The organism is Laceyella sediminis, assembly GCF_003003125.1.
Classification (GTDB): domain Bacteria; phylum Bacillota; class Bacilli; order Thermoactinomycetales; family Thermoactinomycetaceae; genus Laceyella; species Laceyella tengchongensis.
Map to the genome: position 1 here is coordinate 115,343 of NZ_PVTZ01000008.1, position 57,671 is coordinate 173,013.

Genomic DNA, 57,671 nt, shown 5'->3' on the forward strand with positions numbered 1-57,671 from the left:
TCACCGTACCAAAAAAGTTATCTTCTATCTCTTCTTCCACGTGAAACTGCATCGATTCATAAAAGGATCGTCCACCACCATTCTCCTTTTCTACCCAGGCAATCAACCGACAAAGGGGAAATACATCGTTGATCAATTGATTCAAAAGACGTTTACCTATCCCTTTACCTTGAAATGCTGGCAGAAGATAAATCCGAGTTAATTCATACTCAGCATATCCTCTCTCTACTAATTCCCCATAACCAACGATGCAGTCTTCATCAGCAACTACATAAAACAGGCGACGAAGCTTGTTACTGTCTGTTCTCAGCAAGTCTCTCAGCCTATCTAATGAGTACGCTTGCGATAAAAATGCGAGAATCGCTTTCTCTGGATAGATTTCTTTATAAGTATGAAGCCATGTGACTTGAGCTACCCTCTGTACCTCCAACAAATCAGCATCCGCAATCGGACGTATATTCACAAACCTATCCCCATTTCTATACCATATCTAAAATTAAACCAGCAGTTATCGCTTATCTAAAAAACTAGCTTCCCGAATTCCAAACTTCAGTAAACTGAAATCCAACCAATCCTTTGGACTCAACCGCTTCTTTAAACTCATCAGATACAAAGACCATCAATCCAATTCGATCATCTAACCAAATACGAAAAACGTGTTCATTCTTAACTTTTTCTGGAATAAACGCATACCTTTCAAATCCTACCTTCAACCCCGTACTCAATTGTCTGATAACTGCATGGTGATAATCGATCGCATCAATGGCATTCATAACATGTATAGCAAAATACTCTTTCTTTGGATGAATCAGCGGCAACCCCTCTACTTTATCCTTTAAAAACTTTTGTAACTCATTAAAAGCTCGGTCACTAAAAACAAGGGTACCTGAATGACCCCAAAATATTGGACAATCACTCGGTTCCCCATCTTCTAATGTAAATACGTTCACATCTTCCCAGACATCGGCTAATGGAGTAAGGGAATTAACTCTTTCCTTAAAGTATTTTTCATAAGCTTGATCAAAATTTACTAGCTGTAATGATTCAAAACACTCATCCAAAGAGGCTTTTAACTCCCATATTTTCATGCTCACCCCTCCATTAGGATGCAATCACTTCTACATAAATTTAAACTCAGCATTTACTTCGTAGCGGTATCAAGCAAAACATCAGTAAATTGCCGTTAACAAAAAGCCCATCTAAAAAGACGGGCGATTTATGCCAACTATCTCATTTAAGATGGAATCGTCATTGGCTTTCATCCTTTGCAAATGCCAATACCTCAGTAGCATCAAACCCAATCCAAAAAAATGGTGTACACTTAGACAAGTTCACACTAGGAATGAAGGTCTTCTTCTTAAACATTCCTAGGGTTGATGTTTCGATTTCTTTCATCTCAAAAAAACGGTTTGTAAACGGTGCCCATCCCACAAACTGATTATTACTCCTTAATTCATACGCCCAAGTGAACGCTTCCTTCACAAATGTATTATTCACGTCAATCAAATAATATTTGTTATGCCTACTCTTAATCGTTTTATACGAAATGTTCTCCTCTAAAAACTGATCTTGAAGCTCAATAAAAGAAATCAGGTTTTGCTGTTTTTCTTGCTTTTCTCCCTCAAAATATATACTTAACGCATATTTGACTGGTTCCTTCAGGGAAAAAGGTAAATCCAATTGCTCTAACTCTACTTTCTCCATATGGATCATAGCCATGCTCCTACATTGTGAGATGGTTTTTACAATGAAAAGACCATCTCTACTCTTACTATTTACTTCCATTTAATTTTTGATCACGAAGAACATATGACATAATGATGATTATTGCTGAAACCCAATAACGGCGTATTCCATTTGTCCCATGCAAATTCATATTCCACATAGTTAATTGATAACGCAGCCGCATAAGTAGGAGCCGATCCAGCCGTTTTATTCATATTCCACATAGTTAAGTGATAACGTGAAGAAGCCAGGAAATTCGATTTCGACAAAGGAATTCATATTCCACATTGTTAAGTGATAACGCACACGCAAAAGCAATTGAGCTGCACGTGATCGAGATTCATATTCCACATAGTTAAGTGATAACGGCATGATCCCCCTTTTCTTCGCTTCTTCTATCGTCATTCATATTCCACATAGTTAAGTGATAACTTCGTCGTTGTCCGGGCACACCGTTAAACGTTTTAAATTCATATTCCACATAGTTAAGTGATAACTCAAGGTCAACACGTCGATCCCCACGGGGCGAAAGAATTCATATTCCACATAGTTAAGTGATAACGCTGTTATGTCAAGACTGTCACAACCGTGAGCATCAATTCATATTCCACATAGTTAAGTGATAACACCGTGGAGTCAATGTTGCCGTATGCAGAAAACATCATTCATATTCCACATAGTTAAGTGATAACGGACGGTGCCAATCCCCGATAAATATATGGTCGCTCAAATTCATATTCCACATAGTTAAGTGATAACTCTTTGTCACTGTGGTCGTATCTGCTCCGCTTGTAAATATTCATATTCCACATAGTTAAGTGATAACGGTTTTCACCGCGACGCACACCGAACGCCTTGAGTAATTCATATTCCACATAGTTAAGTGATAACCCTATACATACATAAACAAAAAGCCCAATAATCACAAAGCTTTGAGCGATTTTATAAAACTCTCTATTTACTATTTTTGCAGTATACCTTTAGTATTAATCTACCTTTTGAATAGATACTGGTGCTCAAGCTAGACTTTTTAAGGCCTTTTGCTTCTGTTCAAAAAAAGAACTTTACTGCGATAAATTTATCCACATAGTTAGTTAACTATTCATTAGTCTTGTTTCAAATAAAGATTTCATAATCCACATAGTTAATTGATAACCTATAAGATCACACAAGTAAAAACCAGTCATTTCAAGGCTTTTAACAAATTGAATAAGGCTTCAAAATTCCTCAATTGCAACCTTCAATATTAATCTGCTTTCCGAGCATATGTTTGAGTTTGAGTAAGATATCTCGAAACCTTTACTACATTTTATTATAAAAAACCTTACTGCACCATTATAAGAACATGGTTTCAAAGGATTTTTCCTGTCCATATACCGTTTTCTGAATCTGTTTCGGATTTTTTACTTGATATACATACAGTGAATCTACTTGGTCATTTACTACTCCCCTAATCTCTGCCAGACACTTCTTTAATTTACCTTCTGTAATTTCACCTTCAAACACGGAGTTTTGAGTCCAAACCAGATATTTTTTCAATATCTTGTGTACCTTAGCAACACGCTTATCTTCAATGTCATAAGTGATAATGACAAACAAGCTTACCACCACGCTTTCAGAGGCTTATATTCCTCATCGCCTATAAAATGCTTTATGAGTTTATAACCTTCATGTCGAATAAAAGATTTATACGATACATTCCGATTCAATTTCCTATGCTTAACAGTGGTCTTCATCTTTTTATCGTACTCAGATAAAAACAACTTCCGCCCATCCTCATTCAAAAAACATACACCTTCCACTTGATCAAAATGCGTATCTTTTAACATGCGATTATTGATCAAATAAAAAATCAATTGATCTATGATTAGTGGCTTAAATATCTCTGCCACGTCCAAGCACAAGGAATATCGCTTTCTGGTTGGTTGGTGTAAAAAACTAATCGTAGGATTTATTGTTGTTTTATACAGTTCTCTCAATACATCTGTATAAAGCAACCCATTACCAAAAGAAATCAATGCATTCATCGGATCAGTAGGGGGACGTTTTTCTCTTTTTTCAAATCGAAAAAAGGGGTTCTTGCATAAGTCATTAAATGCCGAATAATAGATTTTGCGAATTCTCCCCTCGATTCCCATCAATTCAGTAATCTGATGAACCCGAGCCAACATCCTCTTTTCTTCTAGGATTTTTTGTATCGCCAATGCGGTGTTTTCTTTTTTTCTTCTCAAATTACGCAAAATGTGATGAACTGCCCCATCTATAAATCTCCTAGCCAAATATATCCTTTTGTCATCGTCAAGATAATGCGCAGCCTGCTGGACATCGACATATCCAGAAACCTGTTTATTCCTAGGCACATAACTTCCTGAATAATAACCGTAATAATTATACATGTGAACAAAAATATCATGTTGACTCATTAAGTTGAAGAAGCTTGAATTAAAGTCCACTTCCGCGAAAATGTGGATATCATTGATTTGCTCAATGGGTAAGGTTTTTTTCTTCTCTTCATAATCAATAAACACTATTGTATTGTCCTGTCTTTTGAAGCGCCCACTGTTTATCACATAAAAGGATCTCATTCGTCCAACTCTCCTACAAAACAAAAGTGGTAATATGCACATTTAGTACAGTAAGGGTATTTCTCAAGTTTAGGTGGAGATGGGTTCGAAAGAATACGTTGAATATCCTCAAGGCACAAAATGACCTCTTTTTCTATCTCTGGCGTTAACTCCACTTCTTCCACTCTGCGCTCTTTCACATAGTGAAGTTTTCCTTTCCGAATAATCCCCCTTTTTTTCAAATAAAACAAATAGTATAACAGTTGCATACGATCTGCTCGATTCATTTTCCGACTTGACTTCACTTCTCCGACATATTGACTATCTATTAAATCTAATTGAATCAAATCATCCAGCTTAAACTCTTTTCTCTTATATTGATAACTTTCGTCATGCAGCACTTTCCCTTGCAATACGCGATCGTATGTGTGTTCCATGGTAATCTGCTTAGAAAACAGCCATAACTTCCTCTTGCAGATATAGTAATAATTGACTTTCGTTCCTTGCACCTTCAATGAATCAAAATCCAATGAACCTCACCTCACAAAAAGGGATCATATTCATCATAGACAACCCCTTTTCCAGTCACCCTTGATGAATCAAAGTCATATTGGCAATCGTACATGTACAAATGCCTGATATTTGACGGAAGAGGAGATACCTTATTTTTAGCTAGATACCTAGGAATACTGATCACTTGTTGCTCAATTTCAAAATAAATTTGTCTCTTTTCTACTTTATATTTTTTCAAGCGATCCCAGTCTTTTTGTTTTCGAGCTTGATATTCTAACCTTTTTAATTCATCATATTTTTCAAATTGGGGCCACAACTCATCACACTTTTGCCTTGGAATCACCTGAACACGGTCAACCTCACGCATTATTTGATGTGCTTCATTTCTCCCAATTTCATTGGCAGGAGGGTGCTCCAATATTTTCAGAGCTTTTTCGAATTCTCTATAGTAAGCAGTCTGTTGCAATCTCTCAGTTTTGTACATTTCTGCGACTAGATTCACTTTCTCTTCTTCTGAAAGAAATTGCCCATGATACGGTAGAAGGAATTCTTTGCTTAACTGAAACAGTTCAGGGTGATATACTGCATTTGCTCCAATACCTGATACGTTCTGCGTATATACATATACATTTGCCTCCAAACCCGAATAGGAACGACTACGATAACATCTCCCCATACGTTGAAACAAACTGTCTAGCACAGAAAGTTCCGTATAAAGAACATCAAAATCAACGTCAATCGATGCCTCTACTACTTGAGTGGTGATCCATATCCCTGACTCCTGATTCCTCATACAATCATTGGGTGCAAAAGTAAGGATTTTTTTCTCTAAAGCAGCACGATCTCCTAATGTAAACTGGGAATGGAGTAGATGAGAAGATACACCCTGATCCTTCAAAGCTTCATACATCTTGATACTTTGTTTGACTGTATTGCAGATAACGAGCACTTTCTTTCGCTTTCCTTTATCCACAATGTCCTCTACTGCATCCAATAGGCTGTTTTCTTCCACACTGATTCGATGCCGAATTAAGTCATTTGTAAATGTTTCATAAAGGTAATCCCCTCCAAGCGAAAGTCCCATTTCATTCATTTTTTCTAAGAAAAATGTAGGCATAGTTGCCGTCATGATCAAAAATTTGCCACCCAGTTGATGAATCCGTTGAATTCCTTTTAATAGCACAGCCGCAATTCTTGGGGAGTAAGCCTGAATTTCATCAATAACAAGTTTGGAATAAGATAAAGTGGCTAACCATTTTTCATGACCTTTAAAGTAGAATGGAAATGTTAGTATTTGATCGATCGTCGAAAACGTTAATTTACGGGATAATAGACGACTTTGTTGATAAGATTGCTCTAGGTCGTGAAGTGACTGTTCATTCTCTTCGCTGTCTTCCTGATTTTTGAATAAAAAATCCAATGCATTTGAATGAAGAAGCCCTGCAATAGGTCGTTGATTTGCATCCACGTATGCTATCTTTTTAACATCCTTGGTTCGCTCATACAAGGCATTTAAACTTACACGGAGGGGCAAGGTGAAAAAACCTTTCCCTTTCCCAAGCCATAACAGCGCAGCTTCCGTTTTCCCCATCCCCGTTTGCCCAATCAGAACCAAATTTCGATCCTGATTTTCTTGTGTGAAAACCTGTAAAGGACGTAAACCTTCTTTTTCCTTTAAATAACTATTCACATATTCACTAACATCATAAGAAGAATGAAGTTCAATAGGTTCATGAGCGCTTGCCGCATGATCCAACCGTAAAAGTAATCCTTTTATTAACACATAATCTAGATAATTTGCATCTCGATAATCAATCTGTTTGTTTACTTTTGCTAATTGCAGTGTACTTAATCGTTCAGGTAAGGGCATATCAAGGCAGGATTGAATATCCTTCATATTTGGATGTAAATCCTGATTAATCACCTCCAGAATAGCATCCTTTAGTTGCCGAATATCTTTATTCCGTTCATGATGATAAGCAATTGCTTGAAGTAAAACCCGCTCCTCTTCTACAGACAAGCCAACTTCTTTGCGCAATTTTTTTATAGGTACAAACAAGGGCGACAAAAAGTTATGGGGGATATCATGATCCACTGAACAGGGTAGCAAAGAAAGACCTAGCTGCTTTCTGATCATATTTTGAAACCGTGAATATACTTTACCAGCATCATGATATTGGACAGCAATTTTCAACAAAAGCCACTGCCGGTCTGTTAACAGATCAGGATACTTTTCCCGTAACACATCATAGTTAGTCAATAGGGCTTGTGTATGTTCCATAATCGTTTCCACTGGTTGTGACTTCGCATACATGTCAATCCCCTGCCTTTAAAAACACCCCATTACAATGGGGTGTGAAAATAAACAACATTCCCTTCTTCATCACGCCAATATTGCTCTTCTTCCAAATGATCTCCTTCTGTTAAATAGAGAACAGGTACTTTCTCCCACACACGCATCCCATTTATCACTTGGTATTTGGAATTCAAGTTATAGCGAATTCCACTAGTGTCCTCATTTTGCAAATAATATACAGGCACATAGATATCATGCAACAAGGTGTGGTGTTGATCTGCATCCTCTCGCTCTATACCAACCCATTTGACTTCATCTAATCGTACAAGATCTTCTTTTCGTCCTAAGCTTAGAAACTCTTGATTTTGCTTAAACTGGCCATCAATCTGATCTAATAAACCCTCATCAGCATGGATATGAAGAAGCAAATGAACGCCATAAAGCAAATGAATATTCAGTGGAGATTTGCCTAATTCTTTTCCTTTGTAAAGGTAACTACTGCGATAATCTATGCATTTATCCTCATATGTTCCTTGAATACTCACTTTCATCTCGTGATAGGCATCTGCTTTTAGTAATCGATGAAGCATCCCGATAACTGTCGAGTAGGGTGGGAGAGGATAGGTTTCTCCCACCTTATACGCAAACGGTTTAGTGTAACTTGCCGTCTCTTGATATAACTTAATTTGTAGTGCCTTCATATTCATCCACCAGATAATAAGATTTGACTTTATCAATTAAATAGTCAAACATTCCTTGAACGGAATGCACTTGTTTAGATGGTAGCATGCCAGAAAGATCCTCTTCGTTGTTAAAAACACCTGAAGCCATGCCGATATGGGTATGATGCTTGATTTCATGAACGAAAAACTTCTTCTCTAAGCCGTCTTGAAGGAGAGATGTGTCTAACTCAAAGCCAGTATGTTCAGGACGAAGCTGAATGCGCCCTAAGAAAAACGGGTTACAAACAGCATATATGCCACCGATAATAAACAACGGAGACAGATTTTCCTGGCGACCACGAATACGACGATTTAATAAATTCAAAATAGTTAACAGATGAGTGACTCGCTTGCTTTTTTCATCTGGTGATAGAGAGACTGGCCCATCTTCTCCGATCTTCGACAAATCAATAGTCACGGTATAGGTATACAGACTATGGTGTTGTTCGATGTTCGCTAAGTTATTGCTTTCGCCAATTCGTTGCGCCATGCCCATGTTATTTAAAAAGTCCATATCGCTTTTATATGGCTCTAACGAAATGGCTGGTGTAACCCGAACCACGGCTTCCCTGGTGAGAGCACTTTTCCCCTTCACAGTCTTCATATACCCAAAAAGATCCATCTCTTCCGAATCTTCAATTGTCGCGTCTTTTTTAAATTGAATAGTTCCTTCATCATTGCTTACCGTCTGCAAGTTCCAGTTGAACAATTCATGGCCTAAGCGAACAATGTCATAACGCAAACTTTGACGGGAAGCAAACGTGTACATTTGACCATTTCCTCGGCTAAACTTTTTAAGCTCTGAAATGTTTCCCATTCCTTCTCCATAGTTCAATGAATTGGCTTGAAAGATCATAGTTAATGTCAAACCCTTATTCATTTGCTTTTTCCTCCTCTAATTTTTCTCTTGAATCCGATTTCGCTTGCAAGCCGGAAAGGAAAGAATAACCCACTTCTACGAAGTCCAAGTCTTTTTGATGCAATACATTTAAAAAAAGCGTGGGAATCTCGCGTCTTGAGGACATATACATGCGCATTAATATATCCATAAATAGTTGCCGGTTTCCGGCTTTACACGCATTCAGCAAACGATAAGAGATACCTTGTAGTTGATTCTCCTTGCTTTCATCCCGAAAACGCTTTGCAACATTCATCCCTTCCATATATAGAAATTTTAGTTTCTTGTCTGGCAAGGTTCCTTCACTCCTTAAATGACAATGTAGTCGTCTTCTAGACAAAAGAGCTTCTAAACAATCTTTGGCTGGTTTCTCCTGCTGTATCTGATTACGTAGGTGATTGGCGATCAGATGAATGGGATCTTTTCGCTTTAATATTTCATCAATGAAAAGATATTTAAAACCCTTGTCCTTTATCTTTCTAATCTCCAGTGCCTCATCTTTAAAAAAGCGTGCCAGCTTTTTGGGAACATGAAAATAATGCAACTTGCTATTTTTCCCCTCATTGGATAACTCGACAAAGAATATATTTTGTAAAGAGAAAGTAGCAACTTCCTGTGTTGATAAGAGTAAGTCATAGACCAGTTCTGAATATGGGTTGTCTGAATCCCTTTTATATTCAAATTGAGCATTTGCATGTTCCAAGTTCTGAATAGAGTCATCCAAATTCACAAAGGCATAAGTAGATACATACTCCTGATCAGTTAGCCTACTATTACTAATCTTTTTTTGGTAATAGGTAAATGCGATGCTTGAGCAAAACAGCAATAAACGAGTCATATAGGAAATCAGTGGAGTTCCTTTAGAGTCCCAGCTAATATTCTCGTTTTTCAGACTTAATCCCAATGGAGAAAACATCATCTCTTCAAAGCGAATGGACCCCATCCATTCAGATTGCACAGAGCAAGGGATCACTCTTCCAATACTTTGAACCTGAAAAATAGCTACTTTTGTCAAGTCTTTCTGTATCTTGGATAGCGATTTGTCTTTCTTTTTTTCTTTTAACTGAGAAAGCAATTGAACACTTGGCACTAGTTGCAACCAGTCTAGAAATTGACACTCTTCAATGACTGGTTGAACATAATCAGCATGGAATTTTTGAATAAAGTCTTGCTTTGTCCCTTTGAAACTTGGATTTAAAAAGCTCGGTTGACCGAAGAGTCCCCCCAACACTGATCGTATATAGTTAATCGTCAAGAAGTCATGCACATCCGGATGGGATAAGATGTCTAGGTATTGACTCACATACAGGCTCAGCTGACCATGATCAGGTTCTTTCTTTAGTTTCTTGATACCATCTAACAATTGATCCACATGCTCAAGTATCCCCTCAGCAAATGGTGCTTTTTTCAGTTTCCCTTTTGTTAACTTGATCGTATGTGAAATTCGTTCTACATTAGAGGAGAAATAAGTAGAGTTACGGGCATATTCAAGGTGTTTTTCGAGACGAATCCGGTCTTGCTCACGTTTGCTATATTTTTGAATTAGTACCTCAAAAAAATGAGGGGCAAATGTTTCAAATAAAGATGGGTCCAATTTTATAGAATGACGGCCAACCTGATATTGGGAAGGTTCTGCATAATGATCTAATACTTTTTTAAATCCAAGAATGCCCGCATTGACAAACCACTCATCCAAATAAATATGTTTCATCGGTCAATCACCTCTAGCATGCCCCAACCCGAACTCCGGCGAAAACCAACCCCTAATTGATACAAATCTCTTAAATCTTCAGGATGCCCCTCTAAGAGAAAAGTTCCTTTATACCCTTCTATCAGTAGGTAAGGCTTTTGTGTTTGCTCTTGAAACTTTGTGATCGGTTCTTTAATAATGTTTTTTTTCATCTCAATCGGCACAAAGCGAAGGGAAGATTGCAATCCAACTCCACGATAATTCGTCAAGGTGAGATCAGATATGTAAAGGAATTCATTCGCATATGACTGATCGTAGGGAGAGAGAGCTTGTCCATTTTTATCTTTTATATATATGGGGGACATGGTTTTGCATAGCAAATAGGTACGGGTCACATCCGGTTCTTTCAGCATGTACACACTCTGCTTCGTAAGGCAGAACTGGCGATATTCAAACCGATTGAGTTTCAGTAGTCCGTTGTAAAAATAAATCATCCATTCTTGATCAGGTGAACTAATAAATAAATCAACCTGGCCGTTCACCTTAAATTGATCTTCAATTAGCTCGTAATCCTTAAGTCGGACTGAAAAGGTGAAGTTCTTAGTTCGCTTGTTCGCCTTGTCTTGGTAAAAATAAAGTTGCTTGAAATAATTTTCGTTGGATGTTTCCAAACTTTTTTTAATCAAACTTACAAACATCGTTCGATAAGAACGGGGAAGTTCCTCGCAAGTAAATGAACATTTTATTCTCATAATTACCTCCTCTCTGAACAATTTATATATTAACTTATTTTATCTTGCATAACAACTTTGCAGTGAACCTCTTTTAACGGGATATTCATCAATACCTTGATATGACTAGACTTTTTTTGCATTTTCATCTGCTGATTTTTCTAACTTGAGGTTTACTGCATTTTCGGTGGGTCATTAGTTTATATTTAAGCTACTTTCGTGTCCAACACAAAAACAGCGGTGAAACACCACCGCTGTAAGTTTTCGATTTAATAATTGCAAACTGACAATGTCTATGATAACCCCATTGATTTTCTCTTTTGTATACTCATCAAACACGCATAATAAGCAGGATTTTATTTTTGTTAAAATATTCAGAACAAAAGGCGGCTGACACGGCGATGGAAGTGCTTACGGAGAGAGTTTCTTCTTAAACATTTTGAATACAGAACCAAGTGCTGCTTGCGAAACGGGTCGATGTGATCACTATTCACAACCCACATAGTTAATTATTAACGGACTCCGCTATCCCTCCCTCGCTCCTTCGTCGCGTATTCACAACCCACATAGTTAATTATTAACGGTACGGAAGTCTAACAAGAAGGGATGGGTTTCTAATTCATATTCCACATAGTTAATTGATAACTAATGCAGCCGCCTTTGTCGCAGAGTATTTTTGCATATTCATATTCCACATAGTTAATTGATAACGAGACACCATGACTTCTTCATGGAAGCATGGCGGAATTCATATTCCACATAGTTAATTGATAACGCTTTTACCTTCCCCAATAGCTTGTACCTCCCTTTATAATTCATATTCCACATAGTTAATTGATAACTCAGTTCTAAAGTTTCCCAATCACATTCCATTGCGATTCATATTCCACATAGTTAATTGATAACGCATGGTGTTTTTCAAGTCATTATGCTAGAGCGTATCTATTCATATTCCACATAGTTAATTGATAACATGCCGCCGGCTTCGATTTTCTTCGGTTCTCCATATATTCATATTCCACATAGTTAATTGATAACGAACAACGTTTCCATTGGTTCCAACTGTCCAACCAGATTCATATTCCACATAGTTAATTGATAACTATTGGTCTTTTCATCTTTCTTCCATTTCCATTGTATTCATATTCCACATAGTTAATTGATAACGGTGTCCACATCTCGTTCGTCCATGTTTAGCACCTTAATTCATATTCCACATAGTTAATTGATAACGACAGGCGATCTCCCACAAAGCCAGCAGGCGGCTAAATTCATATTCCACATAGTTAATTGATAACTGGTATGGTGATGAAGCCCAGAAGTTCAAATTAAAATTCATATTCCACATAGTTAATTGATAACATATCGGCGAGGTACTTGCCCTTGAGGGCTTCATTTATTCATATTCCACATAGTTAATTGATAACTTCAGCATGGATACAAGTTGAAAACACGCTTCTTTGAATTCATATTCCACATAGTTAATTGATAACTGGTAAGGTCGGTCACATCCTTCTGATGGAAGACAATTCATATTCCACATAGTTAATTGATAACTTTTTACTTGACGCAGCGGCTCGTCAAACCGCTTGGATATTCATATTCCACATAGTTAATTGATAACAATACCGCTTATCGCCAAAAATAACCCATTCATCCATTCATATTCCACATAGTTAATTGATAACAATACCGCTTATCGCCAAAAATAACCCATTCATCCATTCATATTCCACATAGTTAATTGATAACTCCCAGACCGCACCGACTTTTCCCCGTCTGTTTTGCATTCATATTCCACATAGTTAATTGATAACCCATTGCTCGCACGTGGGCATTTATGAGTGAAGCGAATTCATATTCCACATAGTTAATTGATAACACGACCTACACCACAAATGGTCTCGCTTTTACGACGATTCATATTCTACATAGTTAATTGATAACACCCATCGACCATGCCGGGCACAGAAGCGGGTTGGCATTCATATTCCACATAGTTAATTGATAACCCCCGGACTGGGAACGATCAAAGACTACAACGAATATTCATATTCCACATAGTTAATTGATAACCGGTACAGTGGCCGCCGCCAAAATGCTGTATGACTTTATTCATATTCCACATAGTTAATTGATAACATAACATGCAAATAACAAAAAATAGCCACCCAAACAAATTCATATTCCACATAGTTAATTGATAACCCTATAAAGTCACATAAGAAAAACCTAGTTATTTCAAGGCTTTCAACAAATTGAATAAGGCTTCAAAACCCCTCCAATTGCATTAAACTTTCAGTATTAATTTGCTTCCCGAGTATATGATAGTGTTCGAGTAAGGTGTTTCAAGGACTTTACTACATTTTATTATAAAAAACCTTACTGCATTTGCCAAACAAAACTAAAGTAAAGGGATCATATTTGCCTGAAGGACATTTCTGCACGACTCCCTTACCGTGATATTTAATGGCAAGATAAACTCGTCTCATAAATCCTCCTGTACTTTTTTACTTATCAGCGAACCTTGCAACTGGTCGGTAAACAACTGATAATAGACGAACTGTTTTTGCATCAATTCTTCATGTGTTCCCATTTCAGCAATGGTTTTACCTTTGATTACGATGGTACGGTCAGCATTAAGAAGATTGTAAACCAATGCGCGATGTCGGTTTTGTCCTTGAAGATATGGTCCAACTCTGTTTCTAATTGTGATTCTATTATTAAAGCTATTTCCAATAATACTTTCTCCTCTTGAATGTATGCCCTATTTGTGGAAGGGGGTTTTTCTCCCCCTGCCCCCACCCATTTCCCTCTCTATATATCCAACTAATTATGAGAACCATATCAATGAAGGTAAGAAACATATTTTTATGCAATTCTCTCCCCGTCACTCCCAAAACTTCCGATCAAGCGCCCGGTAACGGATCGCCTCGGCGATGTGGGCATCGCTGATCTGCTCCGCTCCGTCGAGGTCAGCGATGGTGCGCGCCACTTTCAAAATGCGATCGTGGGCACGGGTGCTTAAGCCCAGGGTGTCGAAGGCTTGCTTCATCAATTGGCGTGATTCTTTGTCTAAGATGCAGTATTCGCGGATGTCTGCCGTGCTCATGGTGCTGTTGGTACTATGTTCTTTCCCTTGGAAACGGTGGGCTTGTCGCTCGCGAGCGCGGAGCGCGGTTAACCCGGTCGCGGATGGCAGTCGAGGATTCCCCTGTTTCTGCGCCGCTCAATGTCTTGAAATCCACTTTGGGGACTTCGATGTGAATGTCAATACGGTTCAGCAACGGGCCGGAGATTTTAGAGCGGTAGCGGCTCACTTGATGTGGAGTACATGTACAGGAGCGGTCTTCTTCGTACCCGAAGTAACCGCACGGGCAAGGGTTCGTGCTCGCTACCAGCATCAGTTCGGCGAGGAACGTCAGGACAGCACGGGCCCGGTCAAAGGTAACTTCGCGGTCTTCCAAGGGTTGGCGAAGCACTTCCAGCACGGTTTTAGAGAACTCTGGCAGTTCATCGAGGAACAGCACACCGCGATGAGCCAAACTCACTTCACTTAGTATTATGAAACGACACAAAAATCTTAGAACTGGGAAGATCTCCATTTTGATGAATGGAACCAACTCTTGTGGTTATTTGGTTTCCATCTCTGCTCTGATTTCCGCTTCACGGTCAGATTTTTTTCCTTTTCCATCGAAAGATAGAATGAATTTAGCCAAGAGTGCACCCATCATGCAGCCAATTAAATTCAAAATTAAATCGTCAATGTCGATAATGTTAGCAGATGAATTTAACACCAGATTGATGATGAGTTGAATAGGTTCAATTGATAGCGTCACAATCAAAGAAATGAGAAACGTTTTTTTGAAGGTAAGTTTTCGAAAGGAAAGTGCGATCAAGAACAGTATCGGAACAGTAATCAGGATATTACCGAATATCTGAACTTTGTTCCCTGTCATTATGTACTCTGTGATCGTTTTAAACGGTATATAGTTACCGTGAAAGGGGCTAACATCCCCATCGACCGTACGACTCAATTTAAAAAACACAGGGGCAACTGTGATAATATAAAACGCATCCATCATCACAATCAGAAAAAACTGTGCAATTTTTTTTACGTTAGGCTTGCGTAGTATGAAATAAAATACTGACGCAACAGTGGCAATCGTACATGCAAGAAGGATGATGGGAGCAAAAAATGTTGGACTCAACAGTAACATTTTGATTCTCCTTATCCGGTTTCAGTCAGTTTAACCGACCTTGTTTCAGTTTAACTAACCTTATTTTTTTGTCCAGATAAGTGTAATCGATCCAGGTGGACAAGGACATCATGATGTGTACGGCGGAAAGAAACACTCGATTTGTTCCCATTGTTCGTCTGACACTTCGTAACAATACTGACTCGTGTGCGTAATCTCCTCTTGATGTGTACTTCTTAAGAAAATACCATTATTTAGAGTTTTCACACACACCCTAATAATGCTAAAAATAACTCTAGTAGCATTTAATCAGATTAAGGAAGGCATGACTTATAATGAAGTTGTTTATATACTGGGCGTAAAAGACACACTTCAAAGAGAAGCACTACATGGAGGTTTTAAAACGCCGAAACTGGGAGTTTGTCAACCGGCGAGCTGTAAATGCAAATGGCATTTTTCATGAACTCCTTTTCTCTTATTTGGTGGAGTTAGGGGAATATAGAGATTTAGGGATTGAGCCGAGAGGGATCCAGCTGACCATCCCTCTCCCTTCAAAAGATTATAATTGGACAGAGCTTGCGGCACTAGCAAAACAAAGGTACAGTGGAAGTTCTACACCTGTTCCCTCCAATCCGTCGCAATCATTCCCACAAACACCACAAACAGAAACAAAGTCCGAGCCCGAAGCGCCTGCAAATCTTCATAGTGATTATGAGTATTAAAAAAAGGAGACGCTGCATGTGCGACCCCTTTTTTATTTTCTTCACAGCTAGTAATGCAGGAAATTTACATAATGGAGAGAAAATAAAAAGACCGGGAAACAACCCGGTCATAGCTTTTCAATCTTCTTCCAAATAAACTTTTTCCCCTTTTTGTGCCGAGCACTTGGGGCAAATCGGGGATCTTTCTTCAGTTCGATAATGATCCCCACACTCTGGGCATGTGTAATCTTTCGCAGGCATTAATCATCACTCCTTAGGAGGCATTGTAATGGGTGGCTATTCGGCATTTTTGCAAGGATACAAACCATCTTTTCTTGCGTCGCACATGTACGAGAAAAATGAAATCGTTAAGTTGCATGCAATGGGATATCCAAACGTCTTCATTGACCATGAATACGGTGGCTCTACCATCTTCTTTGCATCTAGTCAATTGAAAAATAGTTATATTGCCGAAATGAATGGTGTGGAAATGAATTCGAGAGAGGAAATATTAATCATTGGGAAGTATTTAGGATATCCGCCTATTGCTAGTGAATTTTTTGCAGATGTACGCTACAAGGAAGAATTAGAGGCTAAACGCGCATTTTTTAATTACTATGGAATCAATTTTGTAGGCAATGTAGAAGATTCAGAGGAAATTGCAGATTGGCTTTGGTCAAATGTGCCAGCTCCACTGGCTCCTGTTGAGGTTAATTATAAGAAGGAACTTAAACAGATTCATCCTGTACATATGGTAGTAGCCAGATAAATTCATACTACGAAGATCCCGGCGCAGTGGTGCGCCTTTTTTCTTTTACATCAGTGGTCAGGTGGCTCTGGCATTTCAATTACCCCCCCCAATGTTTTGTGTAGATAGCAACTGAAAAGCATGCGTTGCAACTACAATTTAAGTATATATACTTTTCTTGATATTCATCCAAATATAATTATGTTTATTATCGCTTTAATCAACTTTGTATCGCAGATATTTACCGATCAACACATGTTTATATGCAATATACACATCATTTTTTATCCAATATCAATATAAAAGAGAATTCGGCAATTATCCGAATCCCCTTTTATTTAGAAATTATTTAATCTTCAATCGGCGGATCATTTCGTGTTGTGATGGTAAACGATGTCTTTTGGATCTTAAAAGAAGGTTATTTTAACACGAATAAAAAGCTAATATATCTACCTTTTGAAGAAACACGCCAACGCCTATCTAATATCGGCATCCAACCAGATGTTCCTCCATGGATCATCAAGGATGACATAGAAACTCAGTGAAAGGAGGTGAAAGATATGGTGAAACGATTCCAAGGGGAGCCACCCCAAGCGTAATATCCTTATGTTATAAAATCAATCAGGCATGTGACACAACTGCTAATTAGACCAGGTTCGATCAACCACACCAAAACTGAGCAACTCCAATACAACCAACGCCCTGTCCGTTGCTTCGCGCTTCGGGTGGGGCGTTTTAACTAAATAAGTCACAAAAATAATGTTTATTTAGAATTATAGATCAAGCGTGTTAGGAGGGGAATCTATGGACAATTACAATTGGAAAAAAATATTCTATTGGGCTGCTTTTGTGGTCTTTGGTATCTTATCAAAAGGTACTGTGCTGATCCTTGGTTCATTTTGTATCCTTGCTTATGCCACATACCTCTATTTTGTAAAGAAACAAAAAAAACAAAATTGGTTCATTTTAAGTGGTAGTGCGTTTATCGTCGGGTTGATTCTACTAATTCAGTGGGCATCTTCACTACCTCCTGTTGAGCATACACAATCAACAACTAAGCCTGCATCAAAGCCTCAAGTGTCCTTTACCTTCGAGACAACCTCAATCACCACAAAAGAGAATGAGGTAATTATTAAAGGTAGCGTTGAACCAAAGGATGCAACAGTAAAAATTAAAGACGGTAGCAAAGTAACTGAACTAAAAATGATTAAAGCTGGCCAATTTGAATACAAAGCAGACACATCCTATCCTTTGACTTATCGCTTTGAATTTGTCGGGTCAAAAAAAGGTTTCGAAGATGCTAAAGAAACTGTATTAGTTGAAAGACAAAAGACAGCAGCTGAACTCAAAAAAGAAGAAGATGACTTCAAAAACTCATGTAAAACTGTGAAATATGGAGAAATAGAAAAAAGTCCAGACAAATATGTTGGTCAAAAGGTGAAGTTCAAAGGAAAAATCCTTGAAATCCAAGAAGTATCAGGCGTGGGTATCATGCGGATCGCAGTCACTTATATGGGGTATGATATATGGAACTTTAATGATGCAGTATGGGTTAACTACACAGGGACAACAGATGCAGTGAAAGATGATATAGTCACGGTTTATGGAACAATGTTACTTCCAAAAAGCTACACATCCCAAGCCGGTTGGGAAATTACGATTCCTCAGATGGATGCTAAATACATAGAAAAAAAGTAAATAAAAACTTTGTCTTAACCCCAGCAAAACGCTGGGGTTTTCTATTTATATCACGCAAGAAAACATCTATTCTTTTTGCCAGGGGTCCTTACGGCTACCGTTACAACATCAGCAATCTTGCTTTCATATACAGTCACAACAAATGCGCCGTTAACGTTGACACGGTACATGGGCGACCGTAAGTGGGCTTCCTTCTTCTAAAGATATGTGAGTCCTACAATAAAAAAAGTAAGGATAAAACACCTGTTCTATTAGTATTTCAGGAGTCAGACCGCCGCTATTTGTGGAAGGGGGTATGTTCTCCTCTTGCACCCGCCCCCCATTTCCCTCTCTACATACCCAACTAATTATGAGAACTGTATCATAATAAAGGTAAAAACATATCTTAATCCAATTCTCTCCCTGTCACTCCCAAATCTTCCGATCCAGCGCCCGGTAACGGATCGCCTCGGCGATGTGGGCAGCGCTGATCTGCTCCGCTCCGTCGAGGTCAGCGATGGTGCGCGCCACTTTCAAAATGCGATCGTGGGCACGGGCACTTAAGCCCAGGGTGTCGAAGGCTTGCTTCATCAATTGGCGTGATTCTTTGTCCAAGACGCAGTGTTCGCGGATGTCGGCCGTGCTCATGGTGCTGTTAGTGCTGTGTTCTTTCCCTTGGAAACGGCGGGCTTGTCGCTCGCGAGCACGGTTGACCCGGTCGCGGATGGCAGTCGAGGATTCCCCTGTTTCTGCGCCGCTCAATGTCTTGAAATCCACTTTGGGAACTTCGATGTGGATGTCAATGCGGTCCAGCAACGGGCCGGAGATTTTAGAACGGTAGCGGCTCACTTGATGCGGAGTACATGTACAGGAGCGGTCTTCTTCGTACCCGAAGTAACCGCACGGGCAAGGGTTCATGCTCGCTACCAGCATCAGCTCAGCAGGAAATGTCAGGACAGCACGGGCCCGGCCAAGGGTAACTTCGCGGTCTTCCAAGGGCTGGCGAAGCACTTCCAGCACGGTTTTAGAGAGCTCTGGCAATTCATCGAGGAACAACACGCCGCGATGAGCCAAACTCACTTCCCCCGGCTTTGGCACGGTTCCCCCACCCACCAAGCCGGCAGTGGAGATGGTGTGATGAGGTGAACGAAAAGGGCGTTCGGTGATCAGGTGGCCCCGCTCTTTGATTAATCCTGCAATGCTGCAGATCTTGGTCACTTCTAACGACTCTTGCAAACTCATCTTGGGCAGAATGGTGGGAATCCTTCTGGCCAACATCGTTTTAGCTGACCTGAGGAAAGTTGGCGCATTTTATTCAACTGGTTCACCTGTACATCATCTAACCATGATAACCACCTGTAGAATTACAGGTGGTTTTTCTTTTATCTAGATACATCATTGATTGATTTCTTACGACAATGAACAACCTCTGCCAGTACTTCGAAAACAACAAACAAATGAAACAATGACAGAGGGAAAATAGTGATTCAATACCTCATAGGTAGCTCATAAACTGTTCCTTTCAATACAACTACGGATGAATCATCCCAGGGTTTCAATACCTCATAGGTAATTCATAAACCCCTATAGATTCACAAAAATGACTTCTATCACAACTAAATATACCATACACCTTACCTAATATAGATAAATAATTTCAAAATAAAATGAGAACCGTCGTCGATCCCCAGTGTTTTTTGCACTATTATAGATCGACGACAGCGCAAAGAATGGCCTGACCTACCAACGCTGATAAATAAATCTCTGTATCAGACATTCACAAACCCCTTTGCATTACTGATGTAGCAGTTAATCAATAATATTTTCTATTCCAATTCGGCAGAAAAAGACTGTTGACCTTCTTCTGTCAACAACCTTAGCTGACCTGAGGAAAGTAGTGGCATTTTTTATTGACTGAAAACAACCAAGCTAAAGAAATGCGGCTCAACAAACACACCAAATTATCAATCAAATTGAACCACTTGTGCAACAGCTTGAAGCGAGGAACCTCAATATAAAAGATTTTTAACTATAAAAACGTCCGCGATCATATGCCGACGTTTAATTTTTACACTAACCCTACTCTCTCGATATATGCTTCGGGGCTGTTCATATTAGTCGGATTATTGTATATTTTATTAAAGAACAAAGAAAAGGAGAAGTTAGCTTTGGGCGATTGGACAAAAATCGAATTTATTGGAGAAGACTTTAGCTATCAACGAATACCCGTCCTAAAACTTAATAACTGCCGTTTTATTCAGTGCAACTTCAAAAATGCTTTATTACAAGAAGTTAACACCCATCATTGTCTATTTGATCAGTGCGATTTCAAAAACGCAACCATGAACAGTTCAACCCATAAAGGGTCCGCATTTCTTAACTGTCGTTTTGAAAACGCTAATCTATTCGTTTCCATATTTGAGGATTGCAAAATGACCGGGTCATCATTTGGTGAAGCGGATCTTTCCGGTGTTTCCATTAAAGGTGGAGATTGGTCCTATACCTTTTTACGAAACCATCATTTAAAACGATGTGACCTATCCGGTGTACTCTTTAAGGAATCGGACTTATATAATTGTAACTTTGAAAAGTCTAATTTAAGAAATGCAGATTTATCTTATGCAAACGTGTCTGGAGTTTCTTTTAGTGGAGCTGACTTGAGAGGTGCCATCTTAGATGGAATTGATTTAAAAAGTTTAAACTTAAAAGGAACACGAATTGACATTGCACAGGCAATTCAATTAGCTCATTCGTTTGGTGCAAAAGTTGAATAAAAAATAAATGCTTGGACTTATCCAAGCAATTTTCCAAAACTATATATTTAATCGATCTACCAAGAATGCCAGTTCTTCTATTTTCCTAGTTGCCAAGACATCTGTAAGCGATGATGTATCACGATTTGAAATAGCATTTTCTAATTCATCTCTTTTTTGGTTTATGTGCCATTGGTTTAAATCCTCGTAAATACGCTCAACATCCTTGTTTATAAAGTGCCACCCTCTTTGAAACAGGCCATATGTTAAAATACCCTTTTCTTCAAGTTGCCTTTCCATAGGTGTTGATGGTACTACTTTCACAAATGAATTAACCAGCAATTGCGGAACTCTCCATCTACCAATCCTTATAAGCTGTTCGACTTCAAAACGAAGTTGTTCCACCGTTAAAAATGGTTGCCACAAAATGTAACTCAAAAGAATGGTAATTCCAAGCCGATCTGCTTCGTCTAAAATAGTCAGTAGATGCCGGTAGTTTACCTTTTTGTGATAAACATTACTTAGTGTTTTCTGATGTAATGACTCCAATCCCACAGTTATATTGGTCAATCCCGTTTCTGACATTCTTCGGAGGGCCGCTGGAGTTAGACATTCGGCTCGAGTGTTGATACTGTAGTTAATCGGCACCCCTAACCCCTTAATCCCTTTACAAAACTCTTCGATCCGTTCCTCAGCAATGCGTCTATTTCCAAGAAAATCATTATCTGAGAATGTAATGACCCTATCCCCAAACAGATTTAACCCAAACTCAATATCACGAATAACCGCAGACATTGATCTTGGCTTCCATCTAACTCCTTGGCCATTGTTATATGCACAAAAAGAGCATTTTGAATTACAACTTCTACTTGAAAGCAACGAAAGACGATCTTCCGGTTCAAATTCTATGGACATGTCCAAACCAGTAATTCCGGGATGATCATCATTGAACAGGGAATGCTGAACAATTAATTCACCAATTTTTCTTCCCTGGTCCATTCCATTGGGAATCCACCTAATTCCATCCGCATCACAAATTCCTGCTGCTTCTGGAGAGTATTCAATAATCTCTGAAGCAAAAGATGTAGCCATATAGCCGGTAAGCCAGATAGTAGATACTTTTCTTCCCTGTCTCAATTCACTGCATGTATCCACTATTCTTTTTAGCCTTTTCCCGTAGACCAGCGTATTATTGCAGACAATAACAACCCCATCAACATTTAAAGCTGCTGCTTCGTTAAGTGCCAGAATCGTGTCAGATCCCTTCCAATTACAATCTCGTACAATGACATCTAAACCTTTAGACGCCAAAAAGCTACATAAATAAGACGTATGGGCATTGAATTTAACTGTTCTGGGTGTAAATCGCCCTAGTCTTGGTGTGATCACCATTACCTTCATGAATTTATCTCCTCAATTGGTTTATTGAAATGGGAAACCGGATTGGCCGGAGATAAATGACAGGGATCTTGGGCAGTAGTATGGGCAATCACAGAACATCTGCTTTTACACTCCACCCGCCAATTACACGAACCGCAACTCGCTCCAGTCTGATCGGGCAAGTGACGCATTCTCTTTAACACCGACGAATGATACCAGATGTCAGGGAATCGTTGTTCCAACACATTCCCCGCATATAAACTTGGAATAGATATTCCCATAATACAAGGCAAAACGTTTCCACGTTCATCTACATTGGCTCCCACAACACCCGCAGTACAGATAGAACTATCCTTTTGAGTAATATCATTGCAGTTGCTTCCATAATTGATGCGAATATGAGGATACTGATCTTGGAGAACTTGATACCTGTCAATCAAATAGTATTTCTGGTCAAAGGATAGTTGGTATTGATGGAATACCCCATATCCCCTACCCGTAGGAAAGATATTGACAAACTTCACTTCACAGCAACCCAGCTCGGAAGCCAGCCTTACGATCTGGTCAACCTCATGAAAGTTTTTATTGTGAATGGTTACCTCAAGCGAAACATCCATTCTTGATCGTAATTGACGAATTCCCTTGACAGTTTTAACAAATGCACCCGACTTCCCCCTGAAAGCATCATGGGTTTCAGGTGATGCACCATCCAAAGAAACTTGGATTTTATCTATTCCTAGCTCTTCAACAAGTCGATCTGGTGTATCTTCTTTAATCAACGTACCATTTGTTGTAGTGCGGATCACCATATCTTTTTTTCGCGCATAGGCAGACAATTTCCAAAAGCGTTCATCAATAAACACTTCGCCACCAGTGATGAACATTTCAAAAACGTTCAATTCAGCAAAATCATCGATCAATCGATACCAATCATCCTCAGACAAATGACTTGGTACTCCTTGCGGACTTGCGAAACAATAGCAATGTTCACATTTCAAATTGCAAATCGTCCATGGTTGAATATGCATCCAGACAGGAGATGAGAAAGGTTTTTCCATAGCTATCCTTTCTTGCTCTTCGCACAACTGTCTCCAATCACCAGCCGAAAACGGAATACCATCGCCTTTCTTTTCCTTTAAAACGAAATTATCACTCAGGTTTTGGACAATTTCTTCGACCCGGGACGGTAAACAGCTAAGTTCCGAAGCAATAACTTTTGCCACCTGCTTTTTATCTCGCGGTACTTCAAATGACTTTACAATCAAGGTTTCTAAATGATTGAGCCTGGCAACACTTTGGCTTTTTCTAAAGTAAATAAAGCTTCCAAATGGTTCTTCACGAAGCCTTACCAAATCTTTTTTTTGTAAAACCATTGACACCACCCTCCTCATCAATCAAGTATGGAGCGGCGGGCCTATCAAAGACCCGCCATTGCATTGCATCTAAGCCATTTCGTCTTCATCCAAATCATATGCTCCCTTAGCATCAGGAGCAGTTCCTGTGTACGTTCCATCGACTTGTGTCAAAGACACGGCGGTTGCACCTTTATAAAGACGAAAGGTATCTTCGGAAACCTGATTTTGCAAAACGGCTTTCAACATATCCATCACCCTTTTCAAGTTTTTTCATCCCATGACAAAATCGACAACATCAATAACTAGTAATTTTGATAATCACCCCCCTTACGAGATCAAGATGGGCCACCAAAATAACCTGAATTTCCGATCAAAACTTCGGACTAGGCGGTTCGTAATCAGTCCATTCCTTGAACATATACATGCCTCCTTTTAAATCAATTTGGTGCGAAAACAACTACTAATCACTCGTTTGTTTCAACTTCGTTCCTACTTTGCGAACCGGAATATTGAACCAATGTAGCCAATTTAAAATAGTTGGATGTGTTGTACCTAACTTTTTCGTAATTTGAGTAGTGGACAATAATTCCACCCAATACAAATGATAGAGAACATGGGCCATTTTTTTGTCCAATCATTTTTACTTGCCAATAAACACTTTCTCTTTTTAGCATTATTTCTTGAGATCTGATAATGCTCTATATTTACTTGGATGGTGTTTGTAGAACAGCGAAAATGTTTAGTTAGGTCTTGCATCCTGTAACCTTCTTGTAATTTCTGTCTTAGTTCATTTTCAGGGAGCAGTCTCATTGATAAACACCTGGCAACGACTGTTTACGGAATGTTTCGATAAAATTTAGGTGAACTTTCTCCACAACTGTTGAAACTTGCGACAGGCTAAAATACTGAATGCGATTGGCTTTAAAGAATTCCCCGTAGATTTCCGATGTGGCATATACAGCCGTCACAAGATAGGCTAGTTCATCGTCGAATTGAAAGCGATACTTTGGCCCCGAAAAAACTCCAACCAGTCTCATACTCCCCATCACCAAACCTGTTTCTTCAAAGAAGCAACGTCTTGCCGCATCTTCAAGTTCTTCCCCCAGGCCAAGCAAAGCACCAGGAACTTCCCAACGATCTCCGATCTGTTTAAGCAACACTTGCCCCTTTTCATTCACTGCCAACACATGGACGCCAACAACCACGAAGGAGCAGGACTTTGATACATCAGACATAGCTCCTCACCTACTAACTCTGGATTCTTTAAACAATGAACCAGTAATGCCAGATAAAACAACAAGCACTAGTGAAAATCAAGATTACCGACAGCACTTCCACGCAAACCCCTCCACCATGCCCCTTACTTTTTTGTGGGCCGACCACAACCCCGACGCGGGATATTCAGTTTTTCCATCCATTTGAAAACCTGAAAGACAGATACCTTCATCTCTTGAGCCGTTTGTTCAAGACTCATACCCTTCTTCCAATACAGAAAGTAAATGGTTGAAAGCAATTCCTCTTCAATAAATCGTTGTTTTCTCTTTCTTTTCGATTCACATGAAATCCCTAACTTATTTAGCCACTTCTCAACCGTTCTGGGGGTCACATTCAGCTCATTCGCAATTTGGGGAATATCCCACTTCTGCTTTAAGTACAACTCACACAGCACCGTGTTCCGCTTTTCTTTATCCATCATCTTTTTGCGAAATCGAATTTTGTATTTATGGAACCATGTCGTGACTGTAGAAGGGGAAACCTGCAACTGAATCGCGATCTCAGCAGGTGTCATTTTTTCTTCGATGTACATTTGCCAAAGTTGGTTGGCATGTTCTTCTTCTGTCCTTTAAATCGACTTCTTGTACTATGACGTGTCGGGATTTTGAATTGCTTCATCAATGAACGAATCGTCTCATAAGGAACCTTAGTTGCTTCCGCAATGTCTCTCATAGATTTCCACAATTCCCAATACTGATAATGCAATGCTTCCTTTATTCCCTGCTCACTACAGTTCAATGATTTCGCAATCATGATAAACGCTTCCCTATCCATCAGATTCATCAACAAACACCTTTACTACTGATTGATGATGCCCTTGTACGTACTCCCAGCACCCGTCATCATAAACCATTTCCAGCACCACTTTGCCAGATGAAGGAGAAATCATTGGAAGACCAGCTTGCAACAGCCAAATCACATTTTCCTTATCTGTATTTGCGGAATAATAAGGAAACTGAGGACGTGCTTTGTTTTCGATCATTTGTACCCTCCATCATTTGAACCATAAACTCCAACGCTTAAACAAACCTAATCGATCTTTATCTCGCTTCACTTTCTTGCATTCTTGCAATGTAACATTGTGAGCCTCTAAAAAGCGGGCCAGATCCTTGCTGCCGAATTTCATTGCCTTTTGTTTACCGCTTGGTTCATGAAAGATAAGCAACTTCCGATCTGATTCGTCATACCAAAATCGAATCAAGGTAGCTTCTCCTTTCAGAAGCTCCACCTATCCAACCGTACGTGTTATAATACCAGTGTCAAAATCTTTTTTAGGGAGCGGTTTTTTCCGGCTCTCTTTTTTTGTTTTCTCGGAACAAGCCCAATAAATCAATATCGTAGTGAACAACCTGTAAATCCTGCAAGGTTACTTCATAAATGCTTAGAAAGGATTTCATCAACTCTGAATTTACTTTGATATCCTTTCTCTCCTGCGTCTCAGCATGAATGATGACAACTGTCTTCCCCATGATGTCATGCCAAAATTTAATCATGAACTCGCTCCATCTAGTCTCTGAAAATATCATAGTTCCATCCGACAATATAATGCTTGTTGGTCTCTTGATCCTTCAATCGAAGAGATCGACGCAACGGCACTTCCCATTTAATCCCATTACCAAGTTGGATTTCAAAGACTTTAACTCCACCAAAAGCACTTACATTTAACTGATCGGCCAAGCTGTGAAAACCTGTTGTCGCATCATGTTGAAATTCTGTGTGTTTTTTATCCAACTTTTAACCTCCCCAACGCCTCGGTGATTTAAGTTTATATTCAGAAAAACAGGCGAACAAGTACCTATAATTTTTGTCATAATCACTAAATCTCACTTAAATTTTAGGTACTCAATTTAATTCAAAAATAACTTCAAAAATAATCAAACCTGTTATATTATGTTCTCGAGGTGGTTCTGGTGAATAATTCAAAAAAAACAGAATTGATAGGAGAAGGGTTAGATGCTCTTCAAAGAAGCGAACTAGGGAAAATGATAAAAAAGAAAAGGAAAATCGAGGGATATAATCAAGAGTATTTGGCTTCTAAGATCAACACCTCAATTACAACAATCAGCAATGCGGAAAATGGTAAAAATGATGTGAGTGTAGAGAAAATCAAAAAACTATGCAACTTTTTAGAAATCGATATCTCTCAATATCCTCAACTCTTAAGGGAAGAAAATAAATCAAGAATTACGCAACAAGAACAGTTTTCCTTTGTTGAGTCTTCTTTGATACTTAATGAGTTAGACTCAGCAAAAGAAAAACTAAAGAAAATTCTTTGTCTAGATCATCTATCCACTTGTTTATCGACCTACTATCAAGGGAAATTCCAATTAAAGAAAAAGAATTACCCAAAGAGCGAAACTCTTTATCTTGAGTGCCTGAAACTAGTTGAAAAAGAGCCCGAAATAAAGAAAACAAACATACACTCGGCATGTTATAGAGATTTGGCTAGAATTGCTTTTAAGTTTAAAAACAATATCATCCAAGCCCTTGATTACACTAAAAAGGGACTCCAAGATTTTTACCAAAATGGAGATCGACAACATATTTTCCACAACTTATTATTTAGCAAAGCCTTTTATCTTGACATGCTACAACAAAAAGAAGAAGCTTTGAAAGCAATAGAAGAGCTTTGGGCAATACGTCAACAAATAGTAAATTTGGAAATTGAATTAAATATGTACGAGTTAAAGGCTATTCTGTACTTTAAATCGGAGCATTTTCAAGAGGCTCTAAAATATGCTAAGAAAGGGCTAGAAAAAGCAATAATTAATGAATCATATGGGAGATTAGTTGAGCTTTTTACTACAACAGGCAATATTTACGCTAGCTTAAATGACTTTCATTTAGCAGAAAATTACTATATACAAGCACTCGAGTTAAAAAACAAAGACGAAGTAATAAAAGATGAATATCTATTTATTACGACGTATACACAACTAGGTAAACTTTATACATCACAAAAAAAGTGGACCGATGCCCACAAAAATCTGGAGAACGCTGTCTTAATCGGAGAAAAAAATTCTCACGATATTTATCGTCTTTTCCATGCCTACTTTGCTTTAGGCGATTTACTTTTTGAACAACAACTTTTTGATAAGGCTATCGAACCATACAAAAAAGCATTTGAGTTGCACAAGAAAAATGGCCTACCTTTACAAGATAACGAATTGCTTGTAAAATTGACGTACTGTTATGAACAAACAAACTCGGAAGAGTTCCATGAATATAAGGAACTCTTGTATAAAATGAGTTTGTCTTCGGTCATAGGGGGTGCTAATATGAGCTTGCACTTTATGCCTGATCCGCCAGAAGAATAAACACTTTACTTATAACCCGAATTGATTTAGCCCAGTATTTGAAATTGCTGGGCTTTTTGTTTTGTTTTTACTCATTTTAAAGCGTTTTTATTATATAACAATTCAAAAGGGACTGCAAACAATTAGATGATAGTAAATTACCTATTTTGTTTGCAGTAACAATTCGATTTAATCCCCATTTAGAAATAGTACAAAGTGCGGCCAAAGGGATCTGCGAGTATTTTGGGGTACAGTATGTACCGGAGGAACCAGCCAAACCGAAGCCAATGTATAGGGTTACGGTGGATGGGAAGGAGATTTTTGATACGGCATATGAGGAAAAGATTGTTGTGGTTGTTCAACAAGCAGTACGAGAAAAGAGGGGTGAGATAGTGATTAAAAAACTAGCCAAGGTTCCCATTAAAATCCCTCCATCAAATTTGATTTCAATGACTTAAAGCAAACACAATCACCGAGTTGTAGTAAGGATCATCGGCAATATCCACTTTCTCCAAATGAAGAATCTCATACGAGTGGCGGTGCGCGACATGATCAATTAGCTTCAGGTGCAAGTAAGAATTGTCATGGCCTTCTTTTCCAATTAAATGAGCACTTCTGGTCCAGTTTGCGCCAATAACCCTACCCCCGGGTTTCAAACAGCTCTTGAGAAGGCCAAAACAATTTATAAACTTTTCAGGTGTTTGAGCCAACCCAAATGTACCGAACTCGGTAATTAAATCATATTTGCCAATGTGCTCAATCGCTGGCCAATTACTCATTGCATCAAAAACCAGATAGTTTTGTACCTTCATCTTCATTTCCAAGACATGCCGATCCGTCTTGGTGAATAACTTAAGTGCTTCTTGATAACAGGGCGGGACTTCATCGTTTTGAACAAAATCATCAAGGACTTTCAAAGCCTCTACGGAGATGTCGTTGCAAGCTATTCCCTTTATTCCATTTAAAGGGATTGACCATAACAGGGTGGACGGGCCGGCACCAAGATCAAGCCACTCTCCCCCATGTCCCCACTCATTCAAGACCGAAAGAATGTTTTCGGTCCCTTGTCCGAAGCGAAATTCACCATAGTAATAGTTCTTGAAGTAATCCTGAAAATAAGCCAATCTTTCAGGGTTTAAAGGCACAGACTGAAAATCCGTTACCTTCACTTTGTTTTTCCATTGTGAAGATCTCATAATGAAACTCCTCTCAATACCAGCTTCCTCTTAAGTAGTAAAACCATTCGCTCCGACTGTGGAGTGTAGGGATCCCGATCGTAATCCCCGTATACTACTTGTACTTCCAATGCAGTTTCCTTGCACAATGACTGAAAATGATCTAAATCGTATTTTCTTAGTAGCATGTCTGATACATAAGTTTCTTTTTCGCCGTTGCCTTCAATTTCGTAGAAAAAAGAGAGAAACAAGGAACTAGGCATTTCATGTTGAATACGAGAACGTGTTAATGATTGTCCATTGGGTAATTGTCTTGTCCACTCCCTGACTAACTTTCCGTTGGGAACAGCCGGGTCATAATAGCTGGGCCCAATTTGGCTTTTTGTTTGAGGTGAATAGGTTGCCAGATCTATCAGGATCGTTCCATTGATTGAGAGATGCTTACGAAACGATAGAAGCGCTTCAATCGCATCACGTTCATTTGTAAGCAATTGAAATGCTTCTTGAGGGACAAGAACCAAGTCAAATTCCCTTTCTAAATTCAAGCCCCTCATATCTGATACAATTGCTTGCATTCTGTCTTAGATATTTGCTTGATCGATTTTCTCTTTTACTTTTTCAACCATTGACTTCTCAATATCCACTTCGGCAACAAAGCAACCGGTCTCTGCTAACTAAGCAACATTGCGCCCCGTGCCACATGGCACCTCCAAAATGGAATGGACATCAGAGCTCACTAAGCTTTGCAGAAAATGTTGATCTACATTAGTGTCGTACTCAACATAATAAAACTGTGCACGCTCCTGATATGTGATTTTTTTTGCATCCAAAATCGTTGGGAGTTTAGACATGCTGCGCTCCCTCCTGATCAACCATTTCCATATGCCTTGCTACTTCATAATGAACAATCTTACCATTTTCAATGATTTTCCCGGCAGCCGAGATCCCATCAAAGAAATTGGTATTAAAAATACTCTCCCCTAAATTAAGAAGATACGGCGCAACTAAAGGACTTACTGCCCTCGTTGTTGTTGCAGGCACTGCTGCAGGCAACAAGTCAATTTTGCAATGAAGCACGCCAAATTGTTCGTATACCGGTTGGTTAAACGATGTAAACTGGGAGAATGTCGGAAGATAACCCGAACCATATCCGCAAGTTACATCTACAATCATCGAGCCAGGCTTCATCATTTTTACCAACTCTTCATCTATCATGGGTGGCGTATCATAGGTGGAAATTTGAATTGCACCAATCACCAAATCCGCATCATTTAATTCTCTGGCCAAAACTTTTTGTGAATTTACCAAACACCTTACAGAGGGAGGAACTGTGGCCTGAAACCGACGTAATTTTTCTTGGTTTGTTCCCAAAACAACGACTTCCGCACCTAATGCAACAGCAAGCCGAACGGCCGCACCGCCCGCCGTGCCATAGCCGATAACAACGACCTTTGGCGGCTTCACACCAACGACATCGGTCAATAAAACCCCTGAACCTCCTAAATGGCTCTGCAAATGATAAGCTCCATTAAGTACAGCCATCTTGCCCTCTATCTCACTGTCGGCAAAAGACATTGGAAAAAAGCCATCCATCGTCCGGAAAAACTCAAAAGCATAAGCTGTCACTCCACAATCACAAAGCACTTTTGTCAACTCAGGATTTCCTTCCGCGTGAAAAAAAGCTCCTACATTCATATCTGGATGCAAATAATCATACTCGTGAGGACCAGGCGACTTAAATTTGACGACAAAGGGACTCGCTGACCAAGCTTCTGAAGTTGAAACAATCTCCGCGCCGACTTCTTGGTATTCCTTATCTGAAAAGCCCGACCCGTTTCCTGCACCTGTCTCAACGTACACTTGATAACCAGATTGGCAAAACAGTTTCACTTGATCGGGCATTAGAATTACCCTTTTTTCATCACCCTTTGTTTACTTTAGTACAGAAATGCTCTTTTTGGTTTTTTGAGCCTCCATATTTAACCCTCCATTCATACTTCTATCGACACGTTATAAACTGAATTTTTTAACTTTCATTCTTAGCCGATAGAAAAAAATCGCCGTCCCAACAATCCAAGAAAATGCTATTCCGTATTATGAAGAAGCACTTAAACTGTCCAACCAGCATAATTATAAGCATCGGGAATTTTATGCGTTGTTTAAACTGGTCGAATGTCATGATAAACTGAAAAACAATGAGGATTTCACCGAGTTCAACAAAGAGTTATTCTACTTGCAAAGAGAAATCAATTTTAAGGGTGATGACGATGATGTGTATGAATGTTAATCTTTTGACCAAAACAAAAAGAGGCGGAGACGACGACGATACATCACACTAATTTAAAGACCTCCATGGATATAGGTAATTTTAATAATTAAGATACCAGGTAGAACTAACCTGGTATCTTTTTATTATTGTCTCTTTTTGATTACAATTTCTTCCGCTCGGCCAATGGCCAGCTTTACAACCCCGACAATTTTCTCCACATAAGCCGTATCAAAAATCTCCTTCCCATCCACCGTCACCTTATACATCGGCTTCGGTTTATCAGGGGAGTCCGGCACATACTTCACCCCAAAATACTCGCAAACCCCTTTGGCCGTCGTCACAGCAAACGCCTTTTGCACTTTGGGATCAACCATATGAGCTGCCTCTTCCAAGCCGGGATCGTCCATAAAACCATATTCGACCAGAACGGCCGGCATCTTGGTTTCCCGCAACACGAAAAAGTTGGCGGTCTTCACCCCCCGGTTCCGTCTATAAATTCCTGACTTCAATACCTGATTATGAATCAACTCGGCGGCTCGTTTTCCGCGGCGACTTCCTGAAAAGTAATAGGTTTCCGCGCCTTCTCCACCACCAGCATTGTAGTGGCAAGATATAAAAAGGTGCGCGTTATCACGATTTGCCAAGCTTGTCCTAGCTGACAACGGAACATCCTGATCGCCAGGAGCCGCCAAGATCGTTTTGAACCACGCATCTTTTCAGCTCCAGATCAAGGTACTTTACCACTTCGCGATTAAATCCGCACCAGCCAGCCTCACAATTAGGTATTGGCAGGGTTCTGATCATTTGGCAACCGTTATCGCTCCGTATGCTTAGCCCTTTGTCTTTTTCTCCTACAGGAAAACGGTAGTTCAATGATTGGTTTACAGCCATAAGTATATTGCTTAACAAACAGCGAACCTTCGTTGGTTTCCATTTTCCACTTGAAGTTGCGCCAACCCCGCTCGATCTGCTGTTCTGAGAAAGTTCCAATACCAAAGGTAGTTTCAATATATTCAAAGATGGATTTTTTGACCTAAGCGACTTCCATCCGATTTGCACTCCCTCCGCTTCAAAAACCGGCAACCCGACCAGACACTTTTCCATGCCCTGTTCAGACCATCATCGCAAGCATGGCAAATGACGGTCACCTCTCGCATGAGCTAACCGTCACCTGTCATCGAGTCTGCTTTATGGACACGACCATCAAAAGCAGGAACCTGTTTCGGGCCATGTACCAACCAAGTGAGCACGCCCACCGACCCTTCCCCTCACTCCCAAAACTTCCGATCCAGCGCCCGGTAACGGATCGCCTCGGCGATGTGGGCAGCGCTGATCTGCTCCGCTCCGGCGAGGTCGGCGATGGTGCGCGCCACTTTCAAAATGCGATCATGGGCACGGGCGCTTAAGCCCAGGGTGTCAAAGGCTTGCTTCATCAATTGGCGTGATTCTTTGTCTAAGGCGCAATGTTCGCGGATTTCGGCCGTGCTCATGGTGCTGTTGGTGCTGTGTTCTTTCCCTTGGAAACGGCGGGCTTGTCGCTCGCGAGCGCGGTTGACCCGGTCGCGGATGGCAGTCGAGGATTCCCCTGTTTCTGCGCCGCTCAATGTCTTGAAATCCACTTTGGGGACTTCGATGTGAATGTCAATGCGGTCCAGCAACGGGCCGGAGATTTTAGAACGGTAGCGGCTCACTTGATGCGGAGTACATGTACAGGAGCGGTCTTCTTCGTACCCGAAGTAACCGCACGGGCAAGGGTTCATGCTCGCTACCAGCATCAGCTCAGCAGGAAATGTCAGGACAGCGCGGGCCCGGCCAAGGGTAACTTCGCGGTCTTCCAAGGGCTGGCGAAGCACTTCCAGCACGGTTTTAGAGAACTCTGGCAGTTCATCGAGGAATAGCACGCCGCGATGAGCCAAACTCACTTCCCCCGGCTTTGGCACAGTTCCCCCGCCCACCAAGCCAGCAGTGGAGATGGTGTGATGAGGTGAACGAAAAGGGCGTTCGGTGATCAGCCGTCCCCGCTCTTTGATTAATCCTGCAATGCTACAGATCTTGGTCACTTCCAACGACTCTTGCAAACTCATCTTGGGCAAAATGGTGGGAATCCTTCTGGCCAACATTGTTTTGCCCGAGCCAGGCGGACCGATTAACAACAAGTTGTGTTGGCCCGCGGCCGCCACTTCCATGGCCCGTTTCACATGGCTCTGCCCTTGTACATCGGCGAAGTCGACCGAAAAGACGGATTCCTCGCACATTTGCTCAGTTGGGCCACCAGTGGGTCGCCACTCCCCTCGGAAATAAGCAACTGCTTGTGCCAATGAAACAACCGGAACCAGCCGCAAGCCGTCCACCAACGCTCCTTCCGCCGCATTGGCCGCTGGAAGAACCACTTCCTCTATTCCCGCTTCCCGGGCCGCCATCACCATGGCCAACACACCACTTAAAGGGCGCAAGCTTCCGTCCAAAGCCAGTTCGCCGATAAAGAGGGTGCGCTGAAGCGAATCAGCAGTCAACTGGCCGCTAGCGATCAACACCCCCAAGGCGATGGCCAAATCAAAACCGGACCCTTCTTTTTTCACATCAGCCGGTGCCAAGTTCGTGGTGATTCGCTGCAACGGAAAGTGGGCTTCACTGTTTTTGATGGCCGCGCGGACGCGGTCTTTGGCTTCTCGCACCGCCGAATCGGGCAAGCCGACAATATCAAACGACGGCAAGCCGTTACTGATATCCACTTCTACTTCAACCAATCGTCCGTCAATGCCTAAGACGCTAGCGCTGTAAAGTTTGGTGTACACTCGTATTCCCCCGGAAATAAATGTCATTTCCCGTATTTTTCTAGATTAATCGACAAATTTCCTGTCTGTGACTCTATCAAGCAAGTATCCCCACAATAAATAGGATGATCATTAGCCAAACAAAACTAAAGTAAAAAAAGTTATGAGATCGCAGATACTGAGCAATCATTTTTGAATGGCTCCAGTTATACAATCCAACACCCATTGACTCAAATAAAAAGTATTGCCGATAAAGGTAAATAGAACAGGATAAGGTAGCAAAACTGGGTAGGGTGTATTTATATGTAGGCTTACTTTTTCTAAAGATCATGATGAGTCCTACAATAAAAAAGTAAGGATAAAACACCATAACCTTCCAAATTTAATCCTCCTGTCTCAATTCGCCCTATATCTGGTAATTATGCCTAAAAAGCACCCGTTCAAAATCGAACGATCATCAAAAAAGCGATGAATAACCCATTAAAGGCTATTCATCGCATGTTAAATCAATCATCGTCTTCAAAAAAATCTTCCAATCCTCCATCGTCATCATCATTGTCGTCATTATCTAACATTTCGTTAACTACCATTGCTCCTATGACTCCAGCAGCAAATCCCCCAACGGCCCCAGCCATACCCGAAGAATGGTATCCATGACCATGATGGGAGTGCCCGTAATGAGACTCATGGTGATAACCGGTATGCGCATAATCAACCATTTCCTCTAGAATTCCTTTTAATTCACTGACCAACTCCGCTTCAGAATCCAATAGGTGATTGGGGATGAATACCTCTCGTTTCAGCTCTTTTTCATGCCCAAAAGAATACAGATCCAATTCTAGCAACAACCGAACACCATCGTGTTGCATCGCCACAACAAATTCCAATTCTTCAGCTTTGCCTTGTAAGAAGTCAGTGGGGAAAAGTGCAAATTCCTGCACATGACCATTAAACTTGCGGGAATCATTTTTCTCCCTGAATCCCAACTGGCTTAATGCATCCAATACTTGCTGTAAAGAGTGGGGACAAAGGATTTCTATGTAATCCCGGTCCTTTTGATCGACACCGCCCGCAATGTCCAATTTCGTGTTGAAAAAGTAGGTCACATAATTGCCTGAAATCAAGAGATCATAAGGCAATTGATATTGAAAGGGGAATTCTTTGTATTCCCCTGGATGAATGATAAAAGATTCATAAAATGGAATCGATGTAACCGCATGAACATATTCCGTTTCATCATGGCGGATGACAACCATCAGTCGCACATCGATCTTGTTTATTTTTTGTTCGACCGTTCCGCCTTGGATCACCAATTTCCCTTCAGCCACATCCCCAAGTTGAAATTGATTCCTGTTCAGTACCAAATCCACCTTTGCAGCCCCTTTGCCAAATCGGGCCATCAAATCTTTAAACAATTGGTTCACCTTCCTAATTATTTATAGGAACTCCAACACTCTTTCACTCCACTGCGGTGCCGGTTTGTTTTCATGGCTTCTTGCTCCGAATAAAAGTACATGAGGTTTTCCGGTTTAATGTCTTTCACAACATGACAGCCGATAGGATGGTATACATCGCTATTCTTGCTCGCAACAAAAATATTCCTCTCATTTTTTAGCGCTTCGACATGGAAACCATCGTTTTTTGTGTAACTATCCCATTGCCAAATTCCAACTTTTTTGCGTTTCGCCTCTTGTTCCGCTTTTCTTAGCTCTTCCAGATATTTGGCGTCGGGTTGTTCCACATAAGCAATGCGAGCAAATCCTTCCTTCACCAGCTCTTCCTGCAATAACTTCCCATCCACATGCAGATAGGCAAGAAATCGGCCATATTTATCCCTCTTCGTCTCTTCTTTTTCCAGCTCAATTTTTTTCGCTTCATTGATCAATTTCTGAGTAAAGGCTTTTGCTTCATCTCCAAGCGGTTGCTTTCCGACATCCGGGTGATTGATTTCTGGTGTATCCACCAACAATAACTGGACTGTTTCCTCTTTTTTCTTCATTTTGACTTTAATCGTGTCTCCATCCACCACTGACACCGATTGTTTTGGTACCTCAGTTCTTTCCCCATTACCACAACCCGCGACAATCAACAGCCCCATCAACAGGAACCATACACCTAGTTTTCTCAAACTGGCCACTACTTCTCTCTCCTTTTCATGATATCAAGGCACATTCGTTTCCAATTGAATCTTTTCAAAATTAAACTTATCACGTTGAAATTCAAAAATCAAATTCGGTAAAGAAAATTAGGTTCCAAAATCCGAGCCTAAGTTACTTTTGCTATTCATATTTCTTAAAATCGACTTTTTTTCTTTACCGAACATCGCTTGTTTTTTTTAACCGAATTCAATAGAATGGGATATATAAAACTAAAATCAGGGGAAATCACATATTGACAGAGGAAGAAAACTTAACCCACATCATACTTAATGACCTCTGCCACCAAGCTTTACTTTGATCGGCACAGGCATAGACGCCATTGTTGTACGTCACCGACTTGAACCAGAGAAGGTGTACAAAACTTTTTCCAATGACCCCCACCACTTGCTGGAAAAAGAGTATAGTGCCTATAAAAAGTAGACACCCTTCCCCTATTTCGCCACTTGTTTTGGTAGAGACTCCAATTTTCTCATCCTTTCACACGATTCGGGATACACCTTATACGAATGTTTAGAGCTTGGAATTATTCTGCAAGGAATACACATTAAGTTAATTGATCTTGCAAGCTTTTTGGACCCCGGGCAGGACTAACGGTGGAATGATCTTGTTAAAGGATATAAGGTTTTTATCCATTTCTCCCAGAGGAAAAAAAACAAGGTTATATCATTGATAGAGTGAAGCAACTTTACTTTAACAGTGGATCAATTTCAAATGTCTTTAAATATGTTCAAAAACTCCTTCAGTATCTAAAGATCAAGTAGGATAAACACTATATAAATGGCATAACAAAAATCCCCCATAAAAGAGCCAAAGCAATGGCTGTTTTATGGGGGATTCAAAGAGTGTTTGTCTACCCGTTTAAATATCTCTTTGTTGTTTCAATGCTGGCATAACCCGCTAACTTGGATACCTCTTTTAAATCCATGTTGGCTTCAATCAGCCTGCGGCAAAATGTATGCCGCAAAGTTTGTGCTGAATATTGATCCAACCCGATATCTTGAAAAAACTTTTTAATTAAATAATGAATGCCTTGTCTCGTCATTCTTTCATTGAGTTGGGAAAGGACAACCGGCCCGTCTTGCTTCTTTTTTACATAGGGAATCCATTCGATCAGTGACTGAGTGAGCAACTCGTTCATCGGTACCGTTCGCGTCATTTTGTGCTCATTTTTAATCATGATTAATCCATCTTTCCAAAAAACTTGATCCCAATCCAACAGGACAGTTTCTGAAACCGTAAAGCCAGCCTTCATCATTAAATACACAATACAAAGATTACGATGCCGTTTCCAATCGTTTTTTTCAGATTTTACTCGTTCAAGCAATTTTTTTTCTTCTTCCATTGTTAACCACGAATGTGAAGGGTGATTGGACTGTATTTTGGGTGCGCTGATCTCTGACAAAGGATTATGGCCAACAATGTTATTCTCGGTCAAAAAATTCCAATAAGACTTTAATGAGGCCATTCGTTTGTGAACAGTGGAAGGGGACAGTTTCTCCAAATGCAGCATTTCATTCTGCCATTCGATGATATGTGTGGACATCACTTGGTCCGGCCGGAAATCGATTTTATATTTATGGCTGAACCAAGTGTAGAATATGAAGACAGCCGTTAAATATTCGTCAATCGTCCGCTGTTTTCTGCCCGCCTCTGCCAACCATTTAGTAAATTCATCAATGAAGTCTGCAAATACACTAAAATCCATGAATATCACCCCCTCGATTGTATTCTTTATTATACGAATTGAACAAATGAAGGACAACTCATTGATTGTTTTGCATTAGCAAGTTTTCGAAACTAATCGGTATTGATTGCACAAAATTAAATAAGGAGCCTTTGTCGGCTCCTGTCACATGAGTCATGATTCGTTGGCTTCGGTTATTGGCACCAGAATGCTATTCTTTTTAACTAAAATGCGCGAAATTCGTAATTCATCCATCTCTTGCACGGTATACACCCACTCACCAAAGGAAACTTGGTCACTAATTTGCGGTACTTCTTCCAATTGGTAAAAAGCCATCCAACCTGAATCAATGGATGTTCCTTCATCGGTTTCTTGAAAGGCTGGCATCTCATCATCAAACTCATCCTGTATTTCCCCGAAAATTTCTTCAACAATATCTTTCGTTGTTACCAAACCTGAGGTACCACCAATTCATCCACCACAACCGCCATTTCTAGTTTCCCTTTTGGGATATCCTTCACTTCCATTGATTTGGATAATTCCCTTGATATCATCCTTTATCTCGCCCACATATCGGAAAGCAAGTATGTTTTTTTTTGATAATCTCAAAATTTTCCTCAAATGATTGGCCTTCATACAAACAGACCATCTTTACACGTGGTACCATCACTTCTCTCGCCACTCATTCGGTAAAGTCAAACACATTATCAAATAGCGCCAATTCAACTTGATTTATTATACCGCTTTTATGGCTCTGAGCAATGAGCATACGGATTTCTTCCTCTGCATGAGCTTGGTGCGAATCGTTGTTGCTGTCCATAAAGTCGTTGCCTCTGCTTTGCGAATGGCAAGTGATTTGGGAGCATTTCCCCCAACACAATATGCAAAAAGGTAATAATGGAGAAAGCTATAGTAAATGCAACTGTATCGATCGCCCATGATGGCAATTTCAAACAGGCGAGTGCCGGCTCAATCATTTTGGCTATAGCGTTCTCTCCAACCCACCCAAGTCCAAGCGACGCCAAAGTAATACCCTACTGCGTTACGAGCAAATTTTCCTTTACGCCCCTCAATCTGGGCCATCCTGGTCGATCTAACTTTTTACTATCGCAAATTCAGCGGCAAATGAGGGGTTGCTCTTTTTTAGACGAGCTGTTATGATATACAAATACGAGATTAATCTGGATTAAATTCACATGTTATCAGGGGATACTTTTAACGTGTATCTCGTGCTAACATGTGAATTTTTTTTGGATAGAAATCGAGTAAATCTTTTTTTAAAATGTGGGGGTTCACAATGAGCAAAACGACTGGCACAGTTAAATGGTTCAACGCGGAAAAAGGGTATGGCTTCATCGAGGTTCCAGGGAGTGACGATGTATTCGTGCATTTCTCTGCCATTCAAGGTGAAGGGTTCAAAAGCCTTGACGAAGGTCAACGGGTAAGCTTTGACATCGTTGAAAACGACCGACGTGGTGTACAAGCGGCCAATGTTGAAAAATTATAAGTGATGAGCTTCATAACAAAAGCTGTTGGCATCTGCCAACAGCTTTTTTAATCTTTTATACCTAAAAGAAAGGCTAGACCTCAAAAAGCACCCTCAATATGGTCGATGCGCACCGGTGTCAAATCGCGGGACAATAAGACCGACATCACATCAATCCGTTGCGGGCAGCCCAGCCGGTGATGCATTTGCGCATATTGTGTTGCCAATCTTCGGACTTTTTGTTGCTTACGATAGTCGACTGACTCCATGCCTGCGCCGAAGTGATTGCCGGTCGTCGTCCGCACTTCTACGATGACCAGCAACTCACCTTGGCTGGCGACAATATCGATTTCACCCAGCTTGCTTCGCCAATTGCGATCCAAAATGCGATAGCCTTTCTTCATCAACAGACGGGCAGCTGCTTCTTCGCCTATACGCCCAACCGTTTGGCGCCGATCCCTGTTCATTAACGGATACTCCCTTCGGCAAACAGCGTCCCTTGGACCCCACTGTTTTCAATCACTTCCCTCACCGGAGCAAAACTGCGTCGATGCAAGGGCGTGGGACCAAATCGGCGCAAGGCCTCAAGGTGCTCGGGGGTACCGTAACCCATATGTTGATCAAACCCGTATGCGGGATACATCTGCGATGCCTGCTTCATCCATTCATCCCGGGTGGTTTTGGCAATGATGGAAGCGGCGGCGATAGAATGGCTCAAGCTGTCGCCTTTGATAATTCCTTGCTGCGGTATGTCCACGCCTGGGATCTTCACTGCATCCGCCAAGATCGCTTGGGGTGAGGGTGTCAATTGGGACAAGGCAATCCGCATCGCATGATATGTGGCTTGCAAGATGTTGTACTTGTCGATGTGCGCCGCGTCCACAATCCCCACCCCTACTGCCAACGCTTCCTGTTCAATGCGCTGTTTCAAGACTGTGCGCATCTCTTCCGACAGTTGCTTGGAGTCGTTTAACCCCGTCGCGTCAAAGGTGGGCGGCAAAATGACCGCGGCGGCAACAACTGGACCGGCCAACGGGCCGCGCCCTGCTTCATCGACCCCTGCCACAAGAGTTAGCCCATTCGACCAACACTCCCGCTCATACTGCCACATCTTGGCCACGCGTTCCCGCTCTTTCTGCTTGCGCGCCTGTTCCCTTTGATAGCTCTCCGCCAATTTGCGGACACCGACCCTGTCATCCGTCAACAGCTCTTGCAACTCTTCAGGCGACAAAGTATCCACTGCCTGCAACCAAGCTTTAATCTCGGGAATGGTCCGTTTCATCCGCATTCCCCTCTTCCTTTAACCAATCCTCCGGTTTTTCCAGTGTGATGCGCCCGATTCTGCCCGCACGAAAATCGGTCAGAATGATCTCCGCTGCTTTTTCATAATCGACTTCCCCACCACGGATGAGGCAACCGCGCTTTTTACCGATCTCCTCCATCAGCTCCACCCGGTCGAGTGACGCCACGTCATTCAACTTATACCGCTCCATCAAGGCGGTGGGATAACGCTCGGCGAGAAACGTCAACGCATAGAAGGCCACTTCATCGATAGGCAGGATTTCCCCTTTGATCGCGCCACTGACAGCCAACCGCATCCCCACGGTGGGATCATCAAATTTGGGCCACAAAATGCCCGGGGTGTCCAAGATTTCCATCGTTTGGCCCACCCGAATCCACTGCTGCGCTTTGGTGACGCCAGGTCGATCGCCGGTGACGGTAGCGTTTCGTTTGGCTAAGCGGTTGATGATAGTCGATTTACCTACATTGGGAATTCCTACTACCATCACGCGAAACTTCCGCGATTTGATGCCTTTTTTCTCACGGGCGGCGAACAAGGGGGCCAACACCCGTTCACACTGCGGCACAATTTGATTAACTCCCTTGCCTGATTGGGCGTCGATCGGCAAAACGTGAATGCCTTGCTCACTAAAATATGCTTTCCACTCTGTGGTGACCTGCTCGTCCGCCAAATCGCTTTTGGTCAACAAGATCAACCGCGGCTTGTCCTTCACGATGTCATTCATCATCGGATTGCGACTAGACAGCGGCAACCGAGCGTCAAGCAGCTCAATGACGATATCGACCAGATGTAGTTTTTCCGTCACTTGGCGCCGGGCTTTGGCCATATGCCCGGGGAACCATTGAATCGTGTTCATCATTGTGCGAATCCTTTCCTGACCCTTATTTTCTCACTGTTCATGATATGTAAAAGAGCTTGATCAACTCAAGCCCTTTGGTTGTCAGCTATTATAGTAATTTCCACATCTGGAACGGCCAATAAACCATTTCCACACGGCCGACGATTTCGGACATGCCAATGGGTCCGATGACACGGCTGTCTGTACTATCCAGCCGATTATCTCCCAACACAAACACTTTGCCCGACGGCACTCGCACGAGGTCAAAATCGCGTGTGCGCATATCGGTCGCAAGATAGGGCTCTTCCATAATCTTGCCGTTGATCAGGATTTTATTGTTTTTGGCCTCCACTGTTTCTCCCGGCAACGCGATAACCCGTTTCACATATTCCTTGCGTTGCGGCGCGTGAAACACGATCACTTCGCCCCGTTCCGGTTCTTCAAAACGGTAGACCAACTTGTTCACCAATATCAAATTCCCTGTTTCCAATGTCGTTTTCATAGAAGGTCCAACGACATTAAAAGGTTCAAACACAAAGATACGGATCACGATCGCCAACGAGACAGCCAGCAAAACCGCAACCATCCATTCTCTCGCCCTGATTCTTTTTTGTCTCCGCAGTCGCTCCGAGCGAGACATCGGCAGTGTCATGATCTTGTTCCCCCATTTGCCTGCCTTACTTGGAAAAGGAAATAAATGCGAGAAAAGGGCTTGAATATCCAAGCCCTTTTCTATGAAACGCTTAGCGGTGCAGTTCTTTAATGCGAGCCGCTTTACCGCGCAAGTTGCGCAGGTAGTACAGTTTCGCACGACGTACTTTACCGCGGCGGGTCACTTCGATTTTCTCAATGCGTGGGGAGTGCAATGGGAAAGTACGCTCAACACCCACACCGTAAGAGATTTTGCGAACAGTGAACGTTTCGGAAACGCCACCACCACGACGTTGGATTACAACGCCTTCGAAGATCTGGATACGCTCGCGTTGACCCTCTTTTACTTTCACGTGCACGCGCAGGGTGTCACCCGCACGGAATTGAGGGATATCTTGACGAAGTTGTCCTTCGGTGATTTCACGAATGATTGGACGCATGTCAGCCAACCTCCTTTCCATAACCAAAATCCAAACATTGGCTCCGTTTGCCTATGAACGGAGAATATTGTATCATACGACCTGATTGAAAACAATTACTCGCCTTGGCACGCATCCTTGGCCAACTCCTGTAGGAACCGGCGGTCTTCATCGGTGAGCGGAGCGGTCTCAAGCAGGTCGGGCCGCCGCTCCCATGTGCGCCGGAGCGACTCTTGACGCCGCCATTGTTCGATCCGCGCGTGATGTCCCGAAAGCAGGACATCCGGCACTTTGAATCCACGGTACTCCGCCGGCCGCGTATATTGCGGATACTCAAGGAGCCCGGTGGAAAAGGAATCCGTCACCGCGGAAGATTCATTGCCCAGCACACCCGGCACCAGCCGGCTTACGCTATCCATGATGACCATGGCGGGCAATTCGCCTCCTGTGAGGACATAGTCTCCGATGGAGATCTCCTCTGTGACCAAGTGTTGGCGAATCCGTTCATCATATCCTTCATAATGGCCGCAAAGGAAGATGAGATGGGAATGTTGGGCGAGCTCTTCAGCCTTCTTCTGCGTGAATGGCACGCCTTGCGGAGACATCAGCAGGATGGGCGGACGTTCATCGGTACCGGACAACAGCTCATCGACTGCCGAGAAGATCGGTTCGGGTTTGAGCACCATGCCACCGCCGCCACCATAGGGCATGTCATCCACCATACGGTGTTTGTCCGTGGCGTAATCGCGAAAATTGATGAGGTGTGTTTCAACTAGCCCTTTTTCATGAGCTTTTTTGATAATACTGGAATGCAAAAATCCCGAAAACATCTCCGGAAAAAGGGTTAACACATCAAATCGTATCTGTGGCACGTCAGTCCAGCCCCTCCATCCACTCGATCGTGATCCGCCGCTCCTTGATGTCCACGTCTTTCACCACATCCGCAATATATGGGAGCAACATTTCTTTCCCTTTGCCGTCGGGCTTCACCACCCACACATCATTGGCCGGCAAAGGCAAGATCTCCCGCACTTTGCCCAACTCGTTCCCATCCGTCGTCACAACGGTGCAGCCGATGATTTGGTGGAAGTAGAACTCCCCCTCCTCTTCGTTTACAGGCGCGAGATCCTCTTTCAATACCACCAACTTGCCGCCCTTGTAAGGCTCAGCTTGATTGATGTTATCCCACTCCTTAAACTTGACCAGCCACACCGATTTATGGGGACGGCCCTTTTCCACCGTCAATGGGAGCGGTTCCTTCAGGCTGGGATGAACGAGGAGAAGCGAACTGCCTTGGGCAAAACGCACATCGGGGAAATCCGTGTCCGAGTAAACGCGCACTTCACCGCGAACGCCATGCGTACCGACCAGACGACCGACATTAAGGTATTCAGCTGTGTTCATGCCGCATCTTCTCCTTCACTTGATTTCCACCCACACACGCCGCTTCTCCTTCCCATGCGCAACATTGACCACCGTGCGAATCGCTTTGGCGATCCGCCCTTGTCGGCCAATCACCTTGCCCAGATCCTCTTTGGCGACGGACAATTCGTAGACGACCCGCTCTTCGGTCTTCCGTTCCGTCACCGTCACTTGATCAGGATGATCCACCAAGGAGACCGCAATCCATTCAATCAGTTCTTTCATATATGATGACCCTCCGGTCTTCCGCACCAGAAACGGTTCTGAAATTACTCTTTGTCGCTTTTCAGGATACCTTCACGGCGGAACAGATTGCGGACGGTATCAGATGGTTGGGCACCTTCAGCCAGCCACTTTTGGGCTTTCTCTGCATCGATCTTCACCGTAGCCGGTTGAGTCAATGGATTGTAGTACCCGATCTCATCGATGGAACGACCGTCACGCGGCGCGCGGGAGTCAGCAACCACCACACGGTAGAAAGGCGCTTTTTTGGCACCCATGCGTCTCAAACGGATTTTCACTGCCATTGTCAATTCACCTCCTAAACAGGGTATAATGGGCCGTCATGGCATAAACGGAAACCGGAAACCGCCCCGTTTTTTCTTCTTCATGCCTTTGGCCATATTGGAGAACTGCTTCATCATCTTCTTCATGTCTTCAAATTGCTTCAACAGCCGGTTTACATCTTGGACCGTCGTCCCGCTTCCCGCCGCAATACGTTTGCGACGGCTGGCGTTGATGATTTCTGGATGCTCTTTCTCCTTCGGCGTCATCGACCTGATGATCGCCTCTACACGCGACAGCTGTTTTTCATCCACTTGGATGTTCTTCAATCCCTTTATCTGGCCAGCGCCAGGGAGCATGGACAGCATGTCTTCCAGTGGACCCATCTTGCGCACTTGTTGCAACTGGTCCAAGAAATCATCAAACGTGAAGCTGAGCGTTCGCATCTTGCGCTCCAGATCCTTGGCTTTCTCCTTATCGACGGCGGATTGCGCCTTTTCGATCAGGCTGAGCACATCGCCCATACCCAGGATGCGAGAAGCCATCCGGTCGGGATGGAAGGGCTCCAAGGCATCCGTCTTCTCACCCATCCCGACAAACTTGATCGGGCAATTGGTCACCGACTTGACCGACAAGGCTGCCCCACCGCGCGTATCTCCATCCAACTTGGTGAGCACGACGCCGGTCAGCCCTAATTGTTTGTTAAAGTGATCAGCCACGTTCACCGCATCTTGCCCCGTCATCGCATCGACGACGAGCAAAATCTCATCGGGACGAATCTGTTCACGAATCTGCTTCAGTTCGTCCATCATCTGTTCATCGATATGCAGGCGGCCTGCGGTGTCGATGATCACATAATCAAAGCCCTCCGCCGAAGCTTTGGCCACTCCCTGCTCCGCGATGTCCACAGGGTTGGCCTGATCTCCGAGCGAAAAAACGGGTGTATTTAAATCCGCACCCAACACTTCCAATTGCTTGATCGCCGCAGGGCGGTACACGTCCGCGGCCACAAGCAGGGTGCGTCGATTTTGCTTTTGCAAATAACGAACCAATTTGCCAGAAGTCGTCGTTTTACCGGCACCTTGCAAACCGACCATCATGATTTTGGTTGGCGGCTTATTGGCTTGGGCCAATTTGCTTTGCTCCCCACCCATCAGTTCTTGCAGCTCTTCATTGACCACTTTGATCACTTGCTGCCCGGGGGTCAAGCTCTGCAATACCTCTTGTCCGACCGCGCGCTCTTTGACTCGGTCGATAAAGGTTTTGACCACTTTGAAGTTGACGTCCGCCTCCAACAAGGCCAAACGTACTTCTCGCATGGCCTCTTTCACATCGGCTTCGGTCACTTTCCCTTTACCGCGCAACTTCTTCATGACGGACTGCAATCGTTCTGACAAGCCTTCAAACGCCATGGTTCCCCCTCCTTCAATCGCTGATTAATCGAGGTCAACCATCTGTTTGACGAGCGATTCGACCTTCAGACGCGCTTCCGGCTCTTCTTCCAATCGGGCCAGTATCTCTTGGGCGAGCTTTTGCCGCTCCAAGTGTTTCTGCACCAAGCCCAGCTTCTCTTCAAGTTCAGTCAGCGTCGCCTGGGCCCGCTTGATCGCCTCAAACACCGCTTGTCGTGATACGCCTTGGTGTTCCGCGATTTCACCGAGCGACCAGTCTTCATGGTAATACATTTCCAACAAGGTGCGCTGTTTATCTCTTAAGAGTGAACCGTAAAAATCATACAACAGGTTCATCTCTGTGGTTTGCTCCAGCATCGGAGTCACCTCATTTACACCGTCAAGGCGTCAACCTTTACAGGAGTATACTATAGCGGAGTCCGCCGCCTCTTGTCAAGGTTTTTTCCTTGATGAAGATGGAAGTCGCAATATTCACTGAGCCGATGAAGGTACGTCGCCCGTCGTTCAGATTAATCCGTCTCGTTCTTGTCGATCATCTCTTTGAACAGCGCATGCAAAAACTGCTCCTTGTCGAAGTCTTGCAAGTCATCCGCTTTTTCGCCCAAGCCGACCAGCTTCACTGGGATCTTCAATTCGTTGCTGATGGCGATGACAATGCCGCCTTTGGCCGTGCCGTCCAGTTTGGTCAGGACAATGCCAGACACGTCGACCGCTTCACCGAACTGCTTGGCTTGGAGCAACGCATTTTGTCCAGTTGTGGCGTCCAGCACCAGCAACACTTCATGGGGGCCATCAGGCACTTCGCGCCGGATCACGCGGAACACCTTCTTCAACTCTTCCATCAAATTCACTTTGTTTTGCAGTCGGCCGGCTGTGTCGCACAAGAGAATATCGGCACGGCGGGACTTGGCCGCCTGGATGCCATCATAGATGACCGCAGCCGGGTCCGCTCCCGCCTGGTGCTTAATCACGTCTACGCCGACGCGTTGCCCCCATGTCTCCAACTGGTCAATCGCCCCGGCGCGAAAGGTATCACCTGCGGCCAGCACTACTTTTTTGCCTTCGCTTTTAAAGCGATGCGCCAACTTGCCGATGGTGGTCGTTTTCCCCACACCATTCACACCGACAAAAAGGATAACGGTCAATTCATTTTCTTTGAGCCGCAATCCTTCCTCACCCGCACCGTCCATCATGTCGCCGATGATCTCGGACAAAATGGGTTGCAGATGTTGCGGTTCTTTGATCTTTTGCTGTTTCACCTCGGCGCGCAAACGTTCTACCAATTCCATTGTCGTCTCAACGCCGACATCCGCCGTGATGAGGATCTCCTCCAGTTCTTCATACAGCTCTTCATCAATTTTAGAACGACCGGTGAACAATTCGTTGATCGCACCGACCAGATTGTTGCTGGTCTTGCTGAGTCCAGTCATAAATTTTTGCGTGACCGCTTCGGTCTTTTGCGAGACGCTTTCGCGCAAGCGTTTGAAAAAACTCATGCTACTCCTCCTGTTTCTTGCTAGCGGCAACTTCGCTAAGTCCATCATACTCTTCCAGCTTCACAGATACCAGCTTCGACACACCTGATTCTTGCATGGTAATTCCATACAACACGTCACATGCCTCCATGGTGTGCTTACGGTGGGTAATGATGATAAACTGCGTCTTGTTGGCGAACTCCCGCATGTAACGTGTATAACGGGTTAAGTTGGCCTCATCGAGGGCCGCATCCACTTCATCCAACACACAAAACGGCACCGGCTTGATGCGCAACACCGAATAAAGCAGGGCAAGAGCGGCCAATGCGCGTTCTCCACCTGACAGCAGATTGAGGTTTTGCAACTTTTTGCCTGGAGGCTGAGCCACAATTTCAATCCCTGTCTCCAAGAGATTATCTGGATCGCTCAGCTTCAAGTCGGCGCGGCCGCCGCCAAACATTTGTACAAACACCTGCTGGAATTCCGCTCGGATCATATCAAACGCCTCACCGAAGCGCCGTCCCATCTCTTCGACCAATTGGCTGATAATCTCATACAGCTTTTGTTTGGCTTCGAGCAAGTCGGCCTCCTGTTCCTCCAAAAAGCTGAGCCGCTCTTTCAGACGAGCATATTCCTCGATCGCACCCAGATTCACTTCGCCTAACGCTCCGATCTGCCCCTTCAATGAGCGAACCCGTCGTTCAGCCTCCGCCGGCTGTTCGGGGACAGGGTGGGTTTGTTTGGCGCGCTCGTAACTCATTTCGTATTCTTCAGCCAGTTTCTGCAACAAGTGATTAAGCTCCACGTCTAGACGATTGGCTCGCACTTCTTGTTCATGCAACTTATTGCCCAGCTTGCGCAATTTTTGCTGGGTGGAACGCAATTCCTTCTCCTGTACCTCGCGGTCTGAGATCATCTGTTCCCGCAAACTTCTTGTTTCGCCCAGCTGTTGTTGCACTTCTTCCTTGCGAGCGCGCAGCTCGGCGATGCGTTCCTCCAGTGATTGCATTTCTTGCGTGTTGAACTCGCGCGCCTCATCTAGGCTCCGCAATTCCGCTTGTGCGGCCTGTTTCTGTTTGTCCAGCCGTGCCCACTCTTGCTGGAGGCGGCCCAAGTTTTCCTCTAGGTTGGTCACTTCTTGATGTAAGCGGGCGCGACGCACCTTAAATTCGGTCATTTGCGCGCCAACCTCTTCTTTCACATTGGCTTGCTGCTTGACCCGCTCTTGCGATTCGCTGATGAGCACGCCCAGAAGCTCCTTCTCCCGCTCCAATTCGACGATGCTCTGCTCTGTCCGCGCCAATTGCTCTTGGAGCTCGTCTTTTCTTTTGAGGGACTTTTCATGCTCTTGGTTGAGTGTGCGCAATTGTTCGTCCAATGCGCGCTCTTCCACTTGCAACTCGCGCTCTTTGCCGCGCAGTTCTTGTTCTTTCAAGCGCCGCTCTTCCCCGCGCACCCGCACTTCTTCCCACTCCTGCTCAAGTGCTTGCTTGCGCAGGTGCAAAGCTTCGAACTCCTGCTCCACTTGGCGCCAAGCCGCTTCCGCCCGTTTGAGTTCCTTCTCGCATTCTTCCAGTTGGCGTGACCGGCCCAAGAGATTGCTTTTGGTCTGATGGCGGCTACCCCCGGTCATCGATCCACCCGGATTGACCACGTCGCCGTCTAGGGTAACCACCCGGTAACGGTAACTCAAACTGCGGGCCATTCGGTTGGCTTGTTCCATGTTCTCAGTAACCACGACCAGTCCGAGCAAATTCTCAATCAACCGGCGATAGCGGGGCTCCGTTTTGACCAAATTGGCCGCAATCCCCACAAATCCAGGCTGCGACTCGCATTTGGCTATTTCTTGTTGCGGCAACATCCGGCTTTTCAACACATCGAGTGGCAAAAAGGTGGCCCGGCCAAGCCGTTTTTCCTTCAGGTATTGAATGCCTTGGCGACCGGTCTTCTCATCTTCGACCACCACATGTTGTAGCGCGCCACCGAGTGCGGTCTCAATCGCCGCTTCCATCTCTCGCGGCACTTGAATCAACTGCGCCACCGCGCCATGGACTCCAGCTAACGACGAAATGCCCCGGTCGCGAGCCTTAAGCACCTCTTTCACTCCATGCATGAACCCTTGGTGCTCGGCTTCCGTCTCTTTGATCCATTCATACTGGGAACGGAGGCGGTTGAGCTGTTGCTCCACTTTGCGGCTACGGTCAGCGAGGGCTTTCTCCTCCTGCTCGATTTGACTGCGTTGCTCTGCCAAGACGCGAACCTGTTCGGCCGCCTCCCGCAACTCGCCCTCCACCTGCTTCAATTGGTCGGCAATCTCATCGGATCGTCCCGCTTGGGCCTCTTTGGCTTGCAGGAGAGCCTGTTTTTGCTCCGCAAAATCCTTGATGCGCTCCACCAGCTCGGCCAGCTGTTCAGTCATGTATTGTTTTTCGCTGGAGAGCGCCGCCAACCGGTTGCCATGTTGTTGTACTTTTTTGGACAACTCATCCAGTTGGTCGGCGTCATCGGCTGATGACAGAGAGAGTTGTAGCTCCAACTTCTCAAGTTGCTGTTCCAGCTCGGCCAGTTCGGCGCGCTTTTGTGCAAGAAGATCGCTGGTCCGCTCTTCTTCTGCCTTTAGTCGCGCGCACTCTGCTTCCAGCTCGCGGATGCGTTCAGACAATTGCTGCTGGGTTTCCGTTCGGTTCTTCACCCGCTCCAGCCGCACTTCCCGTTGTCCCTCGGCCTTTTCTAACTCTTCACTCACCGACAGCAACGCCGTCTGAACCTGCTCCCAGTTTTGTTCTTGCTCAAGCAGTTTCGCTTTCAGCTCTTCCAACTGCGCTTCACGTCCACTGACAGCAGCGGCCAGGCTGACCTGCTCTTGGGACAGGCTTTTCACCGCTTGGGAAGCCTCTTGCCATTCTTCATGTAGCGTTTCAATTTTATGTACATACAAGCCGATTTCCACTTCCTGCAATTCCGCCTTCAATTCTTTGAAGCGGTTCGCTCGCTCGGCCTGTTCCGCAAGCGGTTCCACTTGCCCTTTGATTTCATGGATGAGATCGTGGATACGGGAAAGGTTTTGCTCTGTTCCTTCCAGCTTTTTCTCTGCTTCTTTTTTACGGGCTTTGTATTTGACAATCCCCGCCGCCTCTTCGAAGATGGCCCGCCGATCTTCCGATTTGGAACTGAGGATTTCGTCAATTTTGCCTTGTCCGATCATGGAATACGCATCTTTGCCTATACCTGTGTCCATGAACAGCTCATGAATGTCTTTGAGGCGGCAGGATTGCTTGTTGAGGAAATACTCGCTTTCTCCGGATCGGTATACGCGCCGCGTCACTGTGACTTCCTCATAATCGACGGGCAGGCGCCGCTCCGAATTATCAAAGGTCATGGAGACTTCGCAATAACCGACCGGTTTGCGCGTGTCGCTTCCTGCGAAAATGACGTCTTCCATCTTATTTCCGCGCAACGATTTGGCACTTTGTTCCCCCAACACCCAACGAATGCCGTCGGTGACATTGCTCTTGCCACTGCCATTGGGTCCAACAACGGCGGTCACGCCCGGAACAAACTCCAGCTCCGTGCGGTCGGCGAACGATTTGAAACCGCTCATCTCTAACCGTTTAAGATACATGAGCCCCCTCCTCTCTTCATCATTCACTAGGGTGTGTCTGGCAAATCAAGTTGGTGGGAAAGAAGCGGCGGAAAAACCTTTTCTCTAGGAGCGGCGATGCACAAGTGAAGCGAATGAGAAAATGGTTTTGGAGCCGCTGGTCTATGCATCAGACACGCCCTAGTCCATCCGAAAGAACGGCCACCTAAAAGCGAGTCTGCAAGTGGCACGTTTCAATCAAATGAACTGATCTATTTTAGCATAAAAAAACATTCCCTGGTGAGGATTCAGGGAATGTGCTTGCTCAGTACACCCGCGTGCCCAGTGGGGCTTCATGGTCTATTCCCAACAGGGTGACGCCACCAACCTTGGAATCGACCCCCAGCACCAACACTTCAGACATAAAATCAGCAATCTGTTTCGGTGGGAAATTGGTCACTGCCACCACCCGTTTGCCAACCAACTCATCTATGTGGTAAAGTTGCGTGATTTGCGCACTGCTGCGTTTGACCCCTAGCTCCTCACCGAAGTCAATCCATAGCTTGTACGCTGGCTTTCGCGCTTTCTCAAACACCTCTGCCCGGATGATTTGACCAATTCTGAGTTCCACTTTCAAAAAGTCGTCATAACTGATGCTCTTCATCAACTTCATCCCTTTCAGTTATCTCTGTTGCTTGCGGGAGCTCATCCGGCGCGGGTTTACACCCGGTCGCTATTGCTTGTGCAGGCCACGCCGGCATGAAATACTTCGCGCTCCCTCCCCGCTCATCCTGCATAAAAGGAGGGCAAACAAAAAAGCCGACTCTCGGGTGAGAAGTCAGCCTTCAAGCGGAGTATCACGACAAGGTTCGGTAATAGTGAAGCAATTTCGCGGGCAAGTCTTGCAGGTCTTGTCGCCCACTTGGTAGTAGAGGCAACAGGTTTTGCGCATCCGCACCGGTTCGGGCGCATGGGCAGGCCAACATTTGGGACTGTGAAAACGCGCCAACGGCTGTATTTTTTCTGCATACAGAGAAGCGGGTGTTTCATTGAGCAAATAATGATAATCAGTTTCAACTCGTTTCTGTTCTTCCCCTTCCAATCCCACCAATTTCGTTTCATACAACCAATATACGTACAGGGCAAAGTTTTCCCATAACATGGCGAGCGGAACACCGGTCGATTCATGGAGCTGATGCCATAGCGGCACCACATGCCGCCCGATAAGCTGGGTGACCAGCCGTTCGCGCCAAGCTTCGCGCTGGGAACCAGGCTTGGTGACCGTCCACCGTTTGAGTTGAGCTGCGAAAGGCGATTTTTCGCCCGGCTGTTCCAGGTCGATCACTACATTGCCAAGGGATAAGTCCAACCCTTTGTTCAGCACACTCATCGTAAAAAGAGCCGGCACGATCACCATAAACGTATATTTTTTGCTGAACTGGGACGCCACCGCTACCAACGGTGCACCACCGATCGTTTCAGCGAGCCTTGCTATCATATCACGGCACTTTTGCCCATCCAACAATTCCAACGCCGTAAAAGACAAAGGCGAGGCAGGCGTGAACGACGGAGCGACTTGAAACTGGTTTTCCAATAACACCCTTTCTCTATTTTCCAACCGTTCCAATGCCATCATGCCTTCCCTCTCCTTTCACCGATTCACCCATTCGATAATGATATTTATTCTCATTATACCGAATTTGCGCGGACATATCCACAGGTAGTGAAAAAAATTTCAATAGAAATGGAAAGAAGAGCGATTATACGACAAATTATTTATTAATTTAATAATATATTTCTGATAACATTCTTTCCAAGATTCAGAAAGGCAGGCTTGACGGCAAGGAAAAGATGGCACCATCGCAATGAAATAAGTGAACCAAATACAATAAAGCGAGAAGCCAACCCCCCCCCCCGCTATTCCGTCTCCCTTCGCTCTGCTTGCACCGAACGTTCCCGCAACAGACGGACGATGGTTTCATTCTGCTGTTCAATCCGTTTCAAACGCTTCCAGCTGTTGATGACCAAAATACCCGGCAATAAGAAAAAAAACACAAACGCTAGAAACGCTGCGATCTGGAAAAGCATCGTCCCCAATTGGAAGTCAACCATATTTCGCCCCCTTCTCTGAAGATATGCCCATCTCCCTATTCCCTCACAGACAATAAGAAAAACCACCGATTCCCAGCAGGCGGTGGTTTGCATATTATCTTGCTTTCCAAGTTTTAAGGGCGATCAGCGCCGCTTGTTGTTCTGCTTCTTTTTTGGAACGACCCGCGCCTTGTCCCAAGCATCGGTCTTCAAGATACACTTCAGCCACAAAGTGGCGATCATGCGCAGGGCCTTGCATATCCACAATCCGATATTCCAAGGCACCCAATCTCTCTTGTTGAACCAGCTCTTGCAACTGGCTTTTGGCGTCCAACATGTTGGCCAGCCATTCATCATTGATTTTCGGAAAGACCAATCTGGTCAAAAACCGCCGCACCTCATCCAAGCCCTGATCCAAAAACAAGGCTCCGATAAAAGCTTCAAACACATCGGCTAAGAGGGAAGGACGGGTGCGGCCTCCCGTCATCTCCTCTCCTTTTCCCAATCGCACAAAGCGCCCAAAATCAAGCTCTTTGGCAAAAGAAGCAAGGGATGCTTCACACACCACACGTGCCCGTGTGCGTGTCAATTCACCTTCGCTCATCTGCGGATAACGGTGAAACAAGTATTCCGACACTGCCAGTTCAAGCACCGCGTCTCCCAAGAACTCCAATCGCTCATTGTCTGGGAACTTCCCGCTGTTTTTCCGTTCATGGGCAAATGAAGTGTGGGTAAAAGCTTGTTGGAACAATTTTTTGTTTTTCAAGGTCAAGCCGATGGACCGTTCCAACTCAGATAAATCCATCATGTGTTCATCCCCTTACGCTTCCGCAAACTCTTTGATGCAGATGGTGGCATTGTGCCCGCCAAAACCGAGTGAGTTCGATATGGCGGCCCGGACGCGCGCCTTACGCGCTTCATTCGGCACATAGTCCAAATCGCATTCGGGATCCGGATTTTCCAAATTGATTGTCGGCGGAATGATTTGCTCTTTGAGCGTAAGCGCCAACACCGCCGCTTCAATCGCTCCCGCCGCACCCAGCAAGTGCCCCATCATGGATTTGGTTGAGCTAATCGCCAACTTATGCGCATGTTCACCGAAAGCGGCTTTGATCGCCATCGTCTCAAATTTGTCGTTGATATCGGTTGAAGTACCATGGGCGTTGATGTAATCGATGTCCTCCGGTTTCAGACCGGCGTCGGACAGCGCCATCTCCATGCTTCGTTTCGCGCCATCTCCGTGTGGGTCGGGGCTGGTGATGTGATAGGCGTCGGCCGTCATCCCGTATCCCACTACTTCAGCGATGATGTTGGCACCGCGTTTCTGCGCATGCTCCAGCGTTTCCAACACCAACACCGTCGCTCCTTCACCCATGACGAATCCGTCACGGTCACGGTCAAACGGACGGCTAGCCTTTTGCGGATCATCATTGCGGCTGGACAAGGCACCCATCGCCGAAAAACCGGCTATGGCCATTGGCAAAATGGTCGCTTCTGTGCCACCGGCCAACATCACATCAGCATCGCCGCGCTGCAACATTTTGAACGAGTCGCCAATGCAATGCGTGCCAGTCGCGCAAGCCGAGATCGCCGCGCTGTTGGGCCCTTTGGCGCCAGTGTGGATGGACACCATACCCGAAGACATGTTGGCAATCATCATTGGCACAAAAAATGGGCTAACCCGGCGCGGTCCCCGCTCCATCAACACGCGATGTTGGTTTTCCAAAGTCGACAGTCCGCCGATCCCGGAGCCTACATAAACCCCTACGCGGTTGGCGTCCACTTTGTCCATGTCCAATTCAGCGTGCTTCAGCGCTTCTTTGGCCGCTGCCACCGCAAATTGCACAAATCGATCCATGCGGCGTACTTCTTTTTTATCTATATAATTCAGCGGGTCAAAATCCTTGACCTCTGCGGCAATCTTCACTGCATAGTCCGTTGTGTCGAAATGGGTGATGTTCCCCACCCCGGACTTGCCTGCGATCAGATGATTCCAGAATGTGTTTACATCGTTACCAAGGGGAGAAATTATTCCAAGACCGGTGATCACAACCCTCTTATTCACCTGATCCACCGCCTTTCTCAACATAGCTGATACGCTTTTTAGTACGTTGTGTATAAAGTCCCGCAACAAGAGCGGGACTTTATACAGTAAGTATGAAGAAGCGATTAATTATGTTTGTTGATATATTCTACAATATCTCCAACCGTGGAGATTTTAGCAGCTTCATCATCGCCGATCTCCAATTCAAACTCATCTTCCAATTCCATGATGAGATCCACTACGTCGAGTGAGTCGGCACCCAAATCTTCTTTGATGGACGCTTCCAGCGTCACTTCTGCCTCATCCACATCCAGACGCTCAACGATGATTTTCTTTACACGTTCTAACGTATCTGCCATATCTTTCACCTCCCCTCAGTATTATACGAGACAACTTCCTCGCAAGCAATGTCATCTTAGTTCATTACCATGCCACCATCGACATGAATCGTTTGTCCGGTGATGTAACGCCCGGAGTCTGAAGCCAAAAACTTAACAGCCTCGGCAATGTCTTGCGGGGTACCATAATACCCGAGCGGTATCTCGGAGCGCATTTGCTCCTTCAGGGCTTCGTCCAACACAGACGTCATGTCCGTCTCAATGAATCCAGGCGCAATGGCATTCACGGTGATACCGCGGCTCGCCAATTCTTTGGCCGTGGTTTTGGTAAGGCCGATCAAGCCCGCTTTGGCCGCCACATAATTGGCTTGTCCCGGATTTCCCGCCACGCCGACGACGGAGCTGATGTTGATGATGCGTCCGCCTTTTTGCTTGAGCATGGGCCGGATCACTGCTTTGGTGCAGAGGAAGGCGCCCTTGAGATTGGTGGCAATCACTTGATCCCACTCGTCTTCCTTCATGCGCATCAGCAGATTGTCACGCGTAATGCCCGCATTGTTCACCAAGATATCGACGCGCCCAAAGGTGGACACCACCTCTTTCAGCGCCGCATCAACTTGCTCCTTGTCAGATACGTCCACTTTCAAGGCTAAGCCTTGCCGGCCCGTTTCCCGCACAGATTGAATCGTTTCTTCTGCAGCCGTATGATTCCCGGCGTAGAAAATGACGATATCGGCGCCGGCTTCTGCCAACGTGATGGCAATCGCGCGCCCAATCCCACGCGATCCGCCCGTTACCACTGCCGTCTTACCGTTTAACATACCCGGTTCCCCTCCTGTTCATCTAGCTGAGAGTTTGAAGCTGTTCAATCGCTTGCTCCAGCGTTTGTGTATCCTGGATGGAAATCGCCTTCACTTTGCGGTCAACCTTTCTCACCAGACCAGTGAGTACACTGCCGGCACCCACTTCCACAAAAGTGGTCACCCCTTGATTCAGCATGTATCTCACGCTATCCTCCCACAACACGGGCGAAGCGACTTGCTTAACCAACAATTCCACGATTTCCGCCGAACCCGAAACAGCTTCCGCCGTCACGTTGGCCACGACCGGCACGGAGGCGTCGCGTACAGTCACATGGCTCAGTGCCGCTTTAAGCCGCTCGGCCGCTGGCTGCATCAGGGAGGAGTGGAATGGACCGCTGACCGACAGGGGGATGACCCGTCTCGCTCCCGCTTCCGCCGCCTGTTCACCTGCTTCAGCTACTGCGGCGGCATGTCCGGAGATGACGATCTGACCCGGTGAATTATAATTGGCTGGCTCGACCACATGTCCAGCTTTGGATACGCTCCGGCAAACCTCATCCAACTTGTCGCGCTCTAGATTCATAATTGCGGACATAGCCCCGACGCCCGCCGGCACCGCTTCTTCCATATAGATCCCCCGCTTGCGCACGGTCGTCACCGCATCGCGGAAACTCATCGCCCCCGCCGCTACCAGCGCGGAATATTCTCCAAGGCTGTGTCC

General features: G+C 43.9%; 61 protein-coding genes, 2 pseudogenes and 2 CRISPR repeat arrays (2 of these 65 running past the window's edge). Of the genes and pseudogenes, 6 read left to right on the forward strand and 57 right to left on the reverse strand.

Annotated features, from left to right (window positions below; genetic code table 11):
- The 14 genes from CLV36_RS10750 to CLV36_RS10810 all read right to left on the reverse strand — a co-directional run.
- Positions 1-463, reverse strand: partial view of a GNAT family N-acetyltransferase gene (locus CLV36_RS10750; protein ID WP_181352991.1) — the 5' portion only. Its footprint begins 35 nt before the window's first position; 463 of the gene's 498 nt are visible here — the first part of the coding sequence; the start codon lies at positions 461-463; its stop codon lies off the left edge, out of view.
- A 64-nt stretch (positions 464-527) separates the two neighbouring features.
- Positions 528-1,088, reverse strand: coding sequence for an imm11 family protein (locus CLV36_RS10755; RefSeq protein WP_106342672.1), 561 nt, complete (start codon positions 1,086-1,088; stop codon positions 528-530).
- 160 nt (positions 1,089-1,248) lie between these two features.
- Positions 1,249-1,713, reverse strand: a complete 465-nt coding sequence (locus CLV36_RS10760; protein ID WP_106342673.1) for a hypothetical protein — start codon at positions 1,711-1,713, stop codon at positions 1,249-1,251.
- A 157-nt stretch (positions 1,714-1,870) separates the two neighbouring features.
- Positions 1,871-2,616: direct repeats of the CRISPR family, unit length 29 nt; unit sequence ATTCATATTCCACATAGTTAAGTGATAAC.
- 444 nt (positions 2,617-3,060) lie between these two features.
- Positions 3,061-3,324: a CRISPR-associated endonuclease Cas2 gene (gene cas2, locus CLV36_RS10765; RefSeq protein ID WP_102992772.1), complete on the reverse strand. Its 264-nt coding sequence runs from the start codon at positions 3,322-3,324 to the stop codon at positions 3,061-3,063.
- Between the two features lie 2 nt (positions 3,325-3,326).
- Positions 3,327-4,310: a type I-B CRISPR-associated endonuclease Cas1b gene (gene cas1b, locus CLV36_RS10770; protein WP_102992773.1), complete on the reverse strand. Its 984-nt coding sequence runs from the start codon at positions 4,308-4,310 to the stop codon at positions 3,327-3,329.
- Positions 4,307-4,819: a CRISPR-associated protein Cas4 gene (cas4, locus tag CLV36_RS10775; protein ID WP_106342674.1), complete on the reverse strand. Its 513-nt coding sequence runs from the start codon at positions 4,817-4,819 to the stop codon at positions 4,307-4,309. The genes cas1b and cas4 overlap by 4 nt, the downstream gene beginning before the upstream one ends.
- 11 nt (positions 4,820-4,830) lie before the next feature.
- Positions 4,831-7,116, reverse strand: a complete 2,286-nt coding sequence (locus CLV36_RS10780) for a CRISPR-associated helicase/endonuclease Cas3 (protein WP_102992775.1) — start codon at positions 7,114-7,116, stop codon at positions 4,831-4,833.
- 29 nt (positions 7,117-7,145) lie between these two features.
- Positions 7,146-7,799, reverse strand: coding sequence for a type I-B CRISPR-associated protein Cas5b (gene cas5b / locus CLV36_RS10785; RefSeq protein ID WP_106342675.1), 654 nt, complete (start codon positions 7,797-7,799; stop codon positions 7,146-7,148).
- A complete protein-coding gene (cas7i, locus tag CLV36_RS10790; RefSeq protein ID WP_106342676.1) occupies positions 7,780-8,700 on the reverse strand; it encodes a type I-B CRISPR-associated protein Cas7/Cst2/DevR in 921 nt (306 codons plus the stop codon). Before cas7i ends, cas5b begins: the two co-directional genes overlap by 20 nt.
- Positions 8,693-10,429 (reverse strand): type I-B CRISPR-associated protein Cas8b1/Cst1, encoded by a 1,737-nt coding sequence (gene cas8a1 / locus CLV36_RS10795; protein WP_106342677.1) that lies wholly within the window; start codon positions 10,427-10,429, stop codon positions 8,693-8,695. Before cas8a1 ends, cas7i begins: the two co-directional genes overlap by 8 nt.
- Positions 10,426-11,160: a CRISPR-associated endoribonuclease Cas6 gene (gene cas6 / locus CLV36_RS10800; RefSeq protein ID WP_102992779.1), complete on the reverse strand. Its 735-nt coding sequence runs from the start codon at positions 11,158-11,160 to the stop codon at positions 10,426-10,428. Before cas6 ends, cas8a1 begins: the two co-directional genes overlap by 4 nt.
- Positions 11,161-11,627: 467 nt before the next feature.
- Positions 11,628-13,347: a CRISPR direct-repeat array (repeat unit 29 nt; unit sequence ATTCATATTCCACATAGTTAATTGATAAC).
- A 682-nt stretch (positions 13,348-14,029) separates the two neighbouring features.
- Positions 14,030-14,341: a magnesium chelatase subunit ChlI family protein gene (locus tag CLV36_RS17525; protein ID WP_219904909.1), complete on the reverse strand. Its 312-nt coding sequence runs from the start codon at positions 14,339-14,341 to the stop codon at positions 14,030-14,032.
- On the reverse strand, positions 14,265-14,684 hold the full coding sequence (locus tag CLV36_RS17530) for an ATP-binding protein (protein WP_219904907.1): 420 nt from the start codon (positions 14,682-14,684) through the stop codon (positions 14,265-14,267). The genes CLV36_RS17525 and CLV36_RS17530 overlap by 77 nt, the downstream gene beginning before the upstream one ends.
- 87 nt (positions 14,685-14,771) lie before the next feature.
- Entirely contained in the window at positions 14,772-15,359 is a 588-nt protein-coding gene (locus CLV36_RS10810; protein ID WP_106342678.1) for a VanZ family protein, read from the reverse strand.
- Between the two features lie 368 nt (positions 15,360-15,727).
- Here CLV36_RS10810 and CLV36_RS10815 point away from each other — a divergent pair, with 368 nt between their 5' ends.
- The 3 genes from CLV36_RS10815 to CLV36_RS10825 all read left to right on the forward strand — a co-directional run bounded on the left by CLV36_RS10815 (position 15,728) and on the right by CLV36_RS10825 (position 18,485).
- On the forward strand, positions 15,728-16,060 hold the full coding sequence (locus tag CLV36_RS10815) for a hypothetical protein (RefSeq protein WP_106342679.1): 333 nt from the start codon (positions 15,728-15,730) through the stop codon (positions 16,058-16,060).
- A gap of 268 nt (positions 16,061-16,328) precedes the next feature.
- Positions 16,329-16,808 carry a hypothetical protein gene (locus CLV36_RS10820; protein WP_106342680.1) on the forward strand — a complete coding sequence of 160 codons (480 nt, stop codon included), beginning with the start codon at positions 16,329-16,331 and terminating at the stop codon, positions 16,806-16,808.
- 783 nt (positions 16,809-17,591) lie between these two features.
- Complete coding sequence (locus CLV36_RS10825; protein ID WP_106342681.1) at positions 17,592-18,485, forward strand: hypothetical protein; 894 nt, start codon at positions 17,592-17,594, stop codon at positions 18,483-18,485.
- Positions 18,486-18,890: 405 nt separating this feature from the next.
- Here CLV36_RS10825 and CLV36_RS10830 read toward each other — a convergent pair whose 3' ends face one another.
- On the reverse strand, positions 18,891-19,742 hold the full coding sequence (locus CLV36_RS10830; protein WP_106342682.1) for a YifB family Mg chelatase-like AAA ATPase: 852 nt from the start codon (positions 19,740-19,742) through the stop codon (positions 18,891-18,893).
- A gap of 890 nt (positions 19,743-20,632) precedes the next feature.
- Here CLV36_RS10830 and CLV36_RS10835 point away from each other — a divergent pair.
- On the forward strand, positions 20,633-21,238 hold the full coding sequence (locus CLV36_RS10835; protein ID WP_181352992.1) for a pentapeptide repeat-containing protein: 606 nt from the start codon (positions 20,633-20,635) through the stop codon (positions 21,236-21,238).
- A gap of 39 nt (positions 21,239-21,277) precedes the next feature.
- On the opposite strand, the gene CLV36_RS10840 is transcribed toward CLV36_RS10835, so the two are convergent.
- The 9 genes from CLV36_RS10840 to CLV36_RS10885 all read right to left on the reverse strand — a co-directional run bounded on the left by CLV36_RS10840 (position 21,278) and on the right by CLV36_RS10885 (position 26,958).
- Entirely contained in the window at positions 21,278-22,618 is a 1,341-nt protein-coding gene (locus tag CLV36_RS10840) for a B12-binding domain-containing radical SAM protein (protein WP_106342684.1), read from the reverse strand.
- Positions 22,615-23,970: a radical SAM/SPASM domain-containing protein gene (locus tag CLV36_RS10845; RefSeq protein ID WP_181352994.1), complete on the reverse strand. Its 1,356-nt coding sequence runs from the start codon at positions 23,968-23,970 to the stop codon at positions 22,615-22,617. Before CLV36_RS10845 ends, CLV36_RS10840 begins: the two co-directional genes overlap by 4 nt.
- A 69-nt stretch (positions 23,971-24,039) precedes the next feature.
- Positions 24,040-24,216, reverse strand: coding sequence for a hypothetical protein (locus CLV36_RS17345; RefSeq protein ID WP_154987833.1), 177 nt, complete (start codon positions 24,214-24,216; stop codon positions 24,040-24,042).
- A gap of 542 nt (positions 24,217-24,758) precedes the next feature.
- Entirely contained in the window at positions 24,759-25,187 is a 429-nt protein-coding gene (locus CLV36_RS10855; protein WP_106342687.1) for an NUDIX domain-containing protein, read from the reverse strand.
- A gap of 550 nt (positions 25,188-25,737) precedes the next feature.
- Positions 25,738-26,010, reverse strand: coding sequence for a hypothetical protein (locus CLV36_RS10865; protein ID WP_106342689.1), 273 nt, complete (start codon positions 26,008-26,010; stop codon positions 25,738-25,740).
- The gene (locus CLV36_RS10870; protein ID WP_106342690.1) at positions 25,994-26,209 is read right to left on the reverse strand and encodes a hypothetical protein; all 216 of its coding nucleotides are present in this window, start codon (positions 26,207-26,209) and stop codon (positions 25,994-25,996) included. The genes CLV36_RS10865 and CLV36_RS10870 overlap by 17 nt, the downstream gene beginning before the upstream one ends.
- Positions 26,210-26,221: 12 nt before the next feature.
- A complete protein-coding gene (locus CLV36_RS10875; protein WP_106342691.1) occupies positions 26,222-26,428 on the reverse strand; it encodes a hypothetical protein in 207 nt (68 codons plus the stop codon).
- Positions 26,429-26,498: 70 nt separating this feature from the next.
- Positions 26,499-26,720: a hypothetical protein gene (locus CLV36_RS10880; protein ID WP_106342692.1), complete on the reverse strand. Its 222-nt coding sequence runs from the start codon at positions 26,718-26,720 to the stop codon at positions 26,499-26,501.
- Positions 26,721-26,733: 13 nt separating this feature from the next.
- Positions 26,734-26,958 (reverse strand): hypothetical protein, encoded by a 225-nt coding sequence (locus CLV36_RS10885; protein WP_106342693.1) that lies wholly within the window; start codon positions 26,956-26,958, stop codon positions 26,734-26,736.
- Between the two features lie 179 nt (positions 26,959-27,137).
- Between CLV36_RS10885 and CLV36_RS10890 the strand changes: the two genes are divergently transcribed.
- Entirely contained in the window at positions 27,138-28,544 is a 1,407-nt protein-coding gene (locus tag CLV36_RS10890) for a helix-turn-helix domain-containing protein (RefSeq protein ID WP_106342694.1), read from the forward strand.
- Between the two features lie 425 nt (positions 28,545-28,969).
- Here the strand turns inward: CLV36_RS10890 and CLV36_RS10900 are convergent, their stop codons facing one another.
- The 12 genes and pseudogenes from CLV36_RS10900 to CLV36_RS18030 all read right to left on the reverse strand — a co-directional run.
- Entirely contained in the window at positions 28,970-29,719 is a 750-nt protein-coding gene (locus tag CLV36_RS10900) for a methyltransferase domain-containing protein (protein WP_106342696.1), read from the reverse strand.
- Positions 29,716-30,243, reverse strand: coding sequence for a hypothetical protein (locus CLV36_RS10905; protein WP_146130633.1), 528 nt, complete (start codon positions 30,241-30,243; stop codon positions 29,716-29,718). Before CLV36_RS10905 ends, CLV36_RS10900 begins: the two co-directional genes overlap by 4 nt.
- 129 nt (positions 30,244-30,372) lie before the next feature.
- Entirely contained in the window at positions 30,373-30,549 is a 177-nt protein-coding gene (locus tag CLV36_RS17350) for a hypothetical protein (protein ID WP_154987847.1), read from the reverse strand.
- Positions 30,542-31,291, reverse strand: coding sequence for an NAD(P)-dependent oxidoreductase (locus CLV36_RS10910; RefSeq protein ID WP_342748016.1), 750 nt, complete (start codon positions 31,289-31,291; stop codon positions 30,542-30,544). The genes CLV36_RS17350 and CLV36_RS10910 overlap by 8 nt, the downstream gene beginning before the upstream one ends.
- A gap of 12 nt (positions 31,292-31,303) precedes the next feature.
- Positions 31,304-31,615: pseudogene (locus CLV36_RS17895) on the reverse strand (alanine dehydrogenase); the annotation flags it as partial.
- 495 nt (positions 31,616-32,110) lie between these two features.
- Positions 32,111-32,659, reverse strand: a complete 549-nt coding sequence (locus tag CLV36_RS10915; protein ID WP_219904908.1) for an N-acetylmuramoyl-L-alanine amidase family protein — start codon at positions 32,657-32,659, stop codon at positions 32,111-32,113.
- 576 nt (positions 32,660-33,235) lie between these two features.
- A complete protein-coding gene (locus tag CLV36_RS10920) occupies positions 33,236-34,762 on the reverse strand; it encodes a YifB family Mg chelatase-like AAA ATPase (RefSeq protein WP_102992784.1) in 1,527 nt (508 codons plus the stop codon).
- Positions 34,763-35,247: 485 nt separating this feature from the next.
- Positions 35,248-36,156, reverse strand: coding sequence for a sporulation protein (locus CLV36_RS10930; protein ID WP_106342701.1), 909 nt, complete (start codon positions 36,154-36,156; stop codon positions 35,248-35,250).
- Positions 36,157-36,173: 17 nt separating this feature from the next.
- A complete protein-coding gene (locus CLV36_RS10935; protein ID WP_106342702.1) occupies positions 36,174-36,878 on the reverse strand; it encodes a thermonuclease family protein in 705 nt (234 codons plus the stop codon).
- Between the two features lie 872 nt (positions 36,879-37,750).
- Positions 37,751-38,605, reverse strand: coding sequence for a tyrosine-type recombinase/integrase (locus tag CLV36_RS10940; RefSeq protein WP_102992787.1), 855 nt, complete (start codon positions 38,603-38,605; stop codon positions 37,751-37,753).
- 153 nt (positions 38,606-38,758) lie between these two features.
- A complete protein-coding gene (locus CLV36_RS17675) occupies positions 38,759-39,037 on the reverse strand; it encodes a transporter associated domain-containing protein (RefSeq protein WP_102992788.1) in 279 nt (92 codons plus the stop codon).
- A 232-nt stretch (positions 39,038-39,269) separates the two neighbouring features.
- Positions 39,270-39,618: pseudogene (locus CLV36_RS18030) on the reverse strand (CNNM domain-containing protein); the annotation flags it as partial.
- Between the two features lie 263 nt (positions 39,619-39,881).
- Here CLV36_RS18030 and CLV36_RS10955 point away from each other — a divergent pair.
- Positions 39,882-40,091 (forward strand): cold-shock protein, encoded by a 210-nt coding sequence (locus tag CLV36_RS10955; RefSeq protein ID WP_106342703.1) that lies wholly within the window; start codon positions 39,882-39,884, stop codon positions 40,089-40,091.
- Positions 40,092-40,171: 80 nt separating this feature from the next.
- Here the strand turns inward: CLV36_RS10955 and CLV36_RS10960 are convergent, their stop codons facing one another.
- From CLV36_RS10960 to fabD, 21 genes are all read right to left on the reverse strand, one after another.
- Positions 40,172-40,537, reverse strand: coding sequence for a YraN family protein (locus CLV36_RS10960; protein WP_102992790.1), 366 nt, complete (start codon positions 40,535-40,537; stop codon positions 40,172-40,174).
- On the reverse strand, positions 40,537-41,352 hold the full coding sequence (locus CLV36_RS10965; protein ID WP_106342704.1) for a ribonuclease HII: 816 nt from the start codon (positions 41,350-41,352) through the stop codon (positions 40,537-40,539). The genes CLV36_RS10960 and CLV36_RS10965 overlap by 1 nt, the downstream gene beginning before the upstream one ends.
- Positions 41,327-42,229 carry a ribosome biogenesis GTPase YlqF gene (ylqF, locus tag CLV36_RS10970; protein WP_106342721.1) on the reverse strand — a complete coding sequence of 301 codons (903 nt, stop codon included), beginning with the start codon at positions 42,227-42,229 and terminating at the stop codon, positions 41,327-41,329. Before ylqF ends, CLV36_RS10965 begins: the two co-directional genes overlap by 26 nt.
- 91 nt (positions 42,230-42,320) lie before the next feature.
- On the reverse strand, positions 42,321-42,863 hold the full coding sequence (gene lepB, locus CLV36_RS10975; RefSeq protein ID WP_022736357.1) for a signal peptidase I: 543 nt from the start codon (positions 42,861-42,863) through the stop codon (positions 42,321-42,323).
- A 91-nt stretch (positions 42,864-42,954) separates the two neighbouring features.
- Positions 42,955-43,302: a 50S ribosomal protein L19 gene (gene rplS, locus CLV36_RS10980; RefSeq protein ID WP_022736358.1), complete on the reverse strand. Its 348-nt coding sequence runs from the start codon at positions 43,300-43,302 to the stop codon at positions 42,955-42,957.
- Between the two features lie 95 nt (positions 43,303-43,397).
- Positions 43,398-44,144 carry a tRNA (guanosine(37)-N1)-methyltransferase TrmD gene (gene trmD, locus CLV36_RS10985; protein ID WP_106342722.1) on the reverse strand — a complete coding sequence of 249 codons (747 nt, stop codon included), beginning with the start codon at positions 44,142-44,144 and terminating at the stop codon, positions 43,398-43,400.
- A 10-nt stretch (positions 44,145-44,154) separates the two neighbouring features.
- Positions 44,155-44,685: a ribosome maturation factor RimM gene (rimM, locus tag CLV36_RS10990; RefSeq protein WP_102992792.1), complete on the reverse strand. Its 531-nt coding sequence runs from the start codon at positions 44,683-44,685 to the stop codon at positions 44,155-44,157.
- A gap of 15 nt (positions 44,686-44,700) precedes the next feature.
- The gene (locus CLV36_RS10995; protein ID WP_022736361.1) at positions 44,701-44,928 is read right to left on the reverse strand and encodes a KH domain-containing protein; all 228 of its coding nucleotides are present in this window, start codon (positions 44,926-44,928) and stop codon (positions 44,701-44,703) included.
- A gap of 44 nt (positions 44,929-44,972) precedes the next feature.
- On the reverse strand, positions 44,973-45,230 hold the full coding sequence (gene rpsP / locus CLV36_RS11000; protein ID WP_102992793.1) for a 30S ribosomal protein S16: 258 nt from the start codon (positions 45,228-45,230) through the stop codon (positions 44,973-44,975).
- Between the two features lie 36 nt (positions 45,231-45,266).
- Positions 45,267-46,619 (reverse strand): signal recognition particle protein, encoded by a 1,353-nt coding sequence (ffh, locus tag CLV36_RS11005; protein ID WP_102992794.1) that lies wholly within the window; start codon positions 46,617-46,619, stop codon positions 45,267-45,269.
- Positions 46,620-46,643: 24 nt separating this feature from the next.
- Positions 46,644-46,976 (reverse strand): YlxM family DNA-binding protein, encoded by a 333-nt coding sequence (gene ylxM, locus CLV36_RS11010; protein ID WP_022736364.1) that lies wholly within the window; start codon positions 46,974-46,976, stop codon positions 46,644-46,646.
- Positions 46,977-47,128: 152 nt separating this feature from the next.
- Positions 47,129-48,115 (reverse strand): signal recognition particle-docking protein FtsY, encoded by a 987-nt coding sequence (ftsY, locus tag CLV36_RS11015; RefSeq protein ID WP_106342705.1) that lies wholly within the window; start codon positions 48,113-48,115, stop codon positions 47,129-47,131.
- Position 48,116: 1 nt separating this feature from the next.
- On the reverse strand, positions 48,117-51,716 hold the full coding sequence (smc, locus tag CLV36_RS11020) for a chromosome segregation protein SMC (protein ID WP_102992797.1): 3,600 nt from the start codon (positions 51,714-51,716) through the stop codon (positions 48,117-48,119).
- Between the two features lie 283 nt (positions 51,717-51,999).
- On the reverse strand, positions 52,000-52,338 hold the full coding sequence (locus tag CLV36_RS11025) for a tRNA-binding protein (protein WP_102992798.1): 339 nt from the start codon (positions 52,336-52,338) through the stop codon (positions 52,000-52,002).
- A 174-nt stretch (positions 52,339-52,512) separates the two neighbouring features.
- Positions 52,513-53,310 (reverse strand): IucA/IucC family C-terminal-domain containing protein, encoded by a 798-nt coding sequence (locus CLV36_RS11030; protein ID WP_102993862.1) that lies wholly within the window; start codon positions 53,308-53,310, stop codon positions 52,513-52,515.
- A 281-nt stretch (positions 53,311-53,591) separates the two neighbouring features.
- Positions 53,592-53,786: a hypothetical protein gene (locus CLV36_RS11035; RefSeq protein WP_102992799.1), complete on the reverse strand. Its 195-nt coding sequence runs from the start codon at positions 53,784-53,786 to the stop codon at positions 53,592-53,594.
- A 94-nt stretch (positions 53,787-53,880) separates the two neighbouring features.
- Positions 53,881-54,570 carry a ribonuclease III gene (gene rnc / locus CLV36_RS11040; protein WP_375163202.1) on the reverse strand — a complete coding sequence of 230 codons (690 nt, stop codon included), beginning with the start codon at positions 54,568-54,570 and terminating at the stop codon, positions 53,881-53,883.
- A gap of 15 nt (positions 54,571-54,585) precedes the next feature.
- Positions 54,586-55,830: a beta-ketoacyl-ACP synthase II gene (gene fabF / locus CLV36_RS11045; RefSeq protein WP_106342723.1), complete on the reverse strand. Its 1,245-nt coding sequence runs from the start codon at positions 55,828-55,830 to the stop codon at positions 54,586-54,588.
- A 104-nt stretch (positions 55,831-55,934) separates the two neighbouring features.
- The gene (locus tag CLV36_RS11050; protein ID WP_022736372.1) at positions 55,935-56,168 is read right to left on the reverse strand and encodes an acyl carrier protein; all 234 of its coding nucleotides are present in this window, start codon (positions 56,166-56,168) and stop codon (positions 55,935-55,937) included.
- 56 nt (positions 56,169-56,224) lie between these two features.
- Complete coding sequence (fabG, locus tag CLV36_RS11055) at positions 56,225-56,968, reverse strand: 3-oxoacyl-[acyl-carrier-protein] reductase (RefSeq protein WP_106342706.1); 744 nt, start codon at positions 56,966-56,968, stop codon at positions 56,225-56,227.
- Between the two features lie 22 nt (positions 56,969-56,990).
- On the reverse strand, positions 56,991-57,671 hold the 3' portion of the coding sequence (gene fabD, locus CLV36_RS11060; protein ID WP_102992801.1) for an ACP S-malonyltransferase. 267 nt of this gene lie beyond the right edge of the window; the window shows 681 of its 948 coding nt (coding positions 268-948); its start codon lies off the right edge, out of view; its stop codon occupies positions 56,991-56,993.

What these genes read in the sequence shown, in the direction of transcription:
- cas1b (WP_102992773.1), bottom strand. Translation starts at nt 4,310, where the DNA reads ATGAGATCCTTTTATGTGATAAACAGTGGGCGCTTCAAAAGACAGGAC.
- CLV36_RS10960 (WP_102992790.1), bottom strand. Translation starts at nt 40,537, where the DNA reads ATGAACAGGGATCGGCGCCAAACGGTTGGGCGTATAGGCGAAGAAGCA.
- fabG (WP_106342706.1), bottom strand. Translation starts at nt 56,968, where the DNA reads ATGTTAAACGGTAAGACGGCAGTGGTAACGGGCGGATCGCGTGGGATT.
- CLV36_RS10845 (WP_181352994.1), bottom strand. Translation starts at nt 23,970, where the DNA reads ATGGTTTTACAAAAAAAAGATTTGGTAAGGCTTCGTGAAGAACCATTT.
- CLV36_RS10760 (WP_106342673.1), bottom strand. Translation starts at nt 1,713, where the DNA reads ATGATCCATATGGAGAAAGTAGAGTTAGAGCAATTGGATTTACCTTTT.
- CLV36_RS10965 (WP_106342704.1), bottom strand. Translation starts at nt 41,352, where the DNA reads ATGAAACGGACCATTCCCGAGATTAAAGCTTGGTTGCAGGCAGTGGAT.
- lepB (WP_022736357.1), bottom strand. Translation starts at nt 42,863, where the DNA reads ATGACACTGCCGATGTCTCGCTCGGAGCGACTGCGGAGACAAAAAAGA.
- rplS (WP_022736358.1), bottom strand. Translation starts at nt 43,302, where the DNA reads ATGCGTCCAATCATTCGTGAAATCACCGAAGGACAACTTCGTCAAGAT.
- CLV36_RS11030 (WP_102993862.1), bottom strand. Translation starts at nt 53,310, where the DNA reads ATGATGGCATTGGAACGGTTGGAAAATAGAGAAAGGGTGTTATTGGAA.
- CLV36_RS11035 (WP_102992799.1), bottom strand. Translation starts at nt 53,786, where the DNA reads ATGGTTGACTTCCAATTGGGGACGATGCTTTTCCAGATCGCAGCGTTT.
- cas6 (WP_102992779.1), bottom strand. Translation starts at nt 11,160, where the DNA reads ATGAGAATAAAATGTTCATTTACTTGCGAGGAACTTCCCCGTTCTTAT.
- CLV36_RS10870 (WP_106342690.1), bottom strand. Translation starts at nt 26,209, where the DNA reads ATGATCGAAAACAAAGCACGTCCTCAGTTTCCTTATTATTCCGCAAAT.
- CLV36_RS10810 (WP_106342678.1), bottom strand. Translation starts at nt 15,359, where the DNA reads ATGTTACTGTTGAGTCCAACATTTTTTGCTCCCATCATCCTTCTTGCA.
- CLV36_RS17350 (WP_154987847.1), bottom strand. Translation starts at nt 30,549, where the DNA reads ATGTCTAAACTCCCAACGATTTTGGATGCAAAAAAAATCACATATCAG.
- CLV36_RS10840 (WP_106342684.1), bottom strand. Translation starts at nt 22,618, where the DNA reads ATGAAGGTAATGGTGATCACACCAAGACTAGGGCGATTTACACCCAGA.
- ftsY (WP_106342705.1), bottom strand. Translation starts at nt 48,115, where the DNA reads ATGAGTTTTTTCAAACGCTTGCGCGAAAGCGTCTCGCAAAAGACCGAA.
- CLV36_RS10900 (WP_106342696.1), bottom strand. Translation starts at nt 29,719, where the DNA reads ATGAGATCTTCACAATGGAAAAACAAAGTGAAGGTAACGGATTTTCAG.
- rimM (WP_102992792.1), bottom strand. Translation starts at nt 44,685, where the DNA reads ATGAACACAGCTGAATACCTTAATGTCGGTCGTCTGGTCGGTACGCAT.
- ffh (WP_102992794.1), bottom strand. Translation starts at nt 46,619, where the DNA reads ATGGCGTTTGAAGGCTTGTCAGAACGATTGCAGTCCGTCATGAAGAAG.
- CLV36_RS10825 (WP_106342681.1), top strand. Translation starts at nt 17,592, where the DNA reads ATGGACAATTACAATTGGAAAAAAATATTCTATTGGGCTGCTTTTGTG.
- CLV36_RS10955 (WP_106342703.1), top strand. Translation starts at nt 39,882, where the DNA reads ATGAGCAAAACGACTGGCACAGTTAAATGGTTCAACGCGGAAAAAGGG.
- CLV36_RS10880 (WP_106342692.1), bottom strand. Translation starts at nt 26,720, where the DNA reads ATGATTAAATTTTGGCATGACATCATGGGGAAGACAGTTGTCATCATT.
- smc (WP_102992797.1), bottom strand. Translation starts at nt 51,716, where the DNA reads ATGTATCTTAAACGGTTAGAGATGAGCGGTTTCAAATCGTTCGCCGAC.
- ylqF (WP_106342721.1), bottom strand. Translation starts at nt 42,229, where the DNA reads ATGAACACGATTCAATGGTTCCCCGGGCATATGGCCAAAGCCCGGCGC.
- CLV36_RS10815 (WP_106342679.1), top strand. Translation starts at nt 15,728, where the DNA reads ATGGAGGTTTTAAAACGCCGAAACTGGGAGTTTGTCAACCGGCGAGCT.
- ylxM (WP_022736364.1), bottom strand. Translation starts at nt 46,976, where the DNA reads ATGCTGGAGCAAACCACAGAGATGAACCTGTTGTATGATTTTTACGGT.
- CLV36_RS10780 (WP_102992775.1), bottom strand. Translation starts at nt 7,116, where the DNA reads ATGTATGCGAAGTCACAACCAGTGGAAACGATTATGGAACATACACAA.
- CLV36_RS11025 (WP_102992798.1), bottom strand. Translation starts at nt 52,338, where the DNA reads ATGAAGAGCATCAGTTATGACGACTTTTTGAAAGTGGAACTCAGAATT.
- CLV36_RS10995 (WP_022736361.1), bottom strand. Translation starts at nt 44,928, where the DNA reads ATGAAAGAACTGATTGAATGGATTGCGGTCTCCTTGGTGGATCATCCT.
- cas5b (WP_106342675.1), bottom strand. Translation starts at nt 7,799, where the DNA reads ATGAAGGCACTACAAATTAAGTTATATCAAGAGACGGCAAGTTACACT.
- cas7i (WP_106342676.1), bottom strand. Translation starts at nt 8,700, where the DNA reads ATGAATAAGGGTTTGACATTAACTATGATCTTTCAAGCCAATTCATTG.
- CLV36_RS10865 (WP_106342689.1), bottom strand. Translation starts at nt 26,010, where the DNA reads ATGAATCTGATGGATAGGGAAGCGTTTATCATGATTGCGAAATCATTG.
- CLV36_RS10855 (WP_106342687.1), bottom strand. Translation starts at nt 25,187, where the DNA reads ATGTCTGATGTATCAAAGTCCTGCTCCTTCGTGGTTGTTGGCGTCCAT.
- CLV36_RS11050 (WP_022736372.1), bottom strand. Translation starts at nt 56,168, where the DNA reads ATGGCAGATACGTTAGAACGTGTAAAGAAAATCATCGTTGAGCGTCTG.
- CLV36_RS10940 (WP_102992787.1), bottom strand. Translation starts at nt 38,605, where the DNA reads ATGGATTTTAGTGTATTTGCAGACTTCATTGATGAATTTACTAAATGG.
- cas8a1 (WP_106342677.1), bottom strand. Translation starts at nt 10,429, where the DNA reads ATGAAACATATTTATTTGGATGAGTGGTTTGTCAATGCGGGCATTCTT.
- CLV36_RS10820 (WP_106342680.1), top strand. Translation starts at nt 16,329, where the DNA reads ATGGGTGGCTATTCGGCATTTTTGCAAGGATACAAACCATCTTTTCTT.
- CLV36_RS10830 (WP_106342682.1), bottom strand. Translation starts at nt 19,742, where the DNA reads ATGTTGGCCAGAAGGATTCCCACCATTCTGCCCAAGATGAGTTTGCAA.
- rpsP (WP_102992793.1), bottom strand. Translation starts at nt 45,230, where the DNA reads ATGGCAGTGAAAATCCGTTTGAGACGCATGGGTGCCAAAAAAGCGCCT.
- rnc (WP_375163202.1), bottom strand. Translation starts at nt 54,570, where the DNA reads ATGGATTTATCTGAGTTGGAACGGTCCATCGGCTTGACCTTGAAAAAC.
- CLV36_RS10910 (WP_342748016.1), bottom strand. Translation starts at nt 31,291, where the DNA reads ATGGATGGCTTTTTTCCAATGTCTTTTGCCGACAGTGAGATAGAGGGC.
- CLV36_RS10755 (WP_106342672.1), bottom strand. Translation starts at nt 1,088, where the DNA reads ATGAAAATATGGGAGTTAAAAGCCTCTTTGGATGAGTGTTTTGAATCA.